Source organism: Burkholderia sp. MSMB1498, assembly GCF_001526245.1.
GTDB classification, from domain to species: Bacteria; Pseudomonadota; Gammaproteobacteria; order Burkholderiales; family Burkholderiaceae; genus Burkholderia; species Burkholderia savannae.
Genome location: NZ_LOYJ01000119.1, coordinates 114,349 through 172,019 on the forward strand (window position 1 = coordinate 114,349; position 57,671 = coordinate 172,019).

Below are 57,671 nucleotides of genomic sequence, written 5' to 3' on the forward strand. Positions count from 1 at the left end.
GCCGTCGCTCTGCCCGACGAAGCCGTTCGACGTCATGCCCACGCCGTTGACGACCTTCCACGGACGGCTCGTCACGAGCGCCGAGTAGCGGCTGTCGTGATTCGCGACGAGCGCGTTGCCGCCGGTGCCGGACACTGTCTGGGCGGTGTTGTTGCTGCCCGCGTTGTCGAGGTACGGTTTGGACAGCATGTAGAGATTGAAGTCGCCGACCTTGTGGCCGTTGAGCGCGGTGAACGTGACGCGCTGCACGATCGCGTTGTAGTTCGGATCGGCGAAGATGATCTTGCTGATCCGCCAGTTGTGCGAACTATTGCTGGTCGTCACTTGCCAGCTCATCGTGCGCGTGTCGGTTTGCGCGGCCGAGTAGGCCTGCAGCTTTTCTTCGTCGACGAAGGTCTTGCCGCTGTCGCCGACGAGGAACTGCAAGTCGACGGACTCGGGCGTGTCGAGTACCGGGTAGTAGACCTCCGAGAGGATGCCGCGATAGCCGGTGAAGTAGACCCGCGATGCGCCGCTGACCGCCGTGCCGAGGAACGATTTGGCCGACGGGCCTCGCACGGGCGTCGCGCCGGGTGAGCCGAATGCTTCGGTGGCCGAAACGGACGCGGGTAAAGCGGCCGCGCCCGTCAGCGCGGCCAGACTGCCAACCAGCACTGCCTGTTTGAATCCGAAGTGCTTTGCCGACATTTTTTTCGTCTCCGTTATGGATATTTGCGGTGTCGTTCTTTGTAGCAAAACAACACGCGCTGTATCTCACGCAGAGGCGAAAGAGTCAATATTGTCAATGTCTTGTAGTCGACTATGTACTGATACTACATCCGCTGAACTGTGCGGTAGCGCACACTGGTGGTGGCGCGACGCGCGGACGACGATCCGCGCCGGAGCATGTCGGTACTTTAGGAGGGCGGCGACGAAACCCAGGCCGACGGCAGTCCGGATTCGCCGCGCGCGCCGTGCGCTCGACGTCAATCGAGCGGCTTGCCCGCCTTGTCGTCCATCGAGCGTAGCGCGATCAACGTCAGCACGCCGCAGCCGATCGCGTACCACGCGGGCGCGTTCGCGTTGCCCGTCGCGGCGATCAGCCACGTGACGAAGAATTGCGCGAAGCCGCCGAAGATCGCGACGCCGACGCTGTAGACGAGCGCGCCGCCCGTCGCGCGAACCGCGCGCGGGAACAGTTCGCCGAGCATCGCGCTCATCGCGCCGACGTTGATCGCGTGCACGGCCGCGAGCGCCGCGATGATCGTCAGCAGCGAGACCGCGCCGGGCCAGCGGTTCAGCGCGACGAACGCCGGATAGATCGCGAGCATCAACGCGATGCGCGTCCACCAGACGATCCGGTTGCGTCCGTAGCGATCCGACAGATGGCCGCCGATCGGCGTCACGATCGCGAGAATCGCGCCGGCGACGCAGCCTGCCGTCATCGACAGCCAGCCCGGCAGATGCAGCACCTGCACGCCGTAGATCGCCATGTAGAACACGATGATGTAGTGGATCGACGTGCCGCCGATCGTGATGCCGAGGCCGGCGAGCACGGCTTTGCCGTGGTGGCGCAGCACGTCGGCGAGCGGCAGCGACGCGGCGCTTCCGTGCGCTGCGGATGCGGCGGCATGCGCCGCGGCCGGCGCTTCGTCGACTGTGCGCCGCAGCCAGTAGCCGAGCGGCACGAACAGCGTGCCGATGACGAACGGGACGCGCCATCCCCAGCTTTCGAGTTGCGCGGCGCTCAACGTCGACGTCAGCAGGACGCCCGTCAGCGCGCCGGCGAGCGCCGCGAGCCCCTGGCTCGAGAACTGGAACGATGCGTAGAAGCCGCGTTGCCCGGGCGGCGCCTGCTCGAGCAGCAGCGTGGTCGACGCGCCGACTTCGCCGCCCGACGCGAATCCTTGCAGCAGTCGCGCGGCGACGAGCAGCAGCGGCGCGGCGACGCCGATCTGCGCAAAGGTCGGCGCGACGGCGATCGTCGCGGTGCCGAGCGCCATGATGAGAAGCGTGGCGATCATCGCGCGCTTGCGGCCGACGCGGTCCGCGTAGATGCCGATCACGAGGCCGCCGAGCGGGCGCGTGAAGAACCCGACGCCGAAGCTCGCGACCGCGAGCATCAGTTGTCCGAACGACGAGTGAACCGGGAAGAACAGCTTGCCGATCAGGATCGCGAAGAAACTGTAGACGGTGAAGTCGTAGAATTCGAGCGCGTTGCCGACCGCGGCCGCGGCGATCAGGCGCCGCCTCTTCGCGGCGAGGCGTGCGTCGGCCGGCATGCCGGCGAAGTCGAGAGCGGTTGTTTCCATGTGATCCCCGAGGAGCGCGAGACGGCGTGGCGAGAAGGCGTCAGGCGGCGAGCCAGGCTTCGGTCAATCGAACCCAGTAGCTCGCGCCGATCGCGAGAATGTCGTCGTTGAAGTCGTAGCCGGGGTTGTGCACCATGCAGCCGCCCTTGCTGCCGACGCCGTTGCCGATGAACGCATAGCAGCCGGGGCGCGCTTCGAGCATGTACGCGAAATCCTCGCTGCCCATCAGCGGCGCGGCGTCCGCCTCGATCCGCTCCGCGCCGAGCATCCTGCGCGCGACGTCGACGGCGAACGCGGTGGGCTCGGGATGATTGACGAGCACCGGATAACCATAGTCGTACTGAACGTCTGCTGCGATGCCGAAGCTTTCCGCCTGGCCCTTCACGAGCGTCTCGATGCGATGCGCGAGCCGTTCGCGGACGTCGGCGTTCAGCGCGCGCACCGACAGCTTCATCACGACCGTCTCGGGGATGACGTTGAACGTCTCGCCCGCCTGTACGCTGCCCACGGTGATCACCGCTGCCTGCTGCGCATCGATTTCGCGTGCGACGATCGTCTGCAGCGCGACCATGATGCTGCCCGCCGCCGACATCGGGTCGCGCGCGAAATGCGGCATTGCGCCGTGGCCGCCCACGCCGCGCAGCGTGATCGTCACGCGGTCGGACGACGCCATCGCGGCGCCCGCGCGGAACGCCATGTCGCCCGCCGCGCGGCCGGGCATGTTGTGGATCGCGAAGATCGCGTCGCACGGAAAGCGCTCGAAGAGGCCCTCGTCCATCATCGCCTTCGCGCCGCCGAAGTTCTCTTCGGCGGGCTGGAAGATGAGGTTCAGCGTGCCGGAGAACCGGCGCGTCGCGGCGAGGTGGCGCGCCGCGCACAGCAGCATCGCGGTATGGCCGTCGTGCCCGCACGCATGCATTTTGTTCGCGTGGCGGCTCGCGTACGGCAGGCCCGTCGCTTCGGCGATCGGCAGCGCGTCCATGTCGGCGCGCAGGCCGAGCGTGCGCGCACCTTGTTTTTCGCGCAGCACGCCGACGACGCCCGTCTTGCCGAGCCCACGATGCACATCGTAGCCCCAGCCGGCGAGCAGCTCGGCGACCAGGTCGCTCGTCAGCGCTTCTTCGAACGCGAGCTCGGGGTGTGCGTGGATTCGGCGGCGCACATCGATCAGATCAGGCGCGATCGCGGCGATGCCGGGGATGACGGGATTCTTGGGTGTGTCGGAATGCATGCTGTTTCCTCGTGGGGCGTGAGTGCGCGCTTGTGCGGACATGTTGACGAAGCATATGAATTTTTTTTGCGCACCATAAGCTGATAAATTGCGTCGGTGCTCACCGCCGGTTGCCTCTAGGGAACACCCTGATTCGCCGCGGCGCAGCCGATGAACGGCCTCTTCGAACCGCGCGTTTCATATGAAATATCACCAGTTGAAAGCGTTCGTCGCCGTCGCCGACGAGGGCAGCATTCGCGCGGCCGCGCGCCGGCTGAACGTGTCGCCGGCCGCGTTGACGAAAGCGGTCAAGGAACTGGAGCTCGCGCTCGGCGTGTCGCTCGTCGTGCGTACGGCGCGCGGCGTGCAGCTCACCGGGTTCGGTCAGCAGCTTCAGGTGCGCGCGCGCCTCATCGTCGCCGAGATGCAGCGGGCGCGCGACGATATCGAACAGGCGCAAGGCGCGACGACAGGCGCGGTCGCGGCCGCCATCACGCCGGCCGCCGCGGTGACGATCCTGCCCGACGCGTTTCGCGCGTTTCGTCGGCGCTTCCCAGTTGCGCGCGTGAGCATTGTCGAAGGGTTTCCCGGCGTCGCGCTGCCGAAGCTGCACGACGGGTCGCTCGATTTCGCGGTGGCAGTGGTGGTGCCGGAACTGCTCGCGGCGGAATTCGATCACTCGGAGCTGTATGCGAGCCGGCACGTGATCGTCGCGCGCAAGGGGCATCCGCTTGCATCGGCGACGTCGCTCGCCGATCTCGTCGATGCGGACTGGCTGATGAATCCGTCGCCCGAGAGCTCGACGCAGTTGATGTTCAATTGCTTTACCGAGCACGGCTTGCCGGCGCCGATGCGCGTCGTCGAGTGCCCGAGCTATGCGATCGCGCACTGCCTTATTCAGGGCTCCGATCTGATTGCGTCGATGCCCGAGCAACTGCTCGATGTCGAATGGTCGCGCGGCCACGTCGCGGTGCTGCCGATACGCGAGGTGCTTCCGGCCGCGTCCGTGCAGTTGGTGACGCGCCGCGACAGCCCGCTGACGCCGGCGGCGGCGATGCTCGTCGATTGCATGCGCGACGCGGCGCGGCGGCATGGGTTGCGTTGACGTTTGAGACGCGCGGCGAGGTTCGCCTTGGGTGTCGTGTCGATCGATGGGCGCCGTTTTACGTCGTGCCGCTTGTTTTGCGGGCTGCGCGAACGATGCGTTCGTGGCTGATCGATCGACGTACCCGACCTATCCGCCCAGATCCATCCAGGCCTGTCACGTTTCATCGAGAACCGTCCGGACGCAACGGATGGGCGTGCCGCGTTTCTTGTCGATCGGGGCCGCTTCCGGGATCGCGGCCGCGTGCTTCGCGGCACGTGCCGCGCGTTACGCGAGCGTCGGATAACCGAGCGCGATCGCGTCGCGCGCGAATCGCTCGATTTCCGCGTATGCGTCGGGCGCGAGCCGCTCGAAGCCGCGCAGCCGTAACGCGCGCGCGCGCTCGGGGTCGAGCGCCGCCGCCGCATCGAGCGCGTCGCGCAGCGCGGCGACGCGTTCCCCGGCAAGCGTGCGCGACGCGATGAACGGCAGGCCCGGCGCGGACGCCGTCGCGCCGATGATTCGTACGCGACGCAGCAACGCCGGCAGCGCGTCGCGCACGTATGCGAGCGTCACGCAATCGATCGCGGCGAGATCCGCGTCGCCCGCATCGAGCGCGCGCAGCGCATCCAGATGCGAGCCGGTGCGAGCGACCGTCGAGAAGAAGCGCGCGTCGCGCGCGTGCGGCGCGACGGCGTGACGTAGCGCATTCATTCCGCTGTGCGAATCGTCTCCGTTGTACGCGGCGCGCAGGCCGCGGCATGCGGCGAGCGTCGTCGCGCCGCGCGCGTGCGCATCGGCCGATACGACGAGCATGCTTCGATAGCGTGCGCCGTCGCATCCGTCGGCGTCGAAGACGGGGGTCGCGATCAGATGAACCGCATCGGCGACGCCGAGCATCCGATACGGATAGCCGCACGTTTGCGACAGCAGCAGATCGCCGCGGCGCCACATCGGCAGCAATTCGCCGAAGGGTTCGCCGGAAGGCTCGCCGAGCAGCGCGACGCCGGCCGGGCTGCCCGCGCGCGCGAACGCGCGCAGCGCATCGCGCAGCGCATCGCGCAGCAGCGCGCGCCACAGCGCGGCGTGCCGCGGCGTCACGTTGTACATCGGCAGTCCGGCGATCCATCGGGTCATGCGGACATTCTACGGATTTCCAGGCCTCCGGCGGGCATGCATGCGTTTGCCCGAGCCGCGAATCGCGCGCCGCCTGGCGCACGCCGGCGGCGGAACCGTTTCGCCGCTTCTTTCTCGATTTCGCCACATCGATCGCGAGCCGCGCCGCATAAGCAAATGCGAATCCATTGGTTGGTCCGGCGGCCGCGATTGGTTACGGTGCACGTTCCGCCGCGCGTCGCGCGCGACGACGTCGCCGTCTGCGCGCCTGTCGACGTTCGGCCTTAGTCACCACCAAGAACATGGCCGAATATTTCGATGTAGATCATGCGCGCGAGATCCGGGCGCTCGGCGAACGTTTCGCCGCACGCACCGAATGGCCGACCTGGCTGTTGATCTTCGTCGTCTACGGCGGCTGGCTCGGCGTGCTGCTTTGCGTGCGCGCCGGATCGCTGCCGCTCGCGGCGGCGACGCCGCTGCTGATCGCGCTGTGCGCATGGCACATGTCGTTGCAGCACGAACTGCTGCACGGCCATCCGACGCGCTCCGCGCGCGTGAACAAGCTGCTCGGCTATCCGCCGCTGGCGGTCTGGTATCCGTACACGCTGTATCGCGACACGCATCTCGAGCATCATCGCGACGAAGATCTGACGGTGCCGGGCGTCGATCCCGAAAGCAACTACGTGCCGCGTGCGCAGTGGGCGCGGCTGCCGCGATGGCGGCGTGCGCTCTTGCGCGCGCGCAAGAGCTTCGTCGGGCGGCTTGTCGTCGGGCCGCCCGCGAGCGTCGCCGCGATGGGCGCACGCACGCTGCGCGCATGGTGCGGCGGCGACTGGCGCCATGCGCCGATGTGGGCCGCGCATGTCGCGTCGGTCGCGGCGCTGCTCGCCTGGCTGCAATCGTCGATCGGCGTGCCGTGGTGGTATTACCTGCTCGCGATCACGTGGCCCGCGCAGTCGCTCGCGATGATTCGTTCGTTGTACGAGCATCGCGCGGCCGCGCATCCGAAGGCGCGCATCGCGATCAACGAGGCGGGCCTCGCGATGCGCCTTCTGTTTCTGAACAACAACTACCATCTCGTTCATCACGATCTGCCGAAACTGCCGTGGTATCACCTGTCGCGCGCGTACCGGATGCGGCGCGAAGCGTATGCGCGCAAATGCGGCGGCTTCGTGATTCGCGGCGGCTATTGGGAACTGTTGAAGCGCCACGCGTGGCGCGAAACCGATTCGCCCGTGCATCCGTTCGCGCAAGACGGCGAGCCGGTGCCGGCGAAACGCGGCTCGCGCGTCGCGGTGATCGACGATTGCGTTCAGATCGGCGGTTGACGGGGGCTTGAAGAACGGCCGCGCGATGCGCCGATGCGCCGGCCGGCGAGCGGCGATGTCGGGCATGCTGTCGCGAGGGCGCTGACGCCGATCCGCGGCGACATCGGCCGAGGTCGACAGGTATCGGCCATATCGGCCGTCTCGCCTTGCCGGACGCGGCCGATGCGTCGACGTGGGTGGCGCACGCACGTTGTCCCCTTTTGCGCGGACGCGCGGCTCAATGAACGGCGGCGGCGCGATTCGCGTGTGCGTCGGCCGGCAGCCGATGATTCGTTCCCCCAAATTTCCTGCTTTCGCCTTTTACGCCCGCACCCGTGCGTGCCGAAAAACCGCCGCCCCGCCGCCGACGCCCCGCCGGATCACTTTGTTACATCTCTTACCGCGGTCGCCCCGAAAGGCAACAGTTGCCTTTCACCGTCCCGGTATACTCGGCGCTGCTTCAAACCCAAAACGAATCAAGACCTGTCAACTATGTCGAAGAAACTCATCCAGATCGTGGCTGTCGCGGCGCTGACCGCCGCGGCGTCGCTGCCGGCCTTCGCCGGCGACATGAACAACGCGCTCGGCGGCGCGCTCGGCGGCGTGGCCGGCGCGGCAGTCGGCGGCGCCGTGGGCGGCAGCACGGGGGCGGTGATCGGCGGCGCGGTCGGCGGCGGCGCCGGCGGCGCGGTCACGTCGAACCGCCGTGAGCGCACGGGCGCGATCATCGGCGGCGCGCTTGGCGGCGGCGCGGGCACCGCGGCCGGCAACGCGATGGGCGGCCGCTCCGGCGGCCTGGTCGGCGCGGCCGTCGGCGGCGGCGCGGGGGCCGCGCTCGGCGGCAACATCTCGCGCTCGAACTCGTACAACGACGACTACGATCGCGGCTATCGCCGCGGCGGCAAGCATCACGGCAAGCATCATCACCGTCACTGATCGTCGAAGCGGGCCCGATCGGCGTGACGCGATCCGGGCTTGCTCGCCGCGCGTCGGCGGCCCGCTTCGGCGTGCATCGGTCGATCTTCGGCGGCGGCGCGCGCGAAGGCGGTGCCGGGCGGTCGGCCGCGCGATGCGGTTCGCAGCGGCGGCGCGCGCCGGCCATCACGCGTTGTGAGCGCGTTGACGCCGCATGCATCGAAGCCGACGGCGACAACCGGCCGTCGCATCCCGATCCGGATCGGCGCGCCGCGCGCTGCGAGCGCCGTCGCGATTGGCGGCGTCGCATCGGCGCTACGTGATTCGCCGACACGGGATCATTGACGGGCCGACGATCGTCCGCGCGGCGATTCCGGCGCGTCGCGGTCGCCATTCCGCTGCGATGTGAATCGGAAGGCGCGGCCAGCGTTCTTTCCGGTCATCACGAAATTCCGTCAAACAATTCCGTCAAACGAAAAAGGACGATGCCGGGCTTCTTCTGCCGCCGCTTCGTCCGCGTTCGTCGATGCGCACGTCTGCCCGCTCAATCGAGCGCCTTGTCGTTCGGATTCGCGAACAGCTGCTTCATGTCCGCCGACAGCGGATAGTCGAGGTTCACGCCCTTCGGCGGAATCGGCCGATTGAACCATTTCACGTACAGCGCCTCGGCTTCTCCCGAGCGTTGCATCCGCGCGATCACGCGATCCGCGAGCTGCTTGAAGCCGGCATCGTCCTTGCGCAGCATGCAGCCATACGCTTCGGACACCGGAGAATTTCCGGTGATCACGTAGTCGCCCGGATTCGCTTCCTTCGCCTTCGCCCCATACAGAAGCGGCTCGTCCATGAAGAACGCGACGGCACGGCCGCTCTTGACGTTCAGGAACGCATCCGCGTGATCCTTCGCGCTGATGATCTGCATCGACATGCCTTTCTCCGCGTTCCATTGCCGCAACAGCCGCTCCTCGGTCGTGCCGGCGGTCGTCGCGACGGTCTTGCCGGCGAGGTCGGGGAAGTCCTTCACGCCGGACGTCTTCTTCGCGATCAATCGCATTCCGTATTGAAAGATGCTGTTCGAGAACGACACCTGGTTGGCCCGTTCCTTCGTGTGCGTGGTCGAGCCGCATTCCAGATCGACGGTGCCGTTCTGCACGAGAGGAATGCGGTTCTGCGACGTGATCGGAATCTCGCGCACCGTCAGGGTCGGCCGGTTCAGTTCCTTCTTGATTGCGTCGACGATCTTCAGCACGATTTCCTGCGAGTAGCCGATCGTGTGTTGCTGCTGGTCATAGTACGAGAACGGAACGGACGATTCGCGCACGCCGAGCGTGACGACGCCCGTATCGCGAATCTTCTTCAACGTGGGGCTGGCGTCGTCCGCGTGAGCGGCGGCGGCAAGCGCGCAGCCGACGGCGATCGAGAGCAGCGGGCGGAGGGTGTTCATCATCGAGGGCTCCTGACGGAACGGGTAGCGGGTGACAAGCCGGGTCGGGAAAGGCGAGCTCGGGAACGCGCTCGCGCGAATCGCGCGCGCCCGCGAGCCGCTTCTGCGTTACCCCGGATTGCGCACGTCGGCTGTCGGCGTCGTGCCGAAATCGTCGCTCAGCGCGTAATCGATCAGCTTGCGCGCGGCGTCCTCCGGCGTCGTGAGCGCGCCGCTCGATTTGAGCTGCTCGAACCGCTCGCGCGACGGAAACCGGTCGCTGCTGCTCGCGCGGATCGTCGCCTGCATGCCGGTGTCCACCACGCCCGGCGCGACGCTGCAGATCCGCAGCGCGCGATTCGCATCCAGCGCCACCGCTCGAGCGTGATGATCGAGCGCGGCCTTGGTCGCGCAGTAGACGCTCCAGCCCGCATATGCGTTGCGCGCCGCGCCGCTCGAGATGTGCACGATGCGGCGCTCGACCGCGTGCGGCGCGATTTTCGCGATCGCGCTCGCGAGCATCAGCGGCGTCGCGACGTTCAGGGCGACTGCACGCGCGATCGCCGCGGCGTCCTGCGTGTCGAGCGGGCCGATCGGCTCGACGGTGCCCGCGTTGTTGAACAGCAGCACGCGGCTCGCGCCGGCGACGAACTCGTCGAGCGCGCCGCCGCCGAGCCACGCCTCGATGCGCGCGGGGTCCGACAGATCGAGCTCGGCCTCGACGAACCGCGCGCCCGCGTGTTCGCCGAGCGACGGATGGCGGCTGCGCGACAGGCCGAGCACTGCGAAGTCCCGCTCGAGCAGTTGCGCGGCGAGGGCGGCGCCGAGCCCGCGCGTGTGGCCGGTGACGATGGCGCGAACGGCCGGCAAAGGAGAAGAGCGAGTGACCATGTCGATTCGGAAAATGACGAGAACAGGATGGGTGACGTGCGTATCGCGGCACGCAGCGGTGTGCGATCCGCGCGACCGGCGCGCGGTTGCCGATCGGAGCGCGTCGAGCGGCCGACCATTGCGGCCATCCCGACGAAAACCGGACGAAAACCGGACGGAAGCGGGACGAAAACCGGACGACAACGCGACGGCGGCCGGACGAGCGACGCGCAGCGCGGCGATCGAATGAGCCGGTATCGTAACGTCGGCACCAATTTGGCGCAAACGCCGCCTCGTCGATCCGGTTTACCGCGAGATCGCTCGCCTTCGATCAAAGCGCGAGCAATGTCCAATGAATTTCGTCACGACATGATTGCATGCTAGCCTTGATCCGGATTCGGCAATGAAATGCCGAATGCGAAACGAAAACGATTCGACGAACCGGACGATGCCGCGATGCAAGCCGTCGAATAACGGCCGGCAGTTGCCGGATTTTCCCGAGCCATCTTCGATACCTACGCCCGATGGAAACGATCACGCAAGAGTTCGTCCGGCAATTCAGCCGAGAATGGATCGACGCATGGAATTCGCATGACCTCGACCGAATCCTGTCGCACTACGCCGACGATTTCGACATGTCGTCGCCGATGATCGCGCAGATCGCCGGCGAGCCCAGCGGGCGCCTGCGCGGAAAGGCAGCGGTGCGCGCGTACTGGTCGAAGGCGCTGCAGATGATTCCGGATCTGCATTTCGAATGGATAGCGACGCTCGCCGGCGTCGACAGCATTGCGATTCATTACCGCGGCGCGAAAGGGCGGCTCGCGCTCGAGGTTTTTCACTTCGGGGCGGATCGGCGAGTCGTGAAAGCGTTCGCTCACTATGCCGGCTGAGCGGGCAGCGCAATATCGGCGCGGCTGCATTTTCTACCGCTGCCGATTCGATATTGACGACAGTTTTACCGAATGGAGCGACAGCGCATCGCTCTAGACTCCTTAACAAATTCAATTGAATGCCGGATTCGTCGGCGGGCGACGCATCGAACGAATGGCGTCGATGCGAAATCATTCGCCGTCCGGCGGCTGACCGTCGAAACGACGACAAGCAAGCGGTGGGGCGCGATGCGCGCGCCGACACGGCTGCCCGTGCCGCGCGGCGGCGCGAAGCCGATCGCGATGCGGCGGAAGTTGCGTGGTGACCAATCAACCGAGGGCTGCGACGGTTCGTTCGTCGTACTCACCTATGTCATACCCGGCGACCTATATTTTGTTTGTCGATGGGGCAGATCAGGGAGAGCATCACTCATGGTCAAGAAACGACTCCGCGCCGCATGCGTCGGCACCGTCATCGGGCTCGCGGCGCACGCAACGCACGCGCAATACACGACGGACTGGCTGGCGAACACCTACGGAACCATCGCGTCGCACGTCGGCAACAACGCGCGGTCGATGTGGGTGTCGCCCGAAGGCGTCGTCTATACGGCTTCCTTCTGGGACGAGAACGAGGGCGGCGTCGCGATCTACCAGAACGGCAAGAGTCTCGGCTCGATCGGCTCGCACGCCGAGTTCCAGGGCGGCGCGATCACGGGCAACGCGACGTCGATCTTCGCGGCGCTGCAGTACGGCACCCCGCAGGGCAGCGGATCGGTCGGGCGCTACAACCGGACGACGCTTGCGCGCGATCTCGTGATTAACGTCAGCGTGTGGAACGCCGTGAGCCGCGCCGACGTGATCACCGGTCTCGCAACGGCGGGCACGCTGCTCTACGCAAGCGACTTCTTCGGCAATCGCGTGCGCGTCTTCACCACGGACGGCGTCTGGCAGCGCGACATCAGCATCGCGAATCCCGGCGCGCTCGCGCTCGACGATGCCGGAAACCTGTGGGTCGCGCAGAAGAACGCGGCGAAGATCGTCGAGTACGGCCCGGCCGGCGCGTTGATGAACACGATCCAGATGCCGACGGCGTCGCGGCCGTCGTCGCTGTATTACGACGCGTCGAAGCGGCAGTTGATGGTCGGCGATCAGGGCCCGGACATGAACGTCAAGCTGTACGCGATCAACGGGACGCCGAGGCAAACCGGCACGTTCGGCGTGCAGGGCGGCTACCTCGATACGACGACCGGCATCAAGGGGCAGGTCGGCGACAAGCGCTTCACGCGCGTGGTCGGCATCGGCAAGGACTCCTCCGGCACGCTGTACGTGCTCAACAATCCGTGGGGCGGCGGCTGGGATCTCGGGCGCAACGGCGCCACCGACATTCATGCCTACGATACCTTCGGCAACGTGCGGTGGAAGCTGCAGGCATTGAACTTCGAGGCGATCGGCGCGCCGGACCCGACGACGGACGGCGCATTGTTCTACAGCGGAATGAACGTCTACGCCGGCACGGCGGGCGGCACTTTCGTCGCGAACACGGTCGATCCGTTCACGTATCCGTCCGATCCGCGCCTCGACATGAACGATTACCAGCGCGGCCAGCACTTCGGCCAGCTCGTCGGCGTCGGCGGCAGCAAGATCCTCGTCGCGTCGGGGCAGAATCCGGGGAACTTCAACTTCTATCACTTCAACGCGGCGAGCGGCTACATCGCGATTCCCGACGCGTCGCTGCCGGGCAAGGCGTTCAACACGACGCTGCAGGTGACGGCCGGATTCTCGATCGACAACAAGGGCGACGTGTGGGCCGGCCTCAACGGAACGAACGCGATCTCGCACTATCCGCTGACGGGCTTCGACTCGAGCGGCAAGCCGACGTGGGGCGCGCCGGCGTCGATTCCGGCGCCGGCAAGCATCCAGCCGACGGCGCGCATCCTCTACATGTCCGACAGCGATACGATGATCCTCGCGCAGGGCATCGCGGGGAGCTGGGACTGGACCGCGATGAACGGGCGGATCGAGGTGTATCACGGCTGGAATGCGGGCAACGTCGCACAGCCGAATCCGGTCATCACGCTCACGAGCCCGAATCCGAAGTCGATCGCGGCGGCCGGCAAGTACCTGTTCGTCGGCTACGTGCACACCGTGCCGAACGTAGACGTGTTCGATCTCAACACGGGCCAGCTCGTCACCACGCTGATCAACTCGAACACGGGCGTGATGGACGTCGGCAACGACGTCGATTCGATGTACGGCATCAGGGCGTATCTGCGGTCGACGGGCGAATACGTGATCACGAAGGACAACTACAACGGATCGAGCATCGTCGTCTATCGCTGGCGGCCGTGACGGCGAGCGGCCCGCCGGATCGAAACGGACGGAAGCCGGGCGGCGTGCGATGCCGGCACGTCGCCGTCCGGCTTGCGGGCGCGGCGTCGCGCGAGCGTGCGAAGTAAAAGCGCCGTGTTGCACGATGTTTCGCATCGTTTAGTAAATCTGATAAAAACATTACATCACCCTTCATTTCATTGACGAAGAAACTTCCCGTGTCCTAGTCTTCCAGCACAGTCGAGATTCACGATTGGCCGTCGACGCGTCGTCGATCGTGCCGCTCGAAAACGAAGCACAAGAACTGGAGACAATCATGAATCGATTCGTCAGGCTGGGCGTCGCGATGGCCGTTGCTTGCGCGCTCGCGGCTTGTGGAGGGGATGACGGCGGCCCCGCCGCGACGGCGTCCTCGCTGGCCGCGACGGGTGCGAACGGCGCTGCGGCAAACGCGGTGCAAACGGATGACGCCGTTCGCGCCGTCTCGCTGACCCAATACGTCGACCCGCTGATCGGCACGCTCGCGAGCAATTCGCCGAACCCGGTGCCGGCCGGGCAGGCGGGCAGCGTGGTGCCGGCGGCGGGCCTGCCGTCGGGCATGGTTCAGTGGGCGCCCGATACGAACACGACGCCCGCGCCCGCCGGCAGCAAGGAGCCGGGTTCGCCCGCCGGCTACTACTACGACCTGAACTCGATTCAGGGCTTCAGCGTCACGCACATGAGCGGCGCGGGCTGCGCGGGCAACAACGGCGAATTCCCGGTGATGCCGACCACCGACGCGACGAAGCTCGCGCCGACATTCAGCCATGCGAACGAAACCGCGAAGCCCGGCTATTACTCGGTGCTGCTCGATTCGCAGATCAAGGTCGAGCTGACGGCGACGCTGCGCACCGGCTTCGGCCGCTTCGCGTATCCCGCCGGCAAGCCCGCGATCCTCGTGCTCGACGCGACGCGCACGAACACGAAGGCGTCGACGAGCGGCGCGATCACGCGCGTGTCGTCGAGCGCGATCTCCGGCAGCACGGTGGGCGGCGGCTTCTGCGGCAACTCGGTGCCGGTGCCCGTGTACTTCTATGCGACGTTCGACCGGCCGTTCGCGTCGACGTCGTCGATCTCGCGCGGCGTGGCGAAGCTCGCGTTCGATTCGGGCGCGACCGTGCAGATGAAGATCGGGATCTCGTACGTGAGCGTCGACAACGCGAAGGCGAATCTCGACGCCGAGAACAAGACGTGGGATTTCGACGGCGTGCGCGCGCTCGCCGATGCGGCGTGGAACGAGCGGCTAGGCGCGATCCGCGTGTCGAGCACCGATGCCGACGCGCTGAAGAAGTTCTACACCGCGTTCTATCATGCGCTGTGGGCGCCGAGCGTGTTCAGCGACGTCAACGGCCAGTACGTCGGTTTCGACAAGCAGGTGCACGCGGTTGCGAATGGCCAGGCCGCTCAGTACTCGAGCTTCTCCGGCTGGGACATCTATCGCTCGCTGATCCAACTGAAGGCCGTGCTGTTCCCGCGCGAGACGAGCGACATGATCCAGTCGCTCGTCAACGATGCGGACCAGTGCGGCGCGATTCCGCACTGGGTGAACGACAACGTCGAGGACGGCGTGATGCCGGGCGACGCGGGCTCGCTGATGGTGTCGAGCGCGTATGCATTCGGCGCGCGCAACTTCGACGCGCGCGGCGCGCTCGCGCACATGATCAGGATGGCGAACATTCCCGGCACCGCATGCGCGGGCGTGACGACCAACGGCGGGCGCGCGAGCTATCTGCAGACGGGCTACATCACGAGCGGCGAGTGGGGCATCGCATCGTCGACGCTCGAATACACGAGCAGCGATTTCGCGATCTCGCGCTTCGCGGGCGCGCTCGGCGACACGGCGACGCAGAAGATGCTGCTCGGGCGCTCGGCGTATTGGCAGAACCTGCTGAACGCGTCGTCGAATCCGCCGCTCGTCGCCGCGCGTCAGGCGAACGGCGCGTGGATCGCCGAAACGCCGGGCAGCACCGACAATTACGTCGAGGGCAACGCGGAGCAATACACGTGGATGGTGCCGTACGATCCCGCGGGCCTTTTCGCGCAGCTCGGCGGCAATCAGGCGGTCGTGCCGCGGCTCGACAAGTTCTTCACGGTGCTCAATGCCGGGATGAGCCTGCCGAACTTCTACATGGGCAACGAGCCGACGTTCGAAGTGCCGTGGCTGTACAACTGGGCGGGCGCGCCGTCCGGCACGCAGCGCATCGTTCAGCAGATCATGCAGACGGCGTTCAGCACGCAGCCCGACGGCCTGCCCGGCAACGACGATCTTGGCGCGGTGTCCGGCTGGTACGTGTGGGCCGCGCTCGGTCTGTATCCGCAGATTCCGGGCGTCGCGGGCTTTGCGATCGGCAGTCCGCAATTCCACGCGATCGACGTGCAGCTCGGCAGCGGCAAGACACTGAAGATTCGCGCGCCGGGCGCGCCGTCTTCGAATTACGTACAGAGCGTCAGCGTGAACGGCCGCGCGCAAGCGAGCCCGTGGATCGCGCTCGACGCGCTCGAAGGCGGCGCGGTCATGCACTTCAAGATGGGCGACGGGCCGTCGCAATGGGGCGCGGGCGAGGCGCCGCCGTCGTTCGGCGTGCCGGTTGCGCGCGACGTGGCGGACAGCTTCAACAACCGCGGCATCAGCACGGACGGCGCGGCGAACGCCGACGGCCAGGGCGCCGATTTCGACGGCAGCCTGTTCAGTTACTCGGCGGCCGCGCTCGCCCAAGCGGGCGTGCGGCCCGGCGCGCCGTTCACGTACGGCGGGGCGAGCTTCGTGTTCGGCGGCGGCGCGTCTTCGCTCGACAACGCGGTGACGGTGGGGCAGACCGTGATGCTGCCGCCGGGCTCCGCAGGCACGAGCGTCGTCGTGCTGGGTGCGTCGAACAACGGCCCGAGCACGGGCGTCGCGCAGTTGCACTTCGCGGACGGGACGAGCGCGCAGGTCACGCTGTCGTTCGACGACTGGACGCTGAACGGCGGCAGCACGAGCGCGAGGTCGGCGATCGCCGTGACGTCCGCTTATCGCAACGCCGGCAACGGGCAGAAAGACAACGTGAAGACTTACGTTTTCGCGCAGAAAATCCCGCTGCCGGCCGGCAAGGTCGTGACGAGCGTCACGCTGCCGCGGCAGGTGAGCGCGGGCAAGATGCACGTGTTCGGCATCGGCGTGGCGGCTTGACATAGGCGCGCGCCATGCCGATGCGTGGCACGCGCTCGATGCATTCTAGGCGGGCCGGTCGCGGCCCGTGACGTGCGGCGGCGCGTCTTCGCGGACTGCGCCGCCGCATGCCGCTTCGATGAGCGGCGAATTGTCTATTGCGCTTGGCGAAGAATCGCCACGATCAACGCGCGTTATCTCCTCATTGTTCCCTCCTGGTTTCACGATCGAATATGTCGGGCGGCAATCCGGTGCGTTGCACCGACTGAATTTCAATGAAAGTCTCGGCGTTTTAGTTTTACGATCGACTGATCAAATAATCTACAAAAGATAATCCAATCGGGTCCGTCATAAAAACAAAACACTCGATTTGATTGCGATCCGCGAACACTTCCTCGACGCTCGCGGAATCGTTTCATGTGCCCTTCTTTTGGAAATTTCATTCCTTTGATCAATCGGCTTATCGGCGCGGATATATCGAATTATTCGCGTACTGCCCGGCTGCATTTTAAATTTAATCGTAAGAAAATTCTCCGAACAGTCATTTCGATTAATGCGTATTTATCGGATTTAATGCGAAAAATAGAATCTGCCTCGCCATCAACTCATTTGATCAGCGAGGTCGAAATTCATGAGAAACGACCGGAACCACGAGATCGCTCTGGCGATCCTGGGCGAAATTCTCGAGATTCACCGGCGGTATCCGGAATACACGACGGATTCGGACATCCGTCACGAAATCGAACAGATCCACGCGGTTCAGCTTCCCAGAATCCGGACGTTCGTCGACGCGGCGCGGCCGGTTCGCTTCGTCCTGCCGGCGTTTCCGTCGAAATCGCCGAATCCGAACAAGGTGCTGGGGCGGCTGCCGGACATGGCGGAGAAGCTCTCGCTGTCGTTCCTGAACGATCTGTGCGAGCGGATTCGTCGCTTCTACGCACCCGGCGCGACATTGACGATCTGCTCGGACGGCCGCGTGTTCGGCGATCTGATTCGCGTCGACGATCGCGACATCACCGCGTACCAGGGCGCGCTGACGCGGATCATCGCGGATCTGCGCGCGGATCATCTGTCGACGTACAACCTCGAGAACTTCGAGGCGTTTGCGGATCGCACGTCGAATTTCGACGACATGCGGCGGCTGCTCGTCGACGAATTCGCCGACCCGATCGATGCGATCAAGCGAAAGCTGACGGGCGAAGAGGAGGGCACGCTGCTGTATCGAGCGATCACGCGCTTCATGTTCGAGGACGGCTTCACGCCCGACTATCGCGGCTCGAAAGCCGCGCTGCAGAAAGACTCGAAGACGCGCGCGCTCGGCGTGATCCAGCGTAGCTGGGCGTGGGGCGCGCTCCTCGCCACGCAGTTTCCGGATGCGATTCGGCTGTCGATCCATCCGCAGCCGGCCGCGAGCCCGAAGATCGGCGTCCACATGATGCCGACGCGCGACAACTGGCTGACGCCGTGGCACGGCGTTGCCGTCGACGCCGGCGATCAGTTCGTGCTGATGAAGCGCAGCGACGTCGAGCGGCTCGGCGGCCGCGTCGTGATGCGCGACGCTCGACCGAGTCACTACGAAATCGAACGTTCGCGGATTGCCTGCGGCGACCTGCTTGCGCTTGCCGTCGCGCGCGGCGAACACGCGTCGGCCGATGCCGGCGACAACCTGATCATTTCGGAGGCCGTATGAGCGACTTTTTCATGCAGCGGTCGGTATCGCTCGAACCGCTCACGGGCGATGCCGGCGCGCCCTGTTCGTTCGGCGTGCTGGTGAAGCCGCGCCATGCGCACGTTCACGTCGGCGAGCTGTCGATCGAGTGGCTGCGCGCGCTGGTGCGCGGCCAGCAGCTCGTCGTGCTGCGCGGCTTCGACAGTTTCGTCGACGCGGCAAGCATGACGCGCTATTGCGCGACGCTCGGCGAAATCATGATGTGGCCGTTCGGCGCCGTGCTCGAGCTGATCGAACAGGCGAATCCCGCCGATCACGTGTTCGCGAGCAGCTACGTGCCGCTGCATTGGGACGGCATGTATCTGGAGACCGTGCCGGAATTCCAGGTGTTCCAGTGCGTGCAGGCGATCGGCGAAGCGGACGGCGGGCGCACGACGTTTTCGAGCACGACGCAGGCGCTGCGCGTCGCGACGCCCGAGATGCGCGCGCTCTGGCAGCGCGCGCACGGCCGCTATCGGCGCACGGTGGAGCTCTACAGCAACACGGTCGAGGCGCCGATCGTCGAGAAGCATCCGCGCCGCGAGTTTCCGGTCTTGCGCTTCTGCGAGCCGCCGATCGAAGGCGACAGCACGTTCATCAACCCATCGAGCTACGCGTTCGGCGGCATCGCCGAAGACGAGAAGGGGGCGCTGCTCGGCAGCCTGAGGCGCGCGCTCTACGATCCGCGCGCGCATTACGCGCATCGCTGGCAAACGGGCGACGTCGTGCTCACCGACAACTTCACGCTGCTGCACGGCCGCGAGAGCTTCACGAGCCGCACCGGCCGCCATTTGCGCCGCGTGCACATCCACGGCGATCCGCCGCTGCGCAATCCGCATCTGTCGAAGCAGCCGCAGCGCGCGGCGGCCGCCGATGCGGCAGCCTGACCAACTCGTCGACGGAGAGACGACCATGACGTTGATGACCGGAAACGATTATCTCGACAGCCTGCGCGACGGGCGCAACGTGTATCTCGGCGGCGAACGGATCGCCGACGTCACGTCGCACCGCGCGTTTCGCAACGCGGCGCGCAGCATCGCTTCGCTGTACGACGCGCTGCACGGCGAGCATCGCGAGCGGCTGACCGCGCCCGATCGGCACGGGCAGATCACGCACCGCTTCTTCAAGCCGAGCTATTCGGTCGACGATCTGCTGTCGGCGCAGGACGCGATCGAGCTGTGGTCGAAGATGACCTACGGCTTCATGGGCCGCACGCCCGATTACAAGGCGGCGTTCATGTCGGGGCTCGAGGCGGGCGCCGGCTATTACGGTGATTTTCGCCAGAACGCGGCCGACTGGTACAAGCGCTTCTCGGGCAGCGGCCTGTATCTGAATCACGCGATCATCAATCCGCCGCTCGATCGCAGCAAGGCGATTCACGACATGCGCGACGTGTTCGTGCACGTCGTCGACGAGACCGATCAAGGCATCGTGGTGAGCGGCGTGAAGATGCTCGCGACCGCCGGCGCGCTGACCAACGCGACGTTCGTCGCGCCCGTCGCGTCGGCGCTGCTCGAGCCCGGCAAGGCGGACGACTTCGCCGTCGTGTTCTTCGCGCGAATGGACAACCCGGGCCTGAGCCTGATGTGCCGGCCGTCGTACGAGGCCGCCGCGACGAGCCCGTTCGACGCGCCGCTGTCGAGCCGCTTCGACGAGAACGACGCCGTGCTGATCTTCGATCGCGCGTTGATCCCGTGGGAAGACGTGCTCGTCTATCGCGACGTGAAGCGCGCGACCGGCTTCTACGCGGCGTCGGGCTTCGCGAATCTCTACAACTTCCAATCCGGCATCCGGCTCGCGGTGAAGCTGGAGCTGATGATCGGGCTGTTGTCGCTCGGCACGCAGGCGAACGGCACGCAGCAGTTCCGCGGGATTCAGGCGGCGCTCGGCGAGCTGATTTCGCTCCGGCATCTGCTGAAGGCGATCACGTCCGCGATGGCGCACGATCCGGATCGCACGCAGGCGGGCGTCGTCGTGCCGAAGCTCCAGTACGCGTCGGCGCTGCGCATCCAGGTGCCGCAGATCTGGAAGCGCGTGCGCGAGCTGATGGAAACCGCGCTCGGCGGCTCGCCGCTCGTCACCGTGTCAGGCGCGGCGGACTTGCTCGATCCGCAGGTGAAGGGGCTGATCGATGCGTACTACCGCGGCGCGGCGCTCGAGCCGGAGCAGCGGATCAAGCTCTTCAAGCTGATCTGGGACGCGACGGGCAGCGAGTTCGGCTCGCGTCATTCGGTCTACGAAACGCATTACTCCGGCAATTTCGACCAGATACGCCTCGACTCGCTGACGTGGGCGACCCGGTTCGGCCAGCTCGCCGATTGCGAAGCGTTCGCGCAGCGCTGCATGGACGACTACGACGCGTCGGGCTGGTCGCGCGGCCCGTGGCTGCACGACTGAATCGCCCCGTCGATCCCTATCGTTTCAACTCAAAGGAGCAGCTATGTGCGGTATCACTGGATGGGTCGACTTCGGCCGCGATCTGCGCAACGAAGCGCGGATCGTCGACGAGATGACCGATACGCTCGCGCGCCGCGGGCCGGACGCGCGCGGCGTGTGGCTCGACAAGCACGTTGCGCTGGGGCACCGGCGCTTGTCGATCATCGATCTCGAGCGCGGCACGCAGCCGATGCTCAGCCCCGAGCGCGGCCCGCGCGATCTGCCGCGTGCGGCGATCTCGTATGCGGGCGAAACCTACAATTTTCGCGAGCTGCGCGCCGAGCTGGGCGCGCTCGGCCACCGGTTCGGCACGCATTGCGACACCGAGGTCGTGTTGCGCGCGTATCTCGAATGGGGCGCGGCGTTCGTCGATCGCCTCAACGGGATGTATTCGATCGCGATCTGGGACACCGCGCGCGACGAGCTGCTGCTCGTTCGCGACCGGCTCGGCGTGAAGCCGCTGTTCTACTACCCGACGGCGGACGGCGTGATCTTCGGTTCGGAGCCGAAGGCGATTCTCGCGCATCCCGACGTGCGTGCGCGCACGTCGTCCGAAGGGCTGTGCGATGCGCTGCTGTTCCTGCGCACGCCGGGGCAGGTGCCGTTCACCGGCATGCGCGAGCTGAAGCCCGGTCATCTGCTGCGCGTGCGGCGCGGCGGCATCGTCGAAGAGCGTTACTGGGCGCTCGAGGCGCGCCCGCACACCGACGACCTGCCGACGACGATCGCGACGATCCGCTCGCTGCTCGACGACATCGTGTCGCGCCAGATGATCTCCGACGTGCCGCTGTGCGCGCTGCTGTCGGGCGGCGTCGATTCGAGCACCGTCGCCGCGCTCGCGCAGAAGCAGCGGCGCGCGAACGGCGGCGGCGCGTTGTCGACGTTCTGCGTCGACTTCACGGGCCACACGCGGAACTTCCAGGCCGACCCGATTCGCCCGACCGCCGATGCGCCGTTTGCGCTCGAAGTGGCGCGACACATCGGCAGCGACCATCACACGATCGAGCTGAACCAGGATGGGCTGCTCGATCCCCAGGTGCGCGAAACGGTGCTGCGCGCGTGGGATCTGCCGTTCAACTTCGCCGATCTCGACGTGTCGCTGTATCGGCTGTTCGCGCAGGTGCGCAAGCACGCGAGCGTCGCGCTGTCGGGCGAGGCGGCCGACGAAATCTTCGGCGGCTACCTGTGGTTCTCCGATCCGGGCGCGCGTCGCGCCGAGACGTTCCCGTGGCTCAAGCTCGGCGCGCATCGCGGGCTCGATCCGCGCGCGCTGTTCCATCGACGGTTCATCGACGATCTGAAGCTCGGCGAATACGAAGCGGACCTGTACCGCGCGGCGCTCGCCGAAGTGCCGCGCCTCGACGGCGAAAACGCGGAGGACCGCCGCACGCGCGAGCTGCACTACCTGACGCTCACGCGCTGGCTGCCGGTGCTGCTCGACAAGAAGGACCGGATGGGAATGGCGAGCGGCCTCGAAGGGCGCGTGCCGTTTTGTGACCACCGGCTCGTCGAGTACGTGTTCAACATCCCGTGGTTGATGAAAACGTTCAACGGCCAGGAGAAGGCGCTGCTGCGCGCGGCCGCCGCCGATCTGCTGCCCGAATCGGTGCTGAACCGCAAGAAGGCGGCGTATCCGTCGATTCAGGCGCCGGGCTACGACCGCGGCCTCATCGACCGCCTGAACCGGGCGATCGACGCCGGCCGCGCGCCGCTCAAGCCGTTCATCGACGCCGACGCGCTGCGCAATCTGACCGCGAGGACCGCGGCCGGAAGCCTTTCGGAATTCGAACGAATCCTGCTCGAATCGAGCAGCCGGCTCAACCACTGGCTCGATCTCTATCGGGTCGAAATCGACGGCGTGACGGCCGGTTGAGTCGTCGACGAACATTTCATTTGGAGAGCGTATCAATGCAAGCAATCGAGATTCGCGAGACGGGCGGCCCGGACGTCCTCGACTACGTGACGCGCGCCGAGCGCGATCCCGGCGAGGGCGAGGTGCTCGTCGAGCTCGCCGCGGCGGGCGTGAACTTCATCGACCTGTATCGCCGCGAGGGCCGATATCCGATGCCGCTGCCCGGCACGCCGGGCGAAGAGGGCGCGGGGCGCGTGCTGGCGGTCGGCCCGAACGTCAAGCGGTTCAAGCCGGGCGAGCGCGTCGCATGGACGACCGTGATGGGCAGCTATGCGACGCGCGTGATCGTGCCCGAGGACAAGGCGATCGTCGTGCCGGACGGGATCGATCTGCGGACGGCCGCCGCCGCGCTCGTGCAAGGGATGACCGCGCACTATCTCGTCCACGATTCGTACCGCGCACGCGAAGGCGACGTCGTGCTCGTCCACGCGGCGGCGGGCGGCGTCGGGCTGCTTCTGACGCAGTGGCTGAAGCGGCGCGGCGCGCGGGTGATCGGCACGGTGTCGACCGAAGAGAAGGCGGCGCTTGCGCGCAGCAACGGCGCGGACGACGTGATCCTGCGTCACGCGCGCGACGATCTCGCCGCCGAAGTGCGCCGGCTGACGGACGGCAAGGGCGTGCACGCGGTGTACGACGGCATCGGCGCCGCGACGTTCGACGCGAGCCTCGCGAGCCTCAGGACGCGCGGCACGCTCGTGATCTTCGGCGGCGCGAGCGGCCCTGTGCCGCCCGTCGACGTGATGCGGCTGCTGTGGGGCGGCTCGCTCACGCTGACGCGCCCGTATCTCGAGCACTTCCGCGCGACCGTCGACGAATTCCTGTGGCGCGCGGGCGAAGTGTTCGACGGCATCCTGAACGATACGCTGAAGATCCGGATCGGCGGCACTTATCCGCTTGCCGAAGCGCGTCGCGCGCACGCGGATCTCGCGGCGCGCAAGACGACCGGCAAGCTCCTGCTCGTGCCGTGACGCCGTTTCGTTTCGCCCGCTCACTCACTCATTCATTCATTCATTGAACAGGATGCCTATCTATGGGAAAGATCATCGGCGCCGGCCTGATCTCGCACGCGCCCGTCGTGATGATGTCGGAGGCGACGCGGCTTCGCGAGAACGGCGGCCGCGATTTCACGCTCGCAACGGGCCTGATGCGGTTGCGGCGCGACGTGTTCGATGCCGACGACTACGATACCGTGCTCGTCTTCGACAGCCACTGGCGAACGACGACCGAGGCGGTCGTCACATCGCACGCGCGGCGCGAGGGCCGCTTCACGTCGGACGAGATGCCGAACGCGATCCGGCAGTTGCCTTACGATCTCGCCGGCGATCCCGAGCTCGCGCACGCGATCGCCGAACTGGCGCCGCGGCGCGCGTCGTGGATCGCCGCGGTCGACGATCCGTGTTTGCCGATTCATTACGCGACGCTCAATCCGTGGACCTACCTCGGCCGGCCCGACAGGCGCTGGCTTTCCGTCTCCGTGTGCCAGACCGCGACCGCCGGCGATTTTCTGCGAATGGGCGAGATCGTCGCGGAAGCGATCGGGCGGCTCGAGCGCAACGTGTTGCTGGTCGCGTCGGGCGGACTGTCGCACGTGTTCTGGCCGCTCGCCGAGCTGCGCAACCGGATGGCGGGTGCCGCATCGAACATCGTGACGCCTGCGGCGCGCGCAGCCGACGAGCGGCGGATCGCGTGGCTCGAAGAAGGGCGGCACGACCGGGTGATCGACGCGATGCCGGAATTCCTGCGTTTCAATCCGGAAGCGAACTTCGGCCACTATCTGATGATGGCGGGCGCGATCGGCGCGCGCGCGTGCGTGGCGCGGGGGCGACGCTTCGGCGAGTACGAGAACGGGATCGGCACCGGTCACGTTCACTTGTGGTTCAGCCCGGCAGACGGCAGTTGGACGCAGACTGCGGCAACGCAGCGCGCTCGGAAAGCGGCGAGCGCATGAACGTCGCGGCGCCCGTGCGCGCGAAGCGCCCGGCGCCGTGATCCTTCGATGCGCCGACGCCACGCTAGGCGGAGATCGGTGCCCGCCGCTCGGGCGCGCGGGCACCGACCGGCCGGGCCCGCGCCTGCGCGCGCCCGACGCCCGACGCCCGACGCCCGACGCCCGGCAAGCGGCAAGCGGCAAGCGGCAAGCGGGCGAACATCGTCGCAAGCGCCGTGTCGCGCGAAGCGGCCGTTCGGGCTCGCCGTTAGACCGGAATCGCGCCCGTGTACGTCTGCTCGCCGGGCAAGCGGGCCAGATACGCCTGGACCGCGCCGAGGAACAGACGCTCGCGAACCGATGCGTGCCGCGGTGACGTGCGAAACGCATAGATGCCGCCTTTGGGCATCGTCCATGTTGGCAGCAGCCGATGCAGACGTCCTTCCCGCAAGTCTTCGGCCACCAGATAGTCGGGAAACGCGGTGATGCCCGCGCCCGCGAGCGCCATCTGATGCGCGAGCAGCACGCTCTTCACCTTCAGGCGGCCGTTCGTCTGAATCCGGACCGAGCGGCCGCCGTTGCCGAACACCGAATAGCTGAGATTCGCGAGCCCGCCGTGCCCGATCCAGTGCGAACCGGGCAGATCGTCGGGATGCCGGGGCACCGCGTGCCTGCGCGAATACTCGGTAGATGCGACGAGCACTTGGTCGAACGCGCCGAGCATCTTCATCCGGAAACCTTTCTTCTTCGGCCACCCCGTTTCGAACGCGAGATCGATGCGTTCGCCGACCAGGTCGATTTCAGCATCGTTGCAGACGATCTCGAGCTCGATCTGCGGATGCTGGTGAATGAAGGTTGCCGCGATCGAGCTCAGATGCGCGGTGGAAAAGCCGCTCGGCGCAGCGACGCGCAGCAGGCCGGTCGATTCGTGGCGCAGGCACCGGATGCTGCCGATCACGTCGTGAAGGCCGCTCACGAACTCCTGGGAGGCCGAATACAGTTTGTTGCCGGCGTCGGTCGGCGCGATCCTGCGGGTGCTGCGCATCACGAGCTGCGTGTCGATCTCGGCTTCGAGACGACTCAGGTATTCGCTGACCAGCGACTTCGACATGCTCAAGCACTCCGCTGCCGCGGTGAAACTACCCTTCTCGACAATCGTCATGAAAACGCGCAGGTGATTCAAATTTCTTATCCCCACCTCGGACATATATCCCACCTCAAGAACGGTCAAGTTTCGAAATGCCGGGCGGCGCCCGCCGTGTCGCGGACGGGGCGCCGATGTCGCGCGTGCGCTGCATCGCAATACGGCGACATGAACCCGGCGCTGGATCTGGAAGATGGTTGTTCCGCCGCATGCGGGGCGTGTCGTCGGGGAGTATCGTGGGCGAGCGCGACGTCGGGCAGGCAAGGCGGCGCGCACGGCCGCGCGCGATCCGCGCGTCGCGAATCGCGGCTGTCGACGTGCGGGCCGGCGCCGACGGCTCGGCGCGAGTCGGGCGACCGGCGCCGCCGACGCGGCGGCGGGCTGCGAACGTCAAGTTCGTCCTCCTTTGCATGCTCGATCCACGAAAGACGGGCCGGACGAGCCGACATTCATCGCGGCCCGTGTTCTTCATGTGCGGCAATCGGTTCATCGGCAATGCGATGCGGCAGCAATCCGGTCCCGCGGAATCCATGCTCCCTCGCATACGCTTTACAACCATCTCCGTCAGTATTCCATAGCCAACTTAAGACCTTAATAAAATAATGGTAAATAATTTTATATGAGACGATTGTCTCGTCGAGAGGGCGTCGATATCTCGTGCAGAGCTGCACGTAGGCGGCGGTTGAATCCATTCATTATTTCGGCCTCATTCGATGTGTTTACGGTGCTTATGGCGCATAGCGCGCTTGCATGGATCGCACGTGAAGCCGGCGGAGGATTCGGACGTGGTTGCCGATCGAGTTCCGGGCCGGCGGAATCGGGCTGGAGCGGCATTTCGACCGGCGACGCGGCGGCCGTGCCGACGCGGGATACCGCTACGGCGCACGGTGAGAGGCAGTGAATCCTGACGGAAAATGCGCGAATTCGGATGGATTCGGCGGAATCGAGAATATTCGGACAAGTGCCGCATCGTCGATTTTTATGCGATGGGGATGCCGGTATTTTTAGGAATTAAGTTACCTGAAGGTTACTTGTCTCGCCGATCGAATATTCAAGATGAGTTACCTTCCGGTTACTAATAACTCGAATGCGAGATTTGCTCGATGATCTTTCGTGACGCTTATCGACGGCGATTCGGTGTAATCGCTTATTGACGGGCGCGATAAGCGGCTCGAAATGGCTGATCGTAGTCAGTAGTCAGTAGTCAGCAGCTAGCAGTCAGCGGCTCGTGGCATGCGGCACGCGGCACACGACCGCACAGCCACGGAGTTGCGCAGCCGGTGCGCGAACGTCATGGATTCGCGCGATGCCCTGCCGCACGGCGTACCCATGCGGCAAAACGGCGGCATGGCGCGCGCACGTCTCATGATGTGCTCATCCGCAACCGCAACCGCAACCGCATCTGCCGGCGTTCGCGTTCGCATCCGCATCCGCGTCGACCGTCACGCGGACAGAAAGAACTCGCGAAGATGCCGATTGAACGTGCTCGGCCGCGCGAGATTCATGCCGTGGGACGCGCCCGCGATCGTGGCCCGCGACGCGTTTGGCATCCATCGGCTCAGCGCGTCGACGTTCGCGTGAAAGTGAGCCGGGCTCTTCTCGCCGTCGATCAGCAGCGCCGGACACGCGACGCCGCGCGCCGTTTCCGCCGCATACGCGGGCAGCGGATCGCGCAACTGCATGGCGAGCGTATGCGCGTTGTCGGTCGCCATCGTGCGGAAGACGCGCGTGCTCTTTCGCCAGGTGCCGGGACGGCTGACCGAATCGACGAACAGCTCGAGCCCGGCGTCGGTCTCGCCTTGCGCGATCAGCGCCACCGCGCGCGATCGCAGGCGCTTCGTGTCGAGCGACGCCTTTGCGTCCTCGGCGGCCGGGCCGGCGAGCGATCCGCCGGGGTCCGCGAGCGTGAGTGAACGGACGAGCGACGGAAAGCGGGCCGCGACGTGAAATGCGACGCAGCCGCCGCGCGAATGGCCGACGAGATGCACGGCGCCGATGTCGAGACGTTCGATGAACGCGCCGACTTGGTCGGCGTGCGTGCTCCAGCTGAACGGCGGCAGCGATGCCGCGTGCGGCGCGGGCCAATAGTGCGTGAGGCTCGGCGCGATGCAGTCGAAATGCGCGGCGAGGCCGCTCGATTGGGCATGCCAGAAACGGAAATCGCACAGCGAGCCGTGGACGAACAGCACGGCCGGGCCGTTGCCGGTTCGTACGTAGGGCATGCGGATGCCGCCGGAGATTTCCAGCGTCGTTGCGGTGTCGGGGGAGGAAAGGTGATTCACGGTCGATGTAGCGGCGCAATGTCGCACGCAATGATAAGCGCAGCGGGGCGGCCGACGCCATCGGTCGGACGCCCCGGGCGCCGCGTCGTGGCGATGCGGCGCCGGACGCCCGTCGGACCGTGGCGCGCGCGCGGAATTTTGCAGCCGAATACCGGCCGTTGTGTGGCCGCAAGGTCGAACCGAAGGCGGCGTGCCGTGTCGTCGTGTCGTCATGTCGTCGAAGACATGCCGATGATTCGTTGCGGACGACCCGTGCCGGCGAAGGCACGGCGTTGGCCGGGGAACTGTCGGGCGGCGACGTCGCGTGACGCGGCGGTTGTCGATGCCGTGATCGACGCGCCGGCTCGCTTGGTTCGCTGTGCGCGGCGTGCGGCGCGCCACGGGCGACCTGCGTCGGCAGCGATCCGCGATTGACGAAGGCCGATGCGGATTTCCCGTGATCTGACCAAAATTGACAGACGTTTCGCGATGAATCGTCTAACTTTTACGACGGAGAGGCTATTCGACGTCCGGCCTTCTCCGATCTCAAGAAACTGCAGCAATCGGCCCATGTTGTGTTGTTGATCGACCCGTTGCCTTGCCGGGCGGCGGGTCGTCTTTTCCGATCGTTCGCATCGGAAGCGGTTGCCGCGCCCGCCGGATCGAACGGCGCGCGGATCGAATGGCCCGCGGATCGGAAGCGGCGCGCGGCCAGCGGATGTCGATCGGCCTTCGCTTCTTCGGTCATTCATGCCGCGGCGTCGTCGGCCGCGCGTCGTTGAAATACGATCGGAATGCGAAATGCCCGGAACGCGCGTGTTCGCACCCGCATTCTCCGGAGCGCGTTTTCGCCGCGCGCCGCGCGACACATGAAACGCGACACATGAAACGCGACGCGCGACACGCGTGCAAACCCCTCCCTTCGCCGCCGATCCCATTGCCTAAAATCAAGTTACGCGCGAGACGGTTCCGATCGTATTGGCGCGAAGGCGTCTGGCGGCGTCGCTCGCGCGTTCGAATCCCGACATGTTTCAATCGTAAGGTGAATCGTCATGGCGACTTATGTGGTTCTTGCAAACTTCACGGACCAAGGCATCCGCACGGTGAAGGACAGCCCGAAGCGGGCCGGTCAGGTGGCGGAGATGGCGAAGAGTTTCGGATGCGAAATGAAGGAGGTCTACTGGACGCTCGGCGCGTTCGATATCGTCGCGGTCGTCGAGGCGGCCGACGAGCAAAGTCTCACCACGTTCGGCTTCGCACTCGGTTCGGCGGGCAACGTCCGCACGCAGACGCTGCGCGCGTTCACGAAGAACGAAATCGGCGCGATCATCGGCAGATTGCCGTAACGCACGCGTCGCGCGCCGGCGTCGGCCGGTCGAGCGCGGGCTGGTCCGAACGCGGGCCGAAGGCGGATTGCAGGCAGAGGAAAGGGCTGAAGCAAGGAGAAAGCCCATGTCGAATACGCAAGGCGACGCAGGATCGCCGTTCGCGGCGTCCGTCGAAGCGGGCAGCTACCGCATCGCGCGGCCGGCCGGCGTGAGCGACGTGATCGAACTGGTGCGTACGCACGGCATCCAGATCGTCGATCTCAAGTTCACCGATCTGCCGGGCCTCTGGCAGCATTTCTCGATCACGCTTCCGGAACTCCACGCGGATCTGTTCAGCGCGGGAATCGGTTTCGACGGCTCGTCGATCCGCGGCTTCCAGGAGATTCACGAATCCGACATGCTGCTGCGTCCCGATCCGACGACCGCGTTCGTCGATCCGGTATGCGAGGCGCCGACGCTGTCGATTCTTTGCGACGTGATCGATCCGGCGACGCACGGGCCGTATTCGCGCGATCCGCGCTACGTCGCGAAAAAAGCGGAAGCGCATTTGCGTGCGACGGGCGTGGCGACGGCCTGCTACGTCGGCCCGGAGCTCGAATTCTTCATTTTCGATTCGATCCGCTACGGCCAGGATCAGCACAGCGGCTACTACCACGTCGAATCGGCCGAGGGCGATTGGGCGACGGGCCGAGACGAGGGCGCTTACGGCGGCGGCAACCTCGGCTACAAGGAGCGCTACAAGGAAGGCTATTTTCCGACGCCGCCGAACGACACGCTGCAGGACATCCGCTCGGAAATCGCGCTGACGCTGCAGCGCGCGGGCGTGCAGGTCGAAGTGCATCATCACGAAGTCGCGACGGCCGGCCAGAACGAAATCGACATGCGTTTCGCGACGCTCACGCGCATGGCCGACAACGTGATGATCTACAAATACGTGTGCAAGAACGTCGCGCGCCGGCACGGCAAGGTCGCGACGTTCATGCCGAAGCCGCTGTTCGCGGACAACGCGAGCGGCATGCATTGCCATCAGAGCCTGTGGGCCGACGAACGCAATCTGTTCTACGACGCGCACGGCTGGGCGATGACGTCGCAGCTGTGCCGCTGGTACATCGGCGGACTGCTCGAGCATGCGCCGGCGCTGATGGCGTTCTGCGCGCCGACGACGAATTCGTACAAGCGCCTCGTGCCGGGCTACGAAGCGCCCGTCAATCTCGCGATGTCGCAGCGCAACCGCTCGGCCGCCGCGCGGATTCCGATGGTGTCGGACGCGCCCGCCGCGCGGCGCGTCGAGTTTCGCTGCCCCGATCCGTCGGCGAACGCGTATCTCGCGTTCGCGGCGATGCTGATGGCCGGGCTCGACGGCATCGAGAACAGGATCGATCCGGGCCCGCCGCTCGATACGAACATCTACGAGCTGCCGCGCGAGGAAGCGGCGAAGGTCCGGCAGGTGCCGGGCTCGCTCGACGCGTCGCTCGCCGCGCTCGAAGCCGACAACGCGTTCCTGCGCAAGGGCGACGTGTTCACCGACGACGTGATCCGCACGTGGATCGACTACAAGCGCAGGCGCGAGCTCGATGCGATCCGGCTGCGTCCGCATCCTTGGGAGTTCTATCTGTACTTCGACGTCTAGAAGAACGAGGAGGCCCGTGATGACCACGGTCGGCAGCTTCGACATCGATTACACGCAATACCTCGGCCCCGACGGCGAGCCGGTCCAGCCGTTGCCCGCGTTCGCGCAGGACGCGGCCGCGTTGCTGCCGCTCTATCGCGCGATGGTGCTCACGCGCGCGTTCGACACGAAAGCGATCGCGCTGCAGCGCACCGGCAAGATCGGCACGTTTGCGTCGTCGGTCGGGCAGGAGGCGATCGGCGTGGGCGTCGCGAGCGCGATGCGGGCCGACGACGTGCTGTTTCCGTCGTACCGCGATCATGCCGCGCAGTTCATGCGCGGCGTCACGATGACGGAGAGCCTGCTCTATTGGGGCGGCGACGAGCGCGGCAGCGATTTCGCGGCCGCGCGCCTGGATTTTCCGAACTGCGTGCCGATCGGCACGCAGGTGTGCCATGCGGCGGGCGCCGCGTATGCGTTCATGCTGCGCGGCGAAGCGCGCGTCGCGGTGGCGATACTCGGCGACGGCGGCACGTCGAAGGGCGATTTCTACGAGGCGATGAACATCGCGGGCGCGTGGCGCGCGCCGCTCGTCATCGTCGTCAACAACAACCAGTGGGCGATCTCGATGCCGCGCGCGCGGCAGACGGCCGCGCGCACGCTCGCGCAGAAGGCGATCGCCGCGGGCATCGAAGGGCGGCAGATCGACGGCAACGACATCGTCGCGGTGCGCCAGATCGCGGGCGACGCGATCGAGCGCGCGCGGCGCGGCGGCGGCCCGACGCTCGTCGAAGCGCTCAGCTACCGCCTCGGCGATCACACGACGGCGGACGACGCGACGCGCTACCGCGACGCCGAAACCGTCGGCAAGCAATGGGAGTTCGAGCCGTTGCTGCGCCTGCGCAAATACCTGATGCATCGGAACGTGTGGGACAAGGCGCAGGACGAGCAGCTCGGCAAGGCGTGCTACGCGCAGGTCGAAGAAGCGGTGCAGGCGTATCTCGCCGTGCCGCAGCCGGATGCGTCGGCGATGTTCGACCATCTGTACGCGAGCCTGCCGCAGGCGATGCGGGAGCAGCTCGCGACGGCGCTCGCGTTCGCGCCGGCCGCGGGGAATCATCATGGCTGATCTGAATCTCGTCGAAGCGGTCAATCTGGCGCTCGCTTACGAGCTCGCGCACGATCCGTCGGTCGTGCTGCTCGGCGAGGACATTGGCGCGAACGGCGGCGTGTTTCGCGCGACCGTCGACTTGCAGGCGCGCTTCGGCGCGCAGCGCGTGATCGACACGCCGCTCGCGGAGACGGCGATCGCGGGCGCGGCGATCGGCATGGCGGCGATGGGGCTCAAGCCCGTCGCGGAAATCCAGTTCACCGGCTTCGTCTATCCGGCGATCGATCACGTGCTCAATCATGCGTCGCGGCTGCGCCACCGCACGCGCGGCCGGCTGTCGTGCCCGCTCGTGATCCGCGCGCCGTGCGGCGCCGGCATTCACGCGCCGGAGCATCATTCGGAAAGCCCCGAGGCGATGTTCGCGCACATTCCGGGGCTGCGCGTGGTGATTCCATCGACGCCCGCGCGCGCTTACGGGCTGCTGCTCGCGGCGATCCGCGATCCGGACCCGGTGATGTTCTTCGAGCCGTCGCGCCTGTATCGCCTGTTCAGGCAGCCGATCGAAGACAACGGCGACGCGCTGCCGCTCGACACGTGCTTCACGCTGCGCGACGGCTCCGACGTCACGCTCGTCAGCTGGGGCGCGATGCTGCAGGACGTGCTGGCGGCCGCCGACCAGCTCGCGCAAGAGGGCGTGACGGCCGAAGTGATCGACGTCGCGACGCTCAAGCCGCTCGATGCCGACACGATCGTCGCGTCGGTTTCGAAGACGGGACGCTGCGTGATCGTTCATGAAGCGCCGCGCACGGCCGGCTTCGGCGCGGAGATCGCCGCGCTCGTCGCAGAGCGTTGCCTGTATTCGCTGCTCGCGCCCGTGCAGCGCGTGACGGGCTACGACGTCGTCGTGCCGCTGTTCCGGCTCGAAAGCCAGTACGTGCCGAGCGTCGCGCGCATCGTCGACGCGGTCGGAAAGACGCTGGAGGCGCTGTAAAGACATGAAGATCTTCAAATTGCCCGACCTCGGCGAAGGCTTGCAGGAAGCCGAGATCGTCGAATGGCACGTGAAGGCCGGCGACACGATCGAGGCCGACCGGCCGCTCGTGTCCGTCGAGACCGCGAAGGCGATCGTCGAGATTCCGTCGCCGCAAGCGGGCCGAATCGCGAAGCTGTTCGGGCAGCCGGGCGACATCGTTCATCTCGGCGCGCCGCTCGTCGCGTTCGAGGGCGAAGCCGACGAAGCCGATGCGGGCACGGTCGTCGGCCACATGACGGTCGGCGAGCACGTGGTGCACGAGACGCCCGCGGCGCTCGGCGCGGGCCCGGGCGGGCGCGCGGCCGGCGCGATCAAGGCGATTCCCGCCGTGCGCGCGCTCGCGCGCAAGCTCGACGTCGATCTGGCGATGGTGACGCCGTCGGGCGCGGACGGCGTGATCACCGCGGCGGACGTGCAGCGCGTCGCGAAAGTGCTCGCCGAGCTCGGGCCGCCCGAGGTGCTGCGCGGCGTGCGGCGAGCGATGGCGCAGAACATGGCGCGCGCGCAGAGCGAAGTCGCGGCGGCGACCGTGATCGACGACGCCGACATCCACGCGTGGCCCGCGGGCGCGGACGTGACGATGCGCCTGATTCGCGCGCTCGTCGCCGGCTGCCGCGCGGAGCCCGGGCTCAACGCGTGGTTCGACGGGCAGGCGGGGCGCCGCCACGTGGTCGCGAAGATCGACGTCGGCATCGCGGTCGATCTGCCGGACGGCCTGTTCGTGCCGGTGCTGCGCGACGTCGCGCATCGCGACGCCGCCGATCTGCGCCGCGGGCTAGACCGGATGCGCGCCGACATCCGCGCGCGCAAGATTCCGCCCGACGAGCTGCGCGGCAACACGATCACGCTGTCGAACTTCGGAATGATCGCCGGCAAGTACGCGGCGCCCGTGGTCGTGCCGCCGACCGTCGCGATTCTCGGCGCGGGGCGCGTGCACGACGCGGTCGTGGCGGCGAACGGCGTGCCCGCCGTGCATCGCATTCTTCCGCTCAGCCTCACGTTCGATCATCGGGTGGTCACGGGCGGCGAGGCGGCGCGCTTTCTCGCGGCGGCGATCGCGGATCTGCAATCGCCGCAATAGGTCGATGGCTCGCGCGGCTGCGCGATACGCACGACGCGCGCGATGCATGTGATGCATGCGACGCGCACGATCGTTGCTCGACGTCGTCCGCGCATGACGAATTTCCCGAGCGCGGCGGTTGCCGCGCCGCCGCCGCGAATGTGCTCCTCGCCGCCCGGATGGCCGGTGCGCGAGCTCGGATCAACTGTGTCGCAAGTCTTGCCTTCATCGAAACTTCGTCATCCTTTGCATGAGGAAGCGATACCGCCGCGCATTGCCGTTTTCGGGTTGCTCGTCGGTCAACGTCTCATTCAAAAGGGGCATTGAAACGCATCGGAATCCGCGATGCGCCCGCATTGCCGCCGGACTGCGCGGGCCTCTCGACGCCCCCGTACCCCGTGACCCGGGAAGACTGGATCGAAGCGTCGAATGTCGATCAGGACTTCTTGCCGTTCGCGTGCGGCGTCGCGCATCCCGGCGCCGAACCGAACGGCGTCAGACCGATGCCGCGATGTGCTCGCGCAGCCACATGTGCGCGGAGTCGCGATGGGAGCGTTCGTGCCACAGCATCGCCATCTGGAAGCCGGGCACGTCGACGGGCGGCTCGACCACCCGCAGCGCGCGGTTGTCGCGGACGAGCCGCGAAGGCATCATCGCGACGAGATCGCTGCTCGCGACGACCGACATCATGAACAGAAAGTGCGGCACGGACAGCACGACGCGCCGCGTGAGGCCGGCTTTCGCGAGCGCATGGTCGGTGACGCCCTGAAAGCCGCCGCCGTCCGGCGACACGATTACGTGATCGAGCCGGCAGAATTGCGCGAGCGTCGGCCGCCGTTTCAGGCGCGGATGGCCGGCGCGCCCGGCGAGCACGTACCGTTCGGTGAAGAGCGCGCGATGGCGCAGGTTGCCCGGCGCGCATTCGGTGATGTGGAAGGCGAGATCGATGTCGCCTTGCTCCGCCTGCTTCGCGATCCGCGACGGCACCTTCTCGACGACGGCGAGACTGTATTACCCCGGCTTCGACGTGCTGCCGCCGGTCGTCGTCTATCGGACGAGCCGCACCGACGAGGCGCGATTCGAGACGATCTGCGATTCGCTCGGGCAGCGCCTCGACGATTTCTGGAAAACCGCGCCGATACCTTATCGCGCGCAGAATGCCGGCGAGTACGAAATTCCGCGGCTCACGCTGCGGGACGACGTCGCGCCGGAGCGGTCGGGATTCGCCGCGCATATCGCGTAGCGGGGCGGCGGCGTGCGAGAAGATGCGAGGCGATGCGTCGCCCGGCGTGATGCATCGTGCATCGCGTGCGACGTGTCACGTGTCACGTGTCACGTGTCACGTGTCACGCGTCGCACATCGCGCATCGCGCATCGCGTGCCGTGCGTCGCCGCGCGAAGCTCGCACTTGAGCGCCATGCGCCCATCGCCGTGCGCGCGCGTTCCCGCATGCGCGCCGAGCGGGTTCAAAACCGCCGCGCGAGCACGTCGGCATCCACCGATCGAATGTCGGTATGGCCGCACAGCGCCATCGTCGTGTCGAGCTCGCGCGCGATGATGTCGAGGCTGCGAAACACGCCCTCCTCGCCCAGCGCCGCGACGCCGTAGAGAAACGCGCGCCCGATCATCGTGCCGCGCGCGCCGAGCGCGACCGCCTTCAGTACGTCCTGCCCCGTGCGAACGCCGCCGTCGAGCCAGACTTCGACGCGCCGGCCGGCCGCATCGGCGATGGCGGGCAGCGCTTCGACCGACGATATCGCGCCGTCGAGCTGACGGCCGCCGTGATTCGACACGACGATCGCGTCCGCGCCCGCTTCGGCCGCGAGGAGCGCGTCGCGCGGATCGAGCACGCCCTTGACGATCAGCTTGCCGCTCCACCGTTGCCGGACCCATGCGACGTCGCGCCAGCCGATCGCCGGATCGAACTGTTCGCGGGTCCACGATTCGAGCGACGACATGTCGGTCACGCCCTTCACGTGCCCGAAGATGTTGCCGAAATGGCGGCGGCGCGTGCGGGCCATGCCGATGCACCAGCGCGGCTTGCTCGCCATGTTCAGCAGGTTCGCCAGCGTGATGCGCGGCGGCGTCGACAAGCCGTTTTTCACGTCCTTGTGCCGCTGGCCGCCGATCGGCAGATCCATCGTCATCACGAGCGCGGGGCAGCCCGCCGCCTTCGCGCGCTCGATCAGCCGCTCGATGAAGTCGCGCTCGCGCATCATGTAGAGCTGGAACCAGAACGGCCCGGGCGCATGCGTGGCGATGTCCTCGATCGAGCAGATGCTCATCGTCGACAGCGTGAACGGCACGCCGAACCGCTGCGCGGCGCGCGCCGCGAGAATCTCGCCGTCGGCGCGCATCATGCCGACGAGCCCGGTCGGCGCGAGCGCGACCGGCATCGCGACGTCCTGCCCGGCCATCGTCGTGCGCAGGCTGCGTTGCGAGATGTCGACGCCGACCCGCTGACGCAGCCTGACGTGCTGGAAGTCCGCTTCGTTCGCGCGATACGTCGTTTCCGTGTAGGAGCCCGTGTCGACGTAGTCGTAGAACATCCGCGGGATGCGTTTTTTCGCGAGAACGCGAAGATCTTCGATGCAGGTGATCGGGACGGACATGGGCGGCTCCGAGAGGGTGGCGACGATGCTAACGCCGCGCCCGGCGTCGCGCCCGGAAATATCTTCAGGCGCGGCGCGAAAGAAATTCCGCGCCGTCGTGCGCCGCGCGCTCGCAGACGCTCGCGAGCCAGGCCACGAACGCGTCGGCGGCGGCGCGTGACGCGTGCGGCATCACGTAATACGGGGCGGCCGGCCGCGCGATGCGCGGAAACGGCGGGACGAGCGCACCCGACGCGAGCCAGTGGCGCGCGAGCGCGGGGCTGCCGAGCGCGACGCCCTGGCCGCTGACCGCCGCCTCGAGCAGGAGCCCGAGATCCATCAGCTTCGGGCCGTTCGCGGGCTCCGGCCAGTCGAGGCCGGCGACGCGGAACCACGGCGTCCACGGTTCGAGCGGCGTGCAGAGGAGCGGCAGCGCGGCGAGATCCGCGGGCGCGCGCAACGGTGCGTGCCGTTCGAGCAGCGACGGCGCGGCAAGCGGCGTCAGCGAATCGACCATCAGCACGGTCGCGCCCGACACAATCGGGCCGCCGCCGCGAATCCAGAGATCGGCGCCCGTCGGCGGACCGTCGGGAAAGGGGCTCGCGAGCATCACTTCGAGCTCCACGCCCGGGTGCGCAAGCGTGAATTCGTCCAGACGCGGAACCATGACCTGTCGCGCGAACGTCGGCGGCGCGCAGATCCGCAGCCGTTCCGCGTTGCCTGCGCCGCGCCGGTGCAGCGGCACCGCGGCGAGCAGATGCAGCGGCGCATGAACCTGATGCAGATATTCGCTGCCGGCCGACGTCAGCGCCAGCGCCTTGCCGCTGCGCACGAGCAGCTGCACGCCGAGCAACTGTTCGAGCGCCGCGACGCGCTTGGCGACCGCGCTTCCCGTCACGCACAGCTCCTCGGCCGCGCGCTCGAACGAGCCGTGGCGCGCGGCGGCCACGAAGGCGAGCAGGCCGTCGAGGGACGGGAGGCGGAGGTCGCGGAGGTCGGAGGCGTTCATCCGGCGATTCTAATCGACCGGTTTCGCGGCGGTTGCGCGGACGACGCCCGGCCAGCGGCGCGCCGTCGCGCGGCGCGCCTCGCTCGGCCGCGTCGTCATGCGGCCGCCACCCGACCGCCACCCGACCGCCACCCGACCGCCACCCGACCGCCACCCGACCGCTACCCGGCCGCTACCCGACCGCTACCCGACCGCTACCCGACCGCTACCCGACCACCATCTCGGCCGCGAGACTTCCCGCCCACCTGCCGGTAATCGATCATGCAAGACGCGACGATCCGCGCCTTCATTCGAGATCGGCACGTGCGCCGCCGCGCGACGAGCGGACTTACGAGCTCACGGCCCACGCTTGCGGCGCGGCGGCGCGCAGATTCCGCCGATATCGGCCGAGCCCGGCGATGCCGGCGAGCGACACGAGCGACAGCAGCGAGAAGTACAGCGCGAGCGGCAGCCATTCGCCCTGATAGCGCTGCGCGATCATCGCGCCGACGAGCGGCGTCGTGCCGCCCGCGACGAGCGCGCACAGCTGGTACGCGATCGAGATGCCCGAATAGCGCACGCGCGTCGGGAACGCGGGCGTCATGAAGCCCGCGATCACCGCGTAGACCGCCGACAGCGCGACGACCGCGAACGCGATGCCCGCGACGATCGCGACCGGATCGTGCGTGCGGACGAGGACGAACATCGGATACGGCGACAGCATCGACAGCAGCGCCGCGCAGATCAGAAACCGCGTTTCGCCGAAGCGTTGCGCGAGCAGCGCCGAGACGGGCTGCGACAACAGCTGGATGATCGTGACGATGAACAGGCAATCGAGAATGAACGATTTCGACATCCCGAGATACGTCGTCGCGTACGAGATCATGAACGTGTTGGTGAAGAAGAAGCCGGCGGAGCCGATCGTCGTCGCGGCGGCGGCGAGCACGATCGGATGCCACGCGGTGCGCAGCGCGTCGGCGACCGGATAGCGGGCGATCGCACCGCTGTCGCGCACGCGCTCGAACTCCGGCGATTCGTTGACGCCGAGCCGGATCGCGACGCCGACGAGCAGCAGCACGAAGCTCGCGAGGAACGGCAGACGCCAGCCCCACGACACGAAGCTGTCGTGATCGAGCGACGTGACGAACCGGAACGCGAGCAGCGACAGGATCAGCCCGGCCGGACTGCCCATCTGCGGGAACGACGCGAACAACGTCCTGCGCTCGGCGCTCGCATGCTCGCTCGCCATCAGCACCGCGCCGCCCCATTCGCCGCCGACCGCGATCCCCTGCAGGATGCGCAGCAGCACGAGCAGCGCCGGCGCCCAGACGCCGATCGTCGCGTAGCCGGGCAGCAGGCCGATGCCGGTCGTCGCGATGCCCATCAGGAACATCGTCAGGACGAGCATCTTCTTGCGGCCGATCCGGTCGCCGAGATGGCCGAACACCGCGCCGCTCAGCGGCCGCGCGACGAAGCCGACGAAGAACGTCGCGAACGACGCCATCGTGCTGGCGAAATGATTGCCGCTCGGGAAGAACACGTCGCCGAGCACGAGCGCGGCGGCGGTCGCGTACGTGTAGTAATCGTAGAACTCGACGGCCGTGCCGATGAAGGCGGCCGTCGCGGCGCGCACGGGCTGATGCGTGCGCAGAGTCGGGGTAGGCATGGGCGGTCCTGTCAGGGTGATGACGGCGTGACGGTGGCGGAGGCGCGGGCGAGGCGGCGGACGAGCGAGCGATCCGCCCGCTCGTCCGCCGCCGGACGGCCTTCGTTCGATTCTGTTCTCCAATCCGAAGCATGGGTGACGCTCACGCACCGCTCGCGCATCGGCAGCCGCTTGCGCGAACCGGCACGCGGCGCGGCGGCGCGCCCGCGGCCTCGATGGTGTTCGAGCACGCGCGTCGTGCCGCTCGCGTTTAGCGAATCCGATTCGTTCGCCTGCATCGGCATCGACGCCGCCGCCGAATCGATCGCGACCGGCCGTGCGTCGCGTGCCGTGCGCGCAGAGACTGACCGAATCGGGTCGCTCCCGGGTAGCTCCAGGCGATCGGAGGTGGAAAAAAAGCGCCGGCGGCGAGCCGGCGCTTCGAATCGCGACACTTCACGCAGCGCGCTACGTCGGCCGGCGCGCGAGGTGGACGCCCGCGAGCATGCAGCGCACCGAGCCGCCCGCCGTCTCGATCGTCGGCACGTCGAGCGGCAGCAGCCGCGCCGAGCGTTCGATCAGCCCGCGCTGGCGCGGCGTGAGGCAATCGAGCGCGCGGCGCGACAGCGCGAGCACGCGCGCGTCGCGCGCGGACAGCTCGAGCGCGTTGCCGGCGAACTCGGCGATCTGCTCGTTCTCGAGCGCGATCACCGTCCGGCCCGTTTCGGCGATGCGGCGGCGCACTTCGTCGCGGCGGTTCGGGTCGCTGATCAGATCGAGGCCCACCAACGCGAACTCGGTCGCGATGCTCATCATCACGTTCGTGTGATAGACCGGGCGGCCGTCGGCGTCGGCGGTGTCGAAGCACATGGGCTCGAAATTGAAATGCGTGCAGAAGCGTTCGAGCGCGACGGGATCGGCGCGGCGCGAGCGCGCGGTGTACGCGACGCGCGCGACGTGGTCGAGCACCATCGCGCCCGTGCCTTCGAGAAAGACGTCGTCGTGCTCGAGGCCGGAAAAATCGATCACGTCCTGCACGCGGTATTCGCGCTTGAGCATCTCGATGACGTCCGCGCGCCGCTCGCGCCGGCGATTCGCGTTGCAGATCGGATATAGCGCGACGTGGCCGCCCGGATGCGTCGAGAACCAGTTGTTCGGGAACACGGAATCCGGCGTGTTGCCGTCGCCGTGATCGTCGAAGACGTGCACGCGGACGCCCGCCTCCGACAGCCGGCCCGCGGCCGCGGCGACTTCGTCGCGCGCGGCGGCCGCGACGGCCTGCGCGCGCGCGTCGTCGCCGGCCGGGGGCGTGCGTTGAAACGCGTTGTCGGCGGCCGTGTCCGGATTCGGAAAGAAACGGTGCGGCCGGATCATGACGACGGCCGCAGCCGCCTGAATCGACTGAAGACTCATGGAGTGCGACGAGAAAACGAGAAGGGCGCGGCGCGCCGAACGCCTCAGCGCGAGAACGCTTCCGCTCGAACGAACGCCGGCGTCGCGCGGGGCGCGACGCCAGCCGGCGCGCCGATCAGCGCGTACAGGTTTTTCGGATCGTCGGCGGGCGGGATCAGCGAGATCGGCGTGCCGGCGTCGTGCCGCAGCGCGAGCGCGTGCAGATGGCGCAGCGCCGAATAGTCCTCGAGCGCGAAGCCGACCGAATCGAAGATCGTGACTTGCGACGCGCTGTCCCGCCCGGCCGCCTCCTGGCGCAGCACGCGCCACAGTTCGGTCACCGGAAAATCGGCCGGCATCTGCTGGATGTCGCCTTCGATGCGCGTCTGCGGCTCGTATTCGACGAACACGCGGCCCATGCGCAGCACGTCCGCGTGCAGCTCGGTCTTGCCCGGGCAATCTCCGCCGACCGCGTTCAGATGCATGCCGGGCTCGATCATGTCCGGCGTGACGATCGTCGCGTACGCCTTGTCGGCGGTGACGGTCGTCACGATGTCGGCGCCGCGCGCCGCGCCGGCCGTCGACGCGGCGGGGATCACGCGCAGCCCCGGATACGCGGACAGGTTGCGCACGAGCTTGTCGGTCGCGTGCGGATCGATGTCGTACGCGCGGATCTCGTCGATGCCGAGCAGCGTGTGAAACGCGATCGCCTGGAACTCGCTCTGCGCGCCGTTGCCGATCAGCGCCATCGTCCTCGCGTCGTCGCGTGCGAGCGCGCGCGCCGCGAGCACCGACGTCGCGGCCGTGCGCAGCGCGGTGATCAGCGTGAGCTCGGCGAGCAGCACCGGGTAGCCGGTGTCGACTTCGGCGAGCGCGCCGAACGCCATCACCGTGTGCATGCCGCGGCCGGCGTTGACCGGATGGCCGTTCACATACTTGAACGCGAACAGCTTCGCATCGGCGACGGGCATCAGCTCGATCACGCCGTCGCGCGAATGGCAGGCGACGCGCGGGGATTTGTCGAAGTCGTTCCAGCGCAGATAATCGGCGCGCAGCGTGTCGACGAGTTCGCCGACGAAGCGCGCAACGCCGACGCGCGCGATCAGCCGGCTCGTGTCGGGAACGTCGAGGAAGCGTGTCATGAGGTGTCGTCTCCCGTGTTGGCCGCGGCCCTCGTCGGGCCGCTCGTTCAATTGATTATTTCGAAGTCCTCGGCCAACAGATAGCGAGCAAAAGTGACAGAATGCTCGATAATTTCGGCGTTCTGCTTGCCTCGAGATGACAAAATGCGCAGTCGGCGGCTTTCGCGCCGCCGCCCGGTGCCGCACTTTCATTGATTGCTCGGAGAGACTCCCCATGATCAGCCTCGACGACGTCGACCGACAACTCATCGCGCTGCTGCGCGACAACGCGCGCACGCCGGTCGTGACGCTCGCGAAGCAGTTGCGCGTCGCGCGCGCGACCGTGCAGAACCGCATCGCGCGGCTCGAGAAGCACGGCGTGATCGTCGGTTATACGGTGCGGCTGAAGCCCGCCGCGGAGAAGCATCGAATTCGCGCGCTGATGTCGATCGCCGTGCAGGGCAATCGCGCGGCGGACGTCGTCAAGGTGCTGCGCGGGAATCCGAACGTCGCGACGATCCACAGCACCAACGGGCGGTGGGATCTCGTCGCCGAGCTCCATGCCGATTCGCTGGAGAATTTCGATCGCGTGCTGGGCGTGATTCGCCTGGTCGACGGGATCGCCAATACGGAGACGAGCATCCTGCTGTCGACGCACAAGGCGTGAACGGCGGGTTCGTGTTTCGCGATGCGTGGCTCGCGCTTCACGTGGGTTCGTGCGCGACGTTCGATGCGTCGCGCATCGGGCCTGAAGAAGCGCGATGCGCGCGGTCGCGCCTGTCGCATCGGGCATCGGGGATTCGACATGCGACATCCGACATCCGACATCCGACATCCGACATGCGACATCCGACATCCGACATCCGACATCCGACATCCGACATCCGACATCCGACCGAAGGCGTTCGTCAGGACATCGGATCATTGAGCGAGACGCGCGCGTTCACACCGGCGATCGTGGTTCCCGATCCGTGCGCCGCCGCTCCTTCGTCCCCCCGCCCGTCGGCGACGGTCGACGCGCCGCGTAATCGTTCGATTCGCTTCGCAGCCAGGCGACGAACGATTGCACGCGCGGATCGTCCGGCCGCGCATGGATCAGCTTGTATTGCGCGGGCGCGGGCACGCAGCGTCCGAGCACGTGGACGAGCCGCCCGCGCGCGATCTCGTCGTCGACGAGCGCCTGCCGGCACACCGCGACGCCTTGCCCCGCAAGCGCCGCGCCGATCGCGAGGCTCGCGAGGTTGAATTCCGGCCCGCGCAGCTCGCCTGCGTATTCCGGCACGACGGCGGCGAGCCACGTGCGCCATTCGACGTACTTCGGCGCATCGGGCCACGCCGACGCATCGTGCAGCGGCACGATGCTCGACACCCATTCGGCCGTTGCCTCCGGTGGATGCCGGTCGAGATACGCGGGCGCGGCGACCGCGACGAGACGCTCGTCGAACAGCGGCTCGACATGGAGCGCGTCGTAATCGAACGGGTCCCAGCGGATCGCGACGTCGATGTCGCCTGCGGCCATCGTCTCGCGATCGATCGCGTGAAACTCCGCTTTCAGCCGCACCGACGTCTGCGGATGCAGCCGATGAAACTCGGTGAGCCTCGGCATCAGCCATTGCAGCGCGAACGACGGCAGGCAGCTCACCTGCAGGTGCGCATCCGGCGCGCTCAACTGGCGCAGCGTGCGGCCGAGCGACGCGAACGCCGCCAAAGTCGCTTCGTGCAGCACGCCGCCCTTCGGCGTGAGCGCGAGCCCGCGCGCCTGGCGCACGAACAGCGGATAGCCGAGACGCGCTTCGAGCTGGCGGATCTGCTGGCTGATCGCGCTTTGCGTCAGGTGCAGCGCGTCGGCGGCTTTCGTGAAGCTGCCGAGCCGGCCGGCCGCCTCGAAGCAGCGCAGCGCGCCGAGCAGCGGCGTGTCGAGCTTCGTATTCATTAGTGTGGCTTATGCTCCCGCAAGAATTGATCGCTTCATCGGCTGATCGTCGGAACGTACGATGACGGCCTGTTCATCGCATTCTATTTCAGGCCATGCACGACAGCCGACAATTTCCGCTCGATCCGAATCTATTAGCCAGACTTCAGTCTGGCTCGCCGATGCTGTGGCTCAATCCGCATCAGGGCGCGCCGCTGCCGGACATCGCGCCGACCGCCGCCGATCTCGCCGACGCCGACGCGCGCCTGCGCCGCTGCGGCGGCTTGCTGGCCGCGCTGTTTCCCGAGCTGCGGCCGTCGGGCGGGCGGATCGCGTCGCCGTTGCAGCGGGCCGATCGGTTGCAGCGCGCCGGTCACACGGACGCGGGCGCGTGGTTCGTCAAGCGGGACGACGCGCTGCCGGTAGCCGGCTCGATCAAGGCGCGCGGCGGTTTTCACGAGGTGCTCGCGCTCGCCGAATCGATCGCGGATCGGCACGGCCTGCTCGATGCGCACGCCGACCGGCGCGTGCTCGCGAGCGGCGACGCGCGGGCGCTGTTCGCACGCTACACCGTGATGGTCGGCAGCACCGGCAATCTCGGCTTGAGCATCGGGATGCTCGCGTCGGCGCTCGGGTTTCGGAGCGTCGTGCACATGTCGGCGGACGCGAAGGCGTGGAAGAAGGCGCGCCTGCACACGCGCGGCGTGGACGTCGTCGAGCACGCGGGCGACTATGCGAAAGCGGTCGATGCCGGACGCCGGCAGGCCGCCGGCATGCCGCACTGCCATTTCGTCGACGACGAAGGATCGCGGATGCTGTTTCTCGGCTACGCGACGGCTGCCGCCGAACTCGCCGGGCAGCTCGCGCGCGCCGGCCGGACAGTCGACGCGCGTCACCCGCTGTTCGTCCACATTCCGTGCGGCGTCGGCGGCGCGCCGGGCGGCATCGCGTACGGGCTCAAGGCGCTGTACGGCGAGCACGTGCATTGCTTTCTCGCCGAGCCCGCCGCGTCGCCGTGCGTGCTCGTGCAGCTCGCGAGCGGCGGCGCGCGTTCGATATCCGTCTACGACATCGGCCTCGACAATCGCACCGAGGCGGACGGGCTGGCGGTCGCGCAGGCGTCGCACCTCGCCGGCCCGCTGCTGCGCGCGCAGGCCGCGGGCGTGTTCACGGTCGACGATCGGCGGCTGTTCGCCGGCCTGCTCGACGCGAACGAGCGGCTCGGCATCGATCTCGAGCCGTCGGCGGCGGCGGCGTTCGGCGGCCCGGCGTGGATCGCGGCGTCGCAGGCGGGGCGCGACTACCTGCGCGGCCGGGGCATCGCGCCGAACGAGGCGACGCACGTGATCTGGGCGACGGGCGGCTCGCTCGTTCCGGCCGACGCGCATCGGCGCTTTCAGGCGCGGGCGCGCGCGCAGCGGCGAGCGGATGCCGCTCGCGCGTGAGCGGGCGGCTGCTTCGCCGCTTCGGCCGGCGGTTGGGGGCGCAGCGCGCGCGGCGGGCGTCGTTTCGCATGCCGCGCGGCGCACGACAACCGATAGGCGCGCGGCGTTTCGGTGCTCGTCGCGCCGCAAATCGGGCAATCGCGCGGGCGTGCTACGCGATGTCGCGCTGTGTATCGAGTGACGCATCGAATCGCGCATCTGCATAGCGGATCGCGCATCGAGTCACGCTTCGAGCTGCGCCTGACGAATCAGCCAGGTCACCATCGTCGCGATGTCGTCCGGGCGCCGCGGCTCGTTCGGATAGACGACGTAATAGCCGATCGACAGCGGCAGCGCGAAATCGAACAGCCGGCGCAGCCTTCCCGCGTCGATGTCGCGGCCGACGAGCTGATCGCTGACGAGCGCGACGCCTTGCCCCGCGATCGCGGCGTCGATCGCGAGCGACGATTGATTGAAGCGCGGGCCCTTGCCCGGATCGAGCGCGACGCGCTCGGGCAGCGCGGCGAGAAACTCGGGCCACAGATCGTGCGCGTCGTGCAGCAGCACCTGCCCGGCGAGATCGCGCGGGCTCGCGAGCGCGCCGGGCGAGTTCAGCAGCGCCGGGCTGCAAACCGCGTAGATGTCGACCGGAAACAGAAAGCGCGTGGCGAGCCCCTTGCCGAAAGGCGGCTTGCCGTAGCGAATCGCGACATCGACGCCGTCGTTCTGGAACGTCGCGAACCGCGAATCGGCGATCACGCGGATGTCGATGTCGGGATGCTCGTCGCCGAAGCTCGCGAGCCGCGGGATCAGCCAGCGCGACGCGAACGACGGCGTCGTGCTGATCGTGAGGCTCGAGCGGCGCTTGACGAGCCGGTCGGTCGCGTCGCCGATCAGGTTCAGCGCGCGCCGCACGTCGGTGCAGTACGCGAGGCCGTCTGCCGTCAACGCGAGGCCGCGCGGCAGGCGTTCGAACAGCTTCACGCCGAGGACGTCTTCGAGGTGGCGCACCTGTTGCGCGACGGCGCCCTGCGTGACGCCGATCTCGTCGGCCGCCGCACGGAAATTCAGGTGCCGCGCGGATACCTCGAACGCGCGGAGCGCATTCAGCGGCGGCAGTCGGCCGGGGATTCGGATCGTCATGCTTTGCCAGTAGAAAAATTATCGTCAGATGCAAGAAATGATGATTCGACACGACGAATCGCCGCGCCTAAATTAGCACGTCGACAGGAGCAATGCGGGCGATGCGGCCCGCACATCATCCGAAGGAGATTGTCGTGACAGTAGAAAAAATCGCATTGATCACGGCGGCGGGCAAGGGCATGGGCGCCGCGATCGCGCGCGAGCTCGCGTCGGCCGGCTACCGCGTCGCGCTGATGTCGCCGTCGGGCAGCGCGATCGCGCTCGCCGGCGAGCTGGGCGGCTTCGGCATCCAGGGCTCCGTGACGGACGAGGCCGACATCGAGCGGCTCGTGCGCGAGACGCTCGCGCGCTACGGCCGCATCGACGCGGTCGTGAACAACACCGGCCATCCGCCGAAGGGCGACTTGCTGTCGATCGCGGATGCGAGCTGGCACGACGCGCTCGATCTGATCCTGCTGAACGTCGCCCGACTGATGCGCCGCGTGACGCCGATTTTTCAGGCGCAGGGCGGCGGCGCGGCCGTCAACCTGTCGAGCTTCGCGGCCGTCGCGCCGGAACAGCCGATGCCGGTGTCGTCGGTGCTGCGCGCGGCGCTCGGCGCATGGACGCGGCTGTACGCGCAGCGCTACGCGGCCGAGAACATCCGGATGAACGCGGTGCTGCCGGGCTTCGTCGACAGTTGGCCCGAGACGCCCGAGATCGTCGCGCGCATTCCCGCGGGGCGCTTCGGCAAGACGCAGGAGATTGCGAAGACCGTCGCGTTCCTGCTGTCGGACGGCGCGGGGTATATCACGGGGCAGAGCATTCGCGTCGACGGCGGGATCGTGCGGGCGGTGTGACGCGGCTCGCCGCAGCCGCCGAGCCGCGGCCATGATCGCGATCGGCTCGATCAGGCCGCCTTCGCCGGTTCGCGCGCCGCGTTCCGTCCGGCGATGCGCGGGCGCGTCACGCGGCGTTCGCTTGCGCCGGCGCGAGCGGGCGGCCGTGATAATCCGGCAGCGCGAGCGTGCTCGCTTCGTCGCGTTCGATGATGTCGTCGATGTCCGAGAACGGCGCGCCGTTGCTGCGGCGGTCGACTTCGTCGATCAACCGGTCGGGCAGATCGAGCCGGTCGCCGAGCACGATGTTCGACGTGTACGTTCGCCGGTCGTGCTCGTAGATCGACAGCGCTTCGTAGACGTCCGGCGTTTCGGCCAGACGCTTGCCGAGGCTGTGAGCGTCGAGAATCGCCTGCCCGGCGCCGTTGGAGCCGACGGGCACCATCGGGTGCGCGGCGTCGCCGATCAGCGTGACGCGTCCGCTCTGCCAGCGGGGCAGCGGGTCCCGATCCGCCATCGGCATCGCGATGATCGGGCACGCCGCGCGTTCGAGCAGATTCGGCGCGTCGAGCCAGTCGAACGTTCTCGACGCGAAGAAGCGGATGAAATCCCTGTCGTTTCCCGGTGCGGCGTTCGAGCCGTCGCGGTAGACGGCCTCGTCCAGCTCGGCGACCCAGTTGATCAGTTGATCGCCCCGCGCGTTGACCTGGTTGCGGATCGGATAGATCACGAGCTTGCCGTGCGACGGGACGCCGACCCGGACCATGCTCGCGCCGGTGAGAAAAGGCGGCGCGATCGTGACGCCGCGCCACATGAGCACGCCGTTGCCTTCGGCTTGCGGGCCGTCCGGATAGAGCGAACGATACACATTCGAGTGAACGCCGTCGGCGCCGATCAGCGCGTTGCATTCCACGTTCACGATGCCCGCGTTGGTCGACGCGCTGGAGAAAATCGCCTTTACGGACCGTTCGTTTTGCGCGAGGGAGATAAACGAATGGCCGGTAACGAGAAAATCCGGGCCGAGCCGTTCGGTTGCGGCCTTCAGCAAAACGAGTTGAAGTATTCCTCGGTGAATCGAAAGTTGCGGAAAATCATGACCACCATATTTTCCGAGCGGAAGTGAATGAATGCGCTGGCCGTGCCGCGTGAAAAACACCATCTCTTTCGTCGTTACCGACTGGCGGGCGAGCGTTTCGAGCAGCCCGAGCTCGTGAAGCACTTGCGTCGCATAAGGCTGGATGTTGATTCCCACACCCACCGGCTCGATGCGCGGCGCGGCCTCGAATACCTTGACCGATAGGCCCCGCGCGTGCAGCGAGAGCGCCAGCGTCAATCCCGCAATCCCCGCGCCGACTATGACGATCTTTTTCATGGCAGTTAAATGAACCGCGTGCGTATTTTAAGAGATATTCAATAATATTCATCCGAGGCAGCGGGCCGGAAATTATCATGCGTCCACCTTGAAATCAAGGGGGCGTTGTTGCCGTATTTTTTATTGTCGATCTGATTGTGTTCGATGGTGAAATTGATGATTTTTACTTCACCGAATGCGTTGGTGACTTTATTCGGAAAACGGACATCCGGACCGGCGGCGCGTCGACGCGAATCGTCGCGCGTCGCCCCGATCGGCCGGCGCGAGAGGCCGGTGCGGCGCGCGCCTTGACGCGTGCGGGCGCGCGACCCAAACTGGCTTCGATCGACGGACGGGCGGAGCGTTTTCATCCGTGTCGGCCCGTCGCCGCGATTCGCCCCGTCACTCGCGCCCGCCCGCTGCGATGTCCGATTTCGTTCGATTGATCCGATTATTTTGCGTCGCCTGCGCGGGCCTCGTCGTCCACTGCGCGAACGCGTCGCCGATCGACGCCGATGCGGGCGCCGCCGACGCCGCGCCCGCCACCGTCGTCAGCGACGTCCACGTGTTCGTCGTCCAGCGCGACGGCTCCGTCGACGAGGAAGACGATTCGACGCTGCGCGCGAACACCGCGAGCGGCATCGACGACGTCGCGCAGCGCTACGTGTGGTTCAACAAGGACATCGACCGCGTCGAGCTGTTGAAGGCCGAGACGATCGACGGCGCCGGCGTCGCGCATCCGGTCGGCCCGGAGGCGATTCGCGACGTCGAGGAGCCGCGCTCCGCCGGCGCGCCGTTCTTCGAGAACGGCGTGTTGCGCTCGGTGATCTTTCCGGGCGTCGACGCGCACGCGCGCACGCGCCTCGTGTTTCGCAAGTCGCGCACGAAGCCGCGCGATCCGGGGTTCTTCGGCTATTTCGTCGCGCCGTCGCGGATGCCCGTCGACGCGCAGCGCCTCATCTTCGACCTGCCCGCCGACATGCCGCTCTACGCGGACGCGCGCGGCTACGTCGCGCGAGCGCCGGTGACGGAGAACGGCCGCACGCGCTACGCATTCGATTATCGGCACGGCCCTTATCCGCGCATCGAGAGCGGCTCGGTCGGCTATGCGACGTACGGCGATCGGCTGATGGTATCGACGCTGCGCGATTTCGCGTCGTTCGCGGAGCGCTATCGCGTCGCGGCCGTCGACGCGACCGCGGCCGATCCCGCCGTCGCGCGGCTCGCCGAATCGATCGTCGCGAGCGCGGGGGCGTCCGAGCCGCGCGCGAAGGCGCGGGCGATCTACGACTGGGTGCGCATGAACGTGCGCTACGTCGCGCTCTTTCTCGGCGAGACCGCGGCCGCGCCGCACAAGGTGACGGACATCCTGCGCAACCGCTACGGCGACTGCAAGGATCACGTCGCGCTGTTCGGCGCGCTGCTCGCGGCGCTCGGCATACGCAGCGAGCCGGCGCTGCTGAATCTCGGCCCCGTCTACACGCTGCCCGCCGTGCCCGGCTACGGCGGCAGCGCGATCAATCACGCGATCACGTGGCTGCCCGATCTCGGGCTCTTCGCCGACACGACGGTCGGCGGCGTCGAGTTCGGCTATCTGCCGCCCGTCGTGATGGATCGGCCGGCGCTCCTCGTCGACGACGGCGTGCTGTCGCGCACGAGCGCGACGCAGCCGCGCGCGCGCGATGCGCGCCTGCGGATCGACGTCGCGCCGGGCGGGACCGCGCGCTATCAGTATTACGTCGAGGATGCGGGCTGGACGGCGGAGCTCGAGCGCGGCGTGTTCAGGCAGGCGGCGCGCGAGCGCGTGCGGCAGCTCGCGATCGATCGGCTGCGACAGAGCGGCTTACGCGGCACCGCGCAGCTCGGCGCGAGCGAGCGCGATGCGACGGGCGGGCCGTTCTCGACGTCGATGACGGGCACGCTCGAGCACTTCATGTGGCCCGACGGCACGACCGCGCTGCCGGCGCTGTCGAGCCTGTCGGGCGGCATCGCGACGCAGGTGCAGGGCTGGCTCGACGAGCCCGTGCGCACGCAGCCGTGGTTGTGCATCGGCGGCGACTTCGACGAGACCGCGCAGATCGCGCTGCCCGACGACGCGAGCGTGACCGATCTGCCGGCCGACGCGACAGTGCGGGACCGCTTCGTCGATTACGAATCGCACTATGTGCTCGATGCGCCCGCGCGCGTCGTGCAGATCACGCGGCGCCTGCGCGCGCGCTTCGCGCATCAGGTGTGCTCGCCGGAAGATTTCGATGCGGCGCGCGCGTCGCTCGAGCGCATCGAGCGCGATGCGCTCGCGCAGATCGTCGTGCGCGCGAAGGCGCGCGACTGACTGCTTCGGATACCTTCGGAATTCGCCGTGTCGACGAAGGCGAATCAGTTTCTGCCGCGCCCGCGATAGCTTTCCACTTCCGCATCGTACGCGGCCAGAAACGCCTTGCCGAACACGGACGCGAAATCGTCTTCGATCGCGAACAGCGTGTCGCGGTGCGTCGTCGCATAGCGGTCCCACAGACGCGCCTTGTACAGCGCGGGCAGGCGCTTCTCGTACCACTGCGGCGCGACGGCGCGCTCGCGCAGGCGCTGCGGCGAGAAGCGCGTCAACAGGTCCATCAACGCGGCGCGCATGCCGGCCACCATGCCGATCTGGTGCGCGTGCAGATCCTGGAACGCGTCGGACACCGCGCTTTGCGGCGACATGAACCCCGGCAGCGGCAGCCCGAACATCTGGCGCAGCACCGCGCTGCCGTCCGGCAGCAGCTTCAGCGGATTGTTCTCGCGATCGAGCAGCATCGTCATGTCGGCCTTCACTTCGCGTTTCAGGATGCTGCGCGACGACAGCAGCTCGACCGTGCCGTTCGCGAAGAGCGCGAGCAGTTGCCCCGCGATGAACAGCTGCTCAGCGGACCAGCGATGCGATTCGGCCGCGGTGTCGAGGCCCGCGCCCTCGAAGAACGCCTGCAGCAAGTTCTCGGGCGTCGCGGGCTTTGCGGGCGTCGATGCGCGCGCGCGCGCGGGCATGCCGGCCGCGTCGGCGGAATTCGCGGCGCGCGCGTGCGGCGTCGAATCCGGCTGCGCCGCGGTCGCGGCGGGCTGCACGCGGACGTGATGCGTCCATTCGGGCGCGTGATCCGATTGCGCGGCGGGCGGCGGCGCGTGACGATGGCCGTCCCGCGCGCCGCCCGCCGGCGCGTCCAGGCCGGCTTGCGGCTGCGCGAACAGGTCGAGCGGATCGGTCGACAGTTGATGTAGCTCGCGCGGCGCGGCGCAGGCCGACGCATCCGGGCGCCGCGCCGCGCCGGGGCGCTCGGCGGCCGTGGCCGGCCGCGCGCCGGACTCGTCGCCGCCGGCGGGCGTCCTGCCGAGCCCGAAGCGGTCGTGCAGCAGGCCCCACAGTTTGTTGCCCGCGCCTTTCGCGTCCATGCGCGATGCGGGCGGAGCGCCCGCCGCCGATGACGCTTCGATGGTCCGCTCGATCGCGGCATCGTCGGGCTCCGCGCGCAGCAGATATGGCCCGATCCGGATGATGTCGCCCATGTTGAGGCGCTGCGCCTGCGCATAGCCGATCGGCACGCGGTTCACCTCGATCGTCGACACGCTGCCCAGGTTCTTCAGCAGGCACGCGTCGTCGCCCACTTGCAGCAACGCCTGAAGGCGCGAGATCTGGCGCGTGTCGTCGCGCAGCACGAGATGATTGTCGCTGTCCCGGCCGATGGTGCCGCCCGGCGGATGAAACACGACGGCGTTGCGGTCGTCGGTGCCGACCGGCTCGCCCGCGTGTTCGATAACGATCAGTTGCATGTCGATACGTCGTTCAGTGGATGAAGCGTTCGCCTGGAAACCGATTTGTTCAGGACGACGCATGTTTGCGACGCGCGGCCTCGAACGCCGGCCCCCAGATCGGATGCCCCTTTTCGGCAGGGGACAGATCGAAGCGCGGATTGATGTCGAGGATTCTCGAGAACTCGGCGCGGCATTGCGTGACGCGCCTCTTCAAGCAATAGCTGAACGCGAGCAGCTTGTGCGCGGTGACTTGCGTGTTGGCGTCGGCGCCGTCGATCTCGCGCGCGTGCGCGCCGAGCAGCGAAATCGTGCGCCCGTAGTCGCCCGCGTCGTAGGCGGCGCGCGCGCCGTCGACCGTGGCCTGCGCAGCGGTCTGAATCGGGGAAGCCGGGGAATTCGGGGAATTCGTGCCGCAACCGCCAATCCCCGCCAAGAAAAAGCCAAGGAAAATATAAAGCGACGATCGGCCTTTCATTCTTGAATTGACGGTTTTAAGTGAATGGGAAAGGGTGGCGCGCCGTGCTGTTGGATTCTAGTTCCGATAATTGGAAATGGACCGGCTGTTACTTTTTGTTTCATCTTGAAACAATAAGTCTGATTAAAGTCCGCTTCCCGGCCGGGCCATGCCTTGTGAAGCGCGAAAGTTGAACCTATAGTTCGATGTGCTTTTTGTTTTCGTCGGTTGTTTGGCCGTGCTCATCCCAGTGCGTAAAAGCCCGCCGCCCATCCGGCGGCATAAAGGGCTCGGCACGAAATAGGCTCCGCGCAGGGCCGTCCGCGCCAGGCGGCGGCGAGGTGCGTCGCGTCTACCCGGCTGGCGTTCGCGAACTTGGAACGGGCGGCCGCAACGAATCAGTCCCGTGAATGATGTCAGGCATTGTCAGGAAGTAATTCAGCTACTCGAATTTCCAGGAATTTCAATTCTCCAGGATTTATTGGTGATTTGACCCGGCTTTCTATTCGATGAAATTTCCGGGTGAAACATCAGTGAAAGGAAATGGAAATTATTAATTAATCGACCTAAAAAAGATCGTCACTTGTTTTTAATTCGGTCCGGATTCCGCTTGGGGAAGCCGGCGGGCATCTTGTTGCGATGCGAGAAATGACACATAAAATGCGACGGCGATCAGGCGGCTACATCGTATTGGGATGCGTGCTGCTGCTTTCGGGATGCGGGGCGACCGAGCGTTCCGTTGCGGTGCCGTATTCGATCACGCTCGACGTCGCGCCCGACGTCAATCCGGACATCAATCGCAAGCCGTCGCCGATCGTGCTGAAGGTGTTCCAGCTGAAGACGGCGTCCGCGTTCGAGACCGCCGATTTCTTCTCGCTGCAGGACAAGCCGGAGAGCGCGCTCGGCCCGGATCTGCTCGGCATCGACCGGATCATCCTGCGGCCGGGCGACGCGCGCACGCTCCACTATCGCGGCAACGTCGACGCGAGCGCGCTCGGCATCGTCGCCGAGTATCGCGTGCTCGAGAAGAACCGCTGGCGGCTCACCGTGCCGCTGCCGCGCGCGAAGCAACTGAACCTGTACCGATTCTGGCAAACCTCGCCGAGCGAAATGAAGCTGTCGATCGCGGTCAAGAACGGCGGCATCGGCATCGGCCTCGGCGGCGATTCGCGAGTACGCCAATGAACGAGCCGGCATTGTCCGCGACCCCTGCTGCGGCGCTGCGCCAGCGCGTGATCTGGACCGAGGGCATGTTCCTGCGTCCGCAGCATTTCCAGCAGCTCGAGCGGCATTGGGAGCGCTACGTCGGCATGCGCTGCCTGCCGCTGCAGGGCTTCTACTGGGGCTTCGATGATTTGCAGCTCGACCGCGAGCTGCTCGCGCTCGGCAAGGTCGCGTTGCACGCCGCGTCCGGCGTGATGCGCGACGGCACGCCGTTCGATCTCGCGCATCCCGACGATCGGCCCGAGCCGCTCGACGTGCCCGCCGACGCGAAGGATCAGCTCGTCGTGCTCGCGCTGCCGCTGTGGCGCGGCGGCGCGCAGGAGGTGTCGTTCGGCGCGGATGCCGACGGCAACGGCGACGCGGGCTTCGCGCGCTACGTCGTGCGCGAATACGAAGTCGCCGACGCGAACGAGGTCGCGCTCGGCCCGGCGCTCTTGCAGACCGGGCGCCTGAACGTGCGCCTGATGCTCGAATCGGAGCTGACGGGCGATTGGGAAGCGCTCGGCGTCGCGCGCGTCGTCGAGCGGCGCACCGACGGGCGCCTCGTCGTCGACGACGGCTACATTGCGCCGCGGCTCGTCGCGCAGCGCGATCCGGTGCTGCTGCGCCACACGCGCGAGCTGCACGGGCTGCTGACGCAGCGCAGCGAGGCGCTCGCCGAGCGCCTGTCGGAGCCGGGGCGCGGCGGCGTGTCCGAAGTAGCCGACTTCCTGCTGCTGCAGCTCGTCAACCGCTATCTGGCGCTCACGTGGCACGCGCAGCAGGACGTCGCCGCGCATCCGGAGACGCTGTTCTGCGACTGGCTGAAGCTCGCGTGCGATCTGAGCACGTTCACCGCGGCGGGCCGGCGGCCGCAGACGCTCGCGATCTATCGGCACGACGATCTGCGCACGAGCTTCGGCGAGCTGATGGCCGAGCTGCGGCGCTCGCTGTCGACGGTGCTCGAGCAGAACGCGATCCAGATCGAGCTGCGCGACGCGGGCAACGGGATGAAGATCGCGACGATCGCCGATCCGGCGCTGCGCGACACCGCGGGCTTCGTGCTCGCGGTGCGCGCCGACGTGCCGGCCGACAGCCTGCGCGCGCGCTTCCCGGCGCAGGCGAAGCTCGGGCCCGTCGAGCGGATTCGCGATCTCGTGCAATTGCAGCTGCCGGGCATCGCGATGCGGCAATTGCCGGTCGCGCCCCGGCAGATTCCGTATCACGCGGGCCACACGTATTTCGAGATCGACAAGGGCGGCGAGATGTGGAAGCAGCTCGAACGCTCCGGCGGCCTCGCATTTCATTTCGCCGGCGAATTTCCGGGACTCTCGATGGAGTTCTGGGCGATTCGCGGGTGAGGGCGGGATGGCGCGATGAACTCTTCTTCCGATTCGTTCTCGGCCGGCACGGGCGGGTTCGTGCCGCCGAACCCCGGCGGCGTGCATCCGGGCGCCGCGTCGGCGGCCGCGGGCGCGGCGCAGCCGAGGCCGGGCCGCTGGGCGGCGAGCGGCACGAATCCGCTCGTCGCGGCGGCGAATCCGCTGCTCAACCTCGTGCCGCAGATCCGCTCGACGGTTCATCATCCGAATCCCGCGTGGCTGCGCGAGCATCTCGTCGTCGAGATCCGGCAGTTCGAGGAGCGCGCGCAGCAGGCGGGCGTCGCGTCCGAGGCGATCATCGGCGCGCGCTACTGCCTGTGCACCGCGCTCGACGAGGCGGCCGCGCTGACGCCGTGGGGCGGCAGCGTGTGGTCGTCGCACAGTCTGCTCGTGTCGTTCCATAACGAGACGTGGGGCGGCGAGAAGTTCTTTCATCTGCTCGAACGGCTGTCGCAGCAGCCGCGTCAGCATCTGGATCTGCTCGAGCTGCTCTACTTCTGTCTCGCGCTCGGCTTCGAGGGGCGCTATCGCGTGCTCGACAACGGTCGCGCGCAGCTCGACTCCGTGCGCCGCCAGCTCGCGCAGACGATCCGCTCGGTGCGCGGCGAATTCGAGCCGGCGCTGTCGCCGCACTGGCGCGACGTCGTCACGCGCGAAGTCACGCGGCGCTTCGTGGTGCCGCTGTGGGTGTGCGCGGCGCTCGCGCTGCTCGCGGGCTTCGCGGTGTTCGCGGGCCTGCGCATCGCGCTCGCCGGGCATTCGGATCGGCTGTTCGCGTCGATCGACGCGCTGCACGTGCCGAAGCTGCAGCCGGCGCAGCCCGCGGCGCGTCCGGCGCCCGCGCCGCGCGTCGCGAAGTTCCTCGAGCCGGAGATCGTCGCGGGCCTCGTGACCGTGCGCGACGAGGCCGATCGCAGCGTGATCGTGCTGCGCGGCGACGGCCTGTTCGAATCGGGCTCGACGTCGGTGATCGATCGCTACGCGCCGGTGCTGATGCGCGTGGCCGACGCGCTGAACAAGGTGCCGGGCAGCGTGCGCGTGAGCGGCTACACCGACGACACGCCCGTGCACACCGCGCGCTTCGCGTCGAACTGGGACTTGTCGCGCGAGCGCGCGGAGGCGGTCCGCAGCCTGATCGCCGCGCGCCTGGACCGCGCGGAGCGGATCACGGCCGAAGGGCGCGGCACGCTCGATCCCGTCGCGCCGAACGATTCGCCCGCGAACCGCGCGCGCAACCGGCGCGTCGAGATCACGCTGATGCTCGCGCCCGGCAGCGACGCGGCGCGCGCAACGAAGGAGACGCCCTGAGCATGAGCCACGCTGTCGCACGCATCGTTCGCCCGCTGCCTTCGCGGGAAATCTGGACGTTCGCCGGCCTCGTCGTGCTGGCGTGCTTCATCTGGCTCGCGGGGCCGCTCGTCGCGTTCGCCGATGTCCACCCGTTCGAGAGCGGCTGGGTGCGCGCCGTCACGATCGCGGTGCTGTTCGTCGCGTGGGGCGCGCGGATTGCGTGGCGCAACTGGCGCGCGGGTCAACTGAACGCGCAGCTGCTGAACCAGTTGCGCGAGGCGGCGTCGCGGCCCGCCGCGGCGGGCGATCCGGCGCGGGCCCAACTCGAGGAACTGCGCAGCCGTTTCGACGAGGCCGCGACGCTCCTGAAGAAAGTCCGCTTCGACACCGCGGACGCCGCGCGCAAGGGCCTGCCGCAGTGGCTCGAGCGGATGTCGCGCCAGTATCTGTATCAATTGCCTTGGTACGTGTTCATCGGCGCGCCGGGCTCGGGCAAGACGACGGCGCTCGTCAATTCGGGGCTCAGCTTTCCGCTCGCCGAGCAGTTCGGGCGCGCGGCGATTCGCGGCGTCGGCGGCACGCGGCATTGCGACTGGTGGTTCACGAACGACGCGGTGTTGATCGACACCGCCGGCCGTTACACGACGCACGAGAGCAACCGCGCGCTCGACGAGGCCGAATGGAAGGGCTTCGTCGATCTGCTGAAGAAGTACCGCGCGCGCCAGCCGCTGAACGGCGCGATGCTGACGATCAGCGTCGCGGATCTGCTCGGCGCGTCGGAGGCGGAGCGCACGCAGCACGCGATGGTGCTGCGCAAGCGCCTGCTCGAGCTGCGCGCGCAGCTCGGCATCCGCTTTCCGGTGTATCTGCTCGTGACGAAAGCGGATCTGCTCGCCGGCTTCGCCGAATATTTCGGCGGCTTCGGCCGCGCCGAATGCGCGCAGGTGTGGGGCTTCACGTTCCCGCTCGCCGAGAGCGAAGCGCCGGGCTTCGATCTGCGCGCGGCGTTCGATCGCGAATACCGGCTGCTGCACAAGCGCCTGAACGA

General features: G+C 67.4%; 45 protein-coding genes and 3 pseudogenes (2 of these 48 only partly in view). 26 read left to right on the plus strand and 22 right to left on the minus strand.

Going from position 1 to position 57,671, the window contains the following annotated elements; all coding sequences use genetic code 11:
• The 3 genes from WS91_RS27090 to WS91_RS27100 form a co-directional block, all read right to left on the minus strand.
• Positions 1-687 carry the beginning of a glycoside hydrolase family 15 protein gene (locus WS91_RS27090; RefSeq protein WP_059671362.1) on the minus strand. Its footprint begins 1,959 nt before the window's first position, so only the first 687 of its 2,646 coding nucleotides appear in the window; its start codon is at positions 685-687; its stop codon lies beyond the left edge, outside the window.
• 278 nt (positions 688-965) lie between these two features.
• On the minus strand, positions 966-2,291 hold the full coding sequence (locus WS91_RS27095; protein WP_038745964.1) for an MFS transporter: 1,326 nt from the start codon (positions 2,289-2,291) through the stop codon (positions 966-968).
• Between the two features lie 40 nt (positions 2,292-2,331).
• Positions 2,332-3,522: a M20 aminoacylase family protein gene (locus tag WS91_RS27100; protein ID WP_059671363.1), complete on the minus strand. Its 1,191-nt coding sequence runs from the start codon at positions 3,520-3,522 to the stop codon at positions 2,332-2,334.
• A gap of 181 nt (positions 3,523-3,703) precedes the next feature.
• Between WS91_RS27100 and WS91_RS27105 the strand changes: the two genes are divergently transcribed.
• Positions 3,704-4,606, plus strand: coding sequence for a LysR substrate-binding domain-containing protein (locus tag WS91_RS27105; RefSeq protein WP_038745968.1), 903 nt, complete (start codon positions 3,704-3,706; stop codon positions 4,604-4,606).
• Between the two features lie 267 nt (positions 4,607-4,873).
• Here WS91_RS27105 and WS91_RS27110 read toward each other — a convergent pair whose 3' ends face one another.
• The gene (locus WS91_RS27110; protein ID WP_059671364.1) at positions 4,874-5,722 is read right to left on the minus strand and encodes a phosphate/phosphite/phosphonate ABC transporter substrate-binding protein; all 849 of its coding nucleotides are present in this window, start codon (positions 5,720-5,722) and stop codon (positions 4,874-4,876) included.
• Between the two features lie 171 nt (positions 5,723-5,893).
• On the opposite strand from WS91_RS27110, the pseudogene WS91_RS27115 reads away from it, so the two are divergent.
• A pseudogene (locus WS91_RS27115) lies at positions 5,894-7,029 on the plus strand (fatty acid desaturase).
• Positions 7,030-7,500: 471 nt separating this feature from the next.
• Complete coding sequence (locus WS91_RS27120) at positions 7,501-7,944, plus strand: hypothetical protein (RefSeq protein WP_038745974.1); 444 nt, start codon at positions 7,501-7,503, stop codon at positions 7,942-7,944.
• A gap of 523 nt (positions 7,945-8,467) precedes the next feature.
• Here the strand turns inward: WS91_RS27120 and WS91_RS27130 are convergent.
• Together WS91_RS27130 and WS91_RS27135 are read right to left on the minus strand one after the other, a co-directional pair.
• A complete protein-coding gene (locus WS91_RS27130) occupies positions 8,468-9,367 on the minus strand; it encodes a glutamate/aspartate ABC transporter substrate-binding protein (RefSeq protein ID WP_082758388.1) in 900 nt (299 codons plus the stop codon).
• 105 nt (positions 9,368-9,472) lie between these two features.
• Positions 9,473-10,213 carry an SDR family oxidoreductase gene (locus tag WS91_RS27135; protein WP_038745978.1) on the minus strand — a complete coding sequence of 247 codons (741 nt, stop codon included), beginning with the start codon at positions 10,211-10,213 and terminating at the stop codon, positions 9,473-9,475.
• A gap of 524 nt (positions 10,214-10,737) precedes the next feature.
• On the opposite strand from WS91_RS27135, the gene WS91_RS27140 reads away from it, so the two are divergent.
• From WS91_RS27140 to WS91_RS27185, 9 genes are all read left to right on the plus strand, one after another.
• On the plus strand, positions 10,738-11,103 hold the full coding sequence (locus WS91_RS27140; RefSeq protein WP_038745980.1) for a nuclear transport factor 2 family protein: 366 nt from the start codon (positions 10,738-10,740) through the stop codon (positions 11,101-11,103).
• Between the two features lie 411 nt (positions 11,104-11,514).
• A complete protein-coding gene (locus tag WS91_RS27150; RefSeq protein WP_059671367.1) occupies positions 11,515-13,431 on the plus strand; it encodes an SMP-30/gluconolactonase/LRE family protein in 1,917 nt (638 codons plus the stop codon).
• Between the two features lie 232 nt (positions 13,432-13,663).
• Positions 13,664-16,618 carry a GH92 family glycosyl hydrolase gene (locus WS91_RS27155; protein ID WP_059644734.1) on the plus strand — a complete coding sequence of 985 codons (2,955 nt, stop codon included), beginning with the start codon at positions 13,664-13,666 and terminating at the stop codon, positions 16,616-16,618.
• 610 nt (positions 16,619-17,228) lie between these two features.
• Complete coding sequence (locus tag WS91_RS27160; protein WP_038745988.1) at positions 17,229-18,287, plus strand: L-tyrosine/L-tryptophan isonitrile synthase family protein; 1,059 nt, start codon at positions 17,229-17,231, stop codon at positions 18,285-18,287.
• Complete coding sequence (locus tag WS91_RS27165) at positions 18,284-19,192, plus strand: TauD/TfdA dioxygenase family protein (RefSeq protein ID WP_059671368.1); 909 nt, start codon at positions 18,284-18,286, stop codon at positions 19,190-19,192. The genes WS91_RS27160 and WS91_RS27165 overlap by 4 nt, the downstream gene beginning before the upstream one ends.
• Positions 19,193-19,217: 25 nt before the next feature.
• Positions 19,218-20,702 (plus strand): 4-hydroxyphenylacetate 3-hydroxylase family protein, encoded by a 1,485-nt coding sequence (locus WS91_RS27170; RefSeq protein WP_059671440.1) that lies wholly within the window; start codon positions 19,218-19,220, stop codon positions 20,700-20,702.
• Positions 20,703-20,745: 43 nt separating this feature from the next.
• Positions 20,746-22,614, plus strand: a complete 1,869-nt coding sequence (gene asnB / locus WS91_RS27175) for an asparagine synthase (glutamine-hydrolyzing) (RefSeq protein WP_059671369.1) — start codon at positions 20,746-20,748, stop codon at positions 22,612-22,614.
• A gap of 35 nt (positions 22,615-22,649) precedes the next feature.
• A complete protein-coding gene (locus WS91_RS27180) occupies positions 22,650-23,621 on the plus strand; it encodes a quinone oxidoreductase family protein (RefSeq protein WP_059671370.1) in 972 nt (323 codons plus the stop codon).
• A 62-nt stretch (positions 23,622-23,683) separates the two neighbouring features.
• Positions 23,684-24,601 (plus strand): 3,4-dihydroxyphenylacetate 2,3-dioxygenase, encoded by a 918-nt coding sequence (locus WS91_RS27185; RefSeq protein WP_059576736.1) that lies wholly within the window; start codon positions 23,684-23,686, stop codon positions 24,599-24,601.
• Between the two features lie 247 nt (positions 24,602-24,848).
• On the opposite strand, the gene WS91_RS27190 is transcribed toward WS91_RS27185, so the two are convergent.
• The 3 genes from WS91_RS27190 to WS91_RS36455 all read right to left on the minus strand — a co-directional run bounded on the left by WS91_RS27190 (position 24,849) and on the right by WS91_RS36455 (position 28,737).
• Positions 24,849-25,787: a LysR family transcriptional regulator gene (locus WS91_RS27190; protein WP_081989453.1), complete on the minus strand. Its 939-nt coding sequence runs from the start codon at positions 25,785-25,787 to the stop codon at positions 24,849-24,851.
• A 1,379-nt stretch (positions 25,788-27,166) separates the two neighbouring features.
• Positions 27,167-27,946, minus strand: a complete 780-nt coding sequence (locus tag WS91_RS27195; RefSeq protein WP_082758389.1) for an alpha/beta fold hydrolase — start codon at positions 27,944-27,946, stop codon at positions 27,167-27,169.
• Positions 27,947-28,215: 269 nt separating this feature from the next.
• The gene (locus WS91_RS36455) at positions 28,216-28,737 is read right to left on the minus strand and encodes a hypothetical protein (protein ID WP_156432522.1); all 522 of its coding nucleotides are present in this window, start codon (positions 28,735-28,737) and stop codon (positions 28,216-28,218) included.
• A gap of 300 nt (positions 28,738-29,037) precedes the next feature.
• Here WS91_RS36455 and WS91_RS27200 point away from each other — a divergent pair, with 300 nt between their 5' ends.
• The 5 genes from WS91_RS27200 to WS91_RS27220 all read left to right on the plus strand — a co-directional run bounded on the left by WS91_RS27200 (position 29,038) and on the right by WS91_RS27220 (position 34,147).
• Positions 29,038-29,331: a GYD domain-containing protein gene (locus WS91_RS27200; RefSeq protein ID WP_038746001.1), complete on the plus strand. Its 294-nt coding sequence runs from the start codon at positions 29,038-29,040 to the stop codon at positions 29,329-29,331.
• 106 nt (positions 29,332-29,437) lie between these two features.
• Positions 29,438-30,943 (plus strand): type I glutamate--ammonia ligase, encoded by a 1,506-nt coding sequence (gene glnA, locus WS91_RS27205; RefSeq protein WP_038746003.1) that lies wholly within the window; start codon positions 29,438-29,440, stop codon positions 30,941-30,943.
• Positions 30,944-30,962: 19 nt separating this feature from the next.
• Positions 30,963-32,051 (plus strand): pyruvate dehydrogenase (acetyl-transferring) E1 component subunit alpha, encoded by a 1,089-nt coding sequence (gene pdhA, locus WS91_RS27210; RefSeq protein ID WP_038746005.1) that lies wholly within the window; start codon positions 30,963-30,965, stop codon positions 32,049-32,051.
• Complete coding sequence (locus WS91_RS27215; protein ID WP_059644722.1) at positions 32,044-33,024, plus strand: alpha-ketoacid dehydrogenase subunit beta; 981 nt, start codon at positions 32,044-32,046, stop codon at positions 33,022-33,024. Before pdhA ends, WS91_RS27215 begins: the two co-directional genes overlap by 8 nt.
• A gap of 4 nt (positions 33,025-33,028) precedes the next feature.
• The gene (locus WS91_RS27220; protein ID WP_038746009.1) at positions 33,029-34,147 is read left to right on the plus strand and encodes a dihydrolipoamide acetyltransferase family protein; all 1,119 of its coding nucleotides are present in this window, start codon (positions 33,029-33,031) and stop codon (positions 34,145-34,147) included.
• Positions 34,148-34,621: 474 nt separating this feature from the next.
• Here WS91_RS27220 and WS91_RS27225 read toward each other — a convergent pair.
• Positions 34,622-35,131: pseudogene (locus WS91_RS27225) on the minus strand (LysR substrate-binding domain-containing protein); the annotation flags it as partial.
• Position 35,132: 1 nt separating this feature from the next.
• Here WS91_RS27225 and WS91_RS27230 point away from each other — a divergent pair.
• A pseudogene (locus WS91_RS27230) lies at positions 35,133-35,369 on the plus strand (NAD(P)H-dependent oxidoreductase); the annotation flags it as partial.
• A gap of 223 nt (positions 35,370-35,592) precedes the next feature.
• Here WS91_RS27230 and WS91_RS27235 read toward each other — a convergent pair.
• From WS91_RS27235 to WS91_RS27260, 6 genes are all read right to left on the minus strand, one after another.
• Positions 35,593-36,738: an alpha-hydroxy acid oxidase gene (locus tag WS91_RS27235; RefSeq protein ID WP_038746013.1), complete on the minus strand. Its 1,146-nt coding sequence runs from the start codon at positions 36,736-36,738 to the stop codon at positions 35,593-35,595.
• Between the two features lie 64 nt (positions 36,739-36,802).
• Entirely contained in the window at positions 36,803-37,726 is a 924-nt protein-coding gene (locus WS91_RS27240) for a LysR substrate-binding domain-containing protein (RefSeq protein ID WP_059671373.1), read from the minus strand.
• Between the two features lie 328 nt (positions 37,727-38,054).
• On the minus strand, positions 38,055-39,371 hold the full coding sequence (locus WS91_RS27245) for an MFS transporter (RefSeq protein ID WP_059671374.1): 1,317 nt from the start codon (positions 39,369-39,371) through the stop codon (positions 38,055-38,057).
• Positions 39,372-39,382: 11 nt separating this feature from the next.
• A complete protein-coding gene (locus tag WS91_RS27250; protein WP_156432524.1) occupies positions 39,383-39,649 on the minus strand; it encodes a hypothetical protein in 267 nt (88 codons plus the stop codon).
• A 169-nt stretch (positions 39,650-39,818) separates the two neighbouring features.
• The gene (gene ctlX, locus WS91_RS27255; RefSeq protein WP_038746020.1) at positions 39,819-40,763 is read right to left on the minus strand and encodes a citrulline utilization hydrolase CtlX; all 945 of its coding nucleotides are present in this window, start codon (positions 40,761-40,763) and stop codon (positions 39,819-39,821) included.
• A gap of 44 nt (positions 40,764-40,807) precedes the next feature.
• Complete coding sequence (locus WS91_RS27260; RefSeq protein ID WP_052145044.1) at positions 40,808-41,884, minus strand: ornithine cyclodeaminase; 1,077 nt, start codon at positions 41,882-41,884, stop codon at positions 40,808-40,810.
• Positions 41,885-42,098: 214 nt separating this feature from the next.
• Between WS91_RS27260 and WS91_RS27265 the strand changes: the two genes are divergently transcribed.
• Positions 42,099-42,530, plus strand: coding sequence for an Lrp/AsnC family transcriptional regulator (locus WS91_RS27265; RefSeq protein WP_038746022.1), 432 nt, complete (start codon positions 42,099-42,101; stop codon positions 42,528-42,530).
• A gap of 276 nt (positions 42,531-42,806) precedes the next feature.
• On the opposite strand, the gene WS91_RS27270 is transcribed toward WS91_RS27265, so the two are convergent.
• On the minus strand, positions 42,807-43,796 hold the full coding sequence (locus tag WS91_RS27270; protein WP_059576722.1) for a LysR substrate-binding domain-containing protein: 990 nt from the start codon (positions 43,794-43,796) through the stop codon (positions 42,807-42,809).
• Between the two features lie 95 nt (positions 43,797-43,891).
• On the opposite strand from WS91_RS27270, the gene WS91_RS27275 reads away from it, so the two are divergent.
• On the plus strand, positions 43,892-45,220 hold the full coding sequence (locus WS91_RS27275) for a D-serine ammonia-lyase (RefSeq protein ID WP_059671375.1): 1,329 nt from the start codon (positions 43,892-43,894) through the stop codon (positions 45,218-45,220).
• A 222-nt stretch (positions 45,221-45,442) separates the two neighbouring features.
• Here WS91_RS27275 and gcvA read toward each other — a convergent pair whose 3' ends face one another.
• The gene (gene gcvA, locus WS91_RS27285; protein WP_059671377.1) at positions 45,443-46,342 is read right to left on the minus strand and encodes a transcriptional regulator GcvA; all 900 of its coding nucleotides are present in this window, start codon (positions 46,340-46,342) and stop codon (positions 45,443-45,445) included.
• Positions 46,343-46,476: 134 nt separating this feature from the next.
• Between gcvA and WS91_RS27290 the strand changes: the two genes are divergently transcribed.
• Positions 46,477-47,181 carry an SDR family oxidoreductase gene (locus WS91_RS27290; RefSeq protein WP_038746303.1) on the plus strand — a complete coding sequence of 235 codons (705 nt, stop codon included), beginning with the start codon at positions 46,477-46,479 and terminating at the stop codon, positions 47,179-47,181.
• Between the two features lie 106 nt (positions 47,182-47,287).
• Here the strand turns inward: WS91_RS27290 and WS91_RS27295 are convergent, their stop codons facing one another.
• Both WS91_RS27295 and WS91_RS36460 read right to left on the minus strand, forming a co-directional pair.
• Entirely contained in the window at positions 47,288-48,532 is a 1,245-nt protein-coding gene (locus WS91_RS27295) for a flavin-dependent oxidoreductase (RefSeq protein WP_059671378.1), read from the minus strand.
• 38 nt (positions 48,533-48,570) lie between these two features.
• Complete coding sequence (locus WS91_RS36460) at positions 48,571-48,882, minus strand: hypothetical protein (protein ID WP_156432526.1); 312 nt, start codon at positions 48,880-48,882, stop codon at positions 48,571-48,573.
• Between the two features lie 53 nt (positions 48,883-48,935).
• Here WS91_RS36460 and WS91_RS27300 point away from each other — a divergent pair, with 53 nt between their 5' ends.
• On the plus strand, positions 48,936-50,843 hold the full coding sequence (locus WS91_RS27300) for a DUF3857 domain-containing protein (RefSeq protein WP_059671379.1): 1,908 nt from the start codon (positions 48,936-48,938) through the stop codon (positions 50,841-50,843).
• Positions 50,844-50,887: 44 nt separating this feature from the next.
• Here WS91_RS27300 and tagH read toward each other — a convergent pair whose 3' ends face one another.
• Positions 50,888-52,312 (minus strand): type VI secretion system-associated FHA domain protein TagH, encoded by a 1,425-nt coding sequence (gene tagH, locus WS91_RS27305; protein WP_059671380.1) that lies wholly within the window; start codon positions 52,310-52,312, stop codon positions 50,888-50,890.
• Between the two features lie 49 nt (positions 52,313-52,361).
• Positions 52,362-52,769, minus strand: coding sequence for a TssQ family T6SS-associated lipoprotein (locus tag WS91_RS27310; protein WP_059576709.1), 408 nt, complete (start codon positions 52,767-52,769; stop codon positions 52,362-52,364).
• A gap of 639 nt (positions 52,770-53,408) precedes the next feature.
• Between WS91_RS27310 and tssJ the strand changes: the two genes are divergently transcribed.
• The 4 genes in view from tssJ to tssM are tightly spaced (at most 15 nt apart) and all read left to right on the plus strand, a layout consistent with a single transcriptional unit that may run on beyond the window.
• On the plus strand, positions 53,409-53,933 hold the full coding sequence (gene tssJ / locus WS91_RS27315) for a type VI secretion system lipoprotein TssJ (protein ID WP_038746033.1): 525 nt from the start codon (positions 53,409-53,411) through the stop codon (positions 53,931-53,933).
• Complete coding sequence (gene tssK, locus WS91_RS27320; RefSeq protein ID WP_059576706.1) at positions 53,930-55,312, plus strand: type VI secretion system baseplate subunit TssK; 1,383 nt, start codon at positions 53,930-53,932, stop codon at positions 55,310-55,312. Before tssJ ends, tssK begins: the two co-directional genes overlap by 4 nt.
• A 15-nt stretch (positions 55,313-55,327) precedes the next feature.
• Positions 55,328-56,641, plus strand: coding sequence for a DotU family type VI secretion system protein (locus WS91_RS27325; RefSeq protein ID WP_059671381.1), 1,314 nt, complete (start codon positions 55,328-55,330; stop codon positions 56,639-56,641).
• 2 nt (positions 56,642-56,643) lie between these two features.
• On the plus strand, positions 56,644-57,671 hold the 5' end (the start) of the coding sequence (gene tssM, locus WS91_RS27330; RefSeq protein WP_059671382.1) for a type VI secretion system membrane subunit TssM. 2,602 nt of this gene lie beyond the right edge of the window; the window shows 1,028 of its 3,630 coding nt (coding positions 1-1,028); it begins with the start codon at positions 56,644-56,646; its stop codon lies off the right edge, out of view.

Excerpts from the sequence above, each read along its gene's own strand:
- WS91_RS27095 (WP_038745964.1), bottom strand. The coding sequence starts at position 2,291 with ATGGAAACAACCGCTCTCGACTTCGCCGGCATGCCGGCCGACGCACGC.
- WS91_RS27100 (WP_059671363.1), bottom strand. The coding sequence starts at position 3,522 with ATGCATTCCGACACACCCAAGAATCCCGTCATCCCCGGCATCGCCGCG.
- WS91_RS27105 (WP_038745968.1), top strand. The coding sequence starts at position 3,704 with ATGAAATATCACCAGTTGAAAGCGTTCGTCGCCGTCGCCGACGAGGGC.
- WS91_RS27110 (WP_059671364.1), bottom strand. The coding sequence starts at position 5,722 with ATGACCCGATGGATCGCCGGACTGCCGATGTACAACGTGACGCCGCGG.
- WS91_RS27120 (WP_038745974.1), top strand. The coding sequence starts at position 7,501 with ATGTCGAAGAAACTCATCCAGATCGTGGCTGTCGCGGCGCTGACCGCC.
- WS91_RS27130 (WP_082758388.1), bottom strand. The coding sequence starts at position 9,367 with ATGATGAACACCCTCCGCCCGCTGCTCTCGATCGCCGTCGGCTGCGCG.
- WS91_RS27140 (WP_038745980.1), top strand. The coding sequence starts at position 10,738 with ATGGAAACGATCACGCAAGAGTTCGTCCGGCAATTCAGCCGAGAATGG.
- WS91_RS27150 (WP_059671367.1), top strand. The coding sequence starts at position 11,515 with ATGGTCAAGAAACGACTCCGCGCCGCATGCGTCGGCACCGTCATCGGG.
- WS91_RS27160 (WP_038745988.1), top strand. The coding sequence starts at position 17,229 with ATGAGAAACGACCGGAACCACGAGATCGCTCTGGCGATCCTGGGCGAA.
- WS91_RS27165 (WP_059671368.1), top strand. The coding sequence starts at position 18,284 with ATGAGCGACTTTTTCATGCAGCGGTCGGTATCGCTCGAACCGCTCACG.
- WS91_RS27170 (WP_059671440.1), top strand. The coding sequence starts at position 19,218 with ATGACGTTGATGACCGGAAACGATTATCTCGACAGCCTGCGCGACGGG.
- asnB (WP_059671369.1), top strand. The coding sequence starts at position 20,746 with ATGTGCGGTATCACTGGATGGGTCGACTTCGGCCGCGATCTGCGCAAC.
- WS91_RS27180 (WP_059671370.1), top strand. The coding sequence starts at position 22,650 with ATGCAAGCAATCGAGATTCGCGAGACGGGCGGCCCGGACGTCCTCGAC.
- WS91_RS27185 (WP_059576736.1), top strand. The coding sequence starts at position 23,684 with ATGGGAAAGATCATCGGCGCCGGCCTGATCTCGCACGCGCCCGTCGTG.
- WS91_RS27190 (WP_081989453.1), bottom strand. The coding sequence starts at position 25,787 with ATGTCCGAGGTGGGGATAAGAAATTTGAATCACCTGCGCGTTTTCATG.
- WS91_RS27195 (WP_082758389.1), bottom strand. The coding sequence starts at position 27,946 with ATGCCCTACGTACGAACCGGCAACGGCCCGGCCGTGCTGTTCGTCCAC.
- WS91_RS36455 (WP_156432522.1), bottom strand. The coding sequence starts at position 28,737 with ATGAATGACCGAAGAAGCGAAGGCCGATCGACATCCGCTGGCCGCGCG.
- WS91_RS27200 (WP_038746001.1), top strand. The coding sequence starts at position 29,038 with ATGGCGACTTATGTGGTTCTTGCAAACTTCACGGACCAAGGCATCCGC.
- glnA (WP_038746003.1), top strand. The coding sequence starts at position 29,438 with ATGTCGAATACGCAAGGCGACGCAGGATCGCCGTTCGCGGCGTCCGTC.
- pdhA (WP_038746005.1), top strand. The coding sequence starts at position 30,963 with ATGACCACGGTCGGCAGCTTCGACATCGATTACACGCAATACCTCGGC.
- WS91_RS27215 (WP_059644722.1), top strand. The coding sequence starts at position 32,044 with ATGGCTGATCTGAATCTCGTCGAAGCGGTCAATCTGGCGCTCGCTTAC.
- WS91_RS27220 (WP_038746009.1), top strand. The coding sequence starts at position 33,029 with ATGAAGATCTTCAAATTGCCCGACCTCGGCGAAGGCTTGCAGGAAGCC.
- WS91_RS27235 (WP_038746013.1), bottom strand. The coding sequence starts at position 36,738 with ATGTCCGTCCCGATCACCTGCATCGAAGATCTTCGCGTTCTCGCGAAA.
- WS91_RS27240 (WP_059671373.1), bottom strand. The coding sequence starts at position 37,726 with ATGAACGCCTCCGACCTCCGCGACCTCCGCCTCCCGTCCCTCGACGGC.
- WS91_RS27245 (WP_059671374.1), bottom strand. The coding sequence starts at position 39,371 with ATGCCTACCCCGACTCTGCGCACGCATCAGCCCGTGCGCGCCGCGACG.
- WS91_RS27250 (WP_156432524.1), bottom strand. The coding sequence starts at position 39,649 with ATGCAGGCGAACGAATCGGATTCGCTAAACGCGAGCGGCACGACGCGC.
- ctlX (WP_038746020.1), bottom strand. The coding sequence starts at position 40,763 with ATGAGTCTTCAGTCGATTCAGGCGGCTGCGGCCGTCGTCATGATCCGG.
- WS91_RS27260 (WP_052145044.1), bottom strand. The coding sequence starts at position 41,884 with ATGACACGCTTCCTCGACGTTCCCGACACGAGCCGGCTGATCGCGCGC.
- WS91_RS27265 (WP_038746022.1), top strand. The coding sequence starts at position 42,099 with ATGATCAGCCTCGACGACGTCGACCGACAACTCATCGCGCTGCTGCGC.
- WS91_RS27270 (WP_059576722.1), bottom strand. The coding sequence starts at position 43,796 with ATGAATACGAAGCTCGACACGCCGCTGCTCGGCGCGCTGCGCTGCTTC.
- WS91_RS27275 (WP_059671375.1), top strand. The coding sequence starts at position 43,892 with ATGCACGACAGCCGACAATTTCCGCTCGATCCGAATCTATTAGCCAGA.
- gcvA (WP_059671377.1), bottom strand. The coding sequence starts at position 46,342 with ATGACGATCCGAATCCCCGGCCGACTGCCGCCGCTGAATGCGCTCCGC.
- WS91_RS27295 (WP_059671378.1), bottom strand. The coding sequence starts at position 48,532 with ATGAAAAAGATCGTCATAGTCGGCGCGGGGATTGCGGGATTGACGCTG.
- WS91_RS36460 (WP_156432526.1), bottom strand. The coding sequence starts at position 48,882 with ATGAAAACGCTCCGCCCGTCCGTCGATCGAAGCCAGTTTGGGTCGCGC.
- WS91_RS27300 (WP_059671379.1), top strand. The coding sequence starts at position 48,936 with ATGTCCGATTTCGTTCGATTGATCCGATTATTTTGCGTCGCCTGCGCG.
- tagH (WP_059671380.1), bottom strand. The coding sequence starts at position 52,312 with ATGCAACTGATCGTTATCGAACACGCGGGCGAGCCGGTCGGCACCGAC.
- WS91_RS27310 (WP_059576709.1), bottom strand. The coding sequence starts at position 52,769 with ATGAAAGGCCGATCGTCGCTTTATATTTTCCTTGGCTTTTTCTTGGCG.
- tssJ (WP_038746033.1), top strand. The coding sequence starts at position 53,409 with ATGCGACGGCGATCAGGCGGCTACATCGTATTGGGATGCGTGCTGCTG.
- tssK (WP_059576706.1), top strand. The coding sequence starts at position 53,930 with ATGAACGAGCCGGCATTGTCCGCGACCCCTGCTGCGGCGCTGCGCCAG.
- WS91_RS27325 (WP_059671381.1), top strand. The coding sequence starts at position 55,328 with ATGAACTCTTCTTCCGATTCGTTCTCGGCCGGCACGGGCGGGTTCGTG.